Genomic DNA, 54,534 nt, shown 5'->3' on the forward strand with positions numbered 1-54,534 from the left:
CCTGCGTCATGTCGTTGTTCAGGCTGTTCTGATATTCGAGTTGGTAGTCCATCAACATCTTGAGCTGTTCTTCCGCCTGCTGGCATCCGCGCCGCATTTCACCCAAAACCAGGGCGGCGTTGTCCACGTCAGTTTCTGCCAGCTCTTTCAGCGTGGCTAATGCACCGTGCTGCGCCATATTTGTGATCCTCTTGCTTCACTATGACGATGGGAAAATCATTTCCAGGGCCTGGATGGATGATTCCCAGTCTGCTTTTTCAAGAATGCCTTGCTGTAAAAATGCTTCCAGATGCGGCCAAAGCGTAATGGCTTTATCCAGCATCGGATCGCTGCCCTTGGCGTAGGCGCCGACGCTAATCAGGTCGCGGTTACGCTGGAAGCTTGAGAGCAACTGCTTAAAGTTGCGTACCCGCGCGTAGTGCTCTTCGCTGATGAGCGCGGTCATCGCACGGCTGATCGAGGCTTCGATATCAATAGCCGGATAGTGCCCGGCTTCCGCCAGTCGACGCGATAGAACAATGTGGCCATCAAGGATGGCGCGTGCGGAATCGGCTATCGGGTCCTGCTGGTCATCACCTTCGGTCAAGACGGTATAAAACGCGGTGATCGAGCCGCCGCCGGTGATGCCGTTACCGGCACGTTCAACCAGCGCTGGCAGCTTGGCGAAGACCGAAGGCGGGTAGCCTTTGGTGGCCGGCGGTTCACCGATGGCTAGCGCGATTTCACGCTGCGCCATGGCGTAGCGGGTCAGGGAGTCCATGATCAGCAGTACGTGCTGACCGCGGTCGCGGAAATCTTCCGCCACGCGGGTCGCATAGGCGGCGCCCTGCATACGCAGCAGGGGAGAGACGTCGGCTGGCGCCGCAATCACCACCGAACGCGCGCGGCCTTCGGTGCCGAGAATGTTCTCGATAAAGTCTTTGACTTCGCGCCCACGTTCGCCGATAAGCCCGACGACAATGACATCGGCGCGGGTATAGCGCGCCATCATGCCGAGCAGTACGCTCTTACCGACGCCGGAACCGGCAAACAGCCCCATACGCTGGCCGCGCCCGACGGTGAGCAGGGCGTTGATAGGGCGTACGCCGGTATCCAGCACGTGCTCAATCGGCGTGCGCTGTAACGGGTTAAACGGCGCGGTAATCAGCGCACCGGTTTCGGTGGTATCGGGGGCGGGCAATCCATCGAGCGGCTTACCGCTACCGTCCAGCACGCGGCCCAGCAGCGCCGGGCCAAGCGGTAGCTGTTTGCCGCTTTGCAGGCCATCACCGGCGGTGTTACGCGCATAAACGCGCGCGCCAGGCAGAATGCCCTCGACTTCTTCGAGCGGCATCAAAAACAGGCGGTGACCGTTGAAGCCAACGACTTCGGCTTCCACTTCCTGCATCTCTGCGCCCTGTTGACGTTCGATAATGCAGGTCGCGCCGAGCGGAAGCTGTAGCCCGGTGGCTTCCAGCACCAGCCCCGTTGCGCGGGTGAGACGACCATAGCGACGTACGGCAGGAAGCTGCGCGATGCGCGCCTCTAAATTGTCGAGCGTGTTGAGCCAGCGGGTCAGGCGCACGGTCATCAGCAGGCTCCCGGTGCCGCCAAACGGCACAGTTCCTGCCAGCGCGTGGCGACGCTGGCATCCAAATCGCCTTCATCAGCGGAGACTTTGCAGCCGCCGGGATGCAGAGTAGGGTCGCCCCGCAGCCGCCAGCCGTGCAGGTTGAGCGTGGCGCCGAGCATCTCTTCGACGCGCGGTAAATCTTCCGGGCTAACGCGAAGCTGCGGCTTGCCGGTGAACAAGGGTTCTTGCTGAAGCAGGGTTTGAATCTGCTTTATCAGCGCGGTGTTATCCACCACCGGCACCTGCCCGACAATCTGCCGCGCCGCTTCCAGCGCCATCTGCATCAGGCGCGAAGCAATGACGCTGTCGAGGGTATCCAGCGTATGCTGAAATTCGCTCGCCAACTGCTGCATACGGGCGTGAATTGGCGCTTGTTCCTGTTTGGCCTGCGCCAGGCCCTGTTCGAGCCCTTGCGCCAGACCTTCCTGATAACCCTGCTGCTGACCGGCGGCGTGACCTTCACGCAGCCCGGCCTGGTAGCCCTGTTCATGAGCCTGAATCTGTAGCTGAGCCAGCTGCTGCTGTTGCAGCTGCTCGGCGGAAATCTCTTCTTGCTCTTCGTCCATTTCGTCAACGGAAAGCGGGGTAAACTCCATTTCCATCGGCGGAGAGAGATCGTCTGGCTGCCAGACTTTCCACGGCGTGGTATCAGACATAGGTGTCGTCTCCGCTGCCAATCACCATCTCCCCGGTTTCGGCCAGACGACGCACAATAAGCAGGATGGCTTTCTGTTCGTTCTCGACCTGAGACAGGCGTACCGGGCCGCGGTTGGCCAGGTCGTCGCGCAGAATGTCGGCCGCACGCTGGGACATATTGCGCAGGAACTTCTCGCGCAACGGTGGCTCGGAGCCTTTGAGGGCAATGAGCAGCGACTCGGAGTCCACTTCCTGCAGCAGGCGTTGGATGCTGCGGTCGTCCACGTCGACCAGGTTCTCGAACAGGAACATCTCGTCGATGATTTTCTGCGCCAGATCGCCGTCGAACTCGCGCACGGCGGTAATAACCGCTTCTTCCTGCTGCGTTTTCATCAGGTTGATAATCTCGGCTGCCGTTCTTACGCCGCCCATTTTGCTGCGCTTGAGGTTCTGGCCGTCGAGCAGGTTGTTCAGCACTTCGGTCAGTTCCGCCAGCGCCGCTGGCTGCACGCCGCCGAAGGTGGCAATACGCAGCATCACGTCGTGACGCAGACGTTCGTCGAACAGCGCCAGAATATCGGCCGCCTGACCGCGTTTGAGGTGCACCAGAATAGTCGCGATAATCTGCGGGTGCTCTTCGCGGATAATATCGGCGGCGCTCTGCGGCTCCATAAAGTTGAGCGTTTCGAGGCCGCTGGTGGTTTCGCGGGTTTCGAGAATATCTTCCAGCAGGCTGGCAGCACGCTCTTCGCCCAACGCTTTGACCAGCACCGTACGCAGGTAGTCGTTGGCATTGACGCTCAGTGCCGCAAACTGCTCGGCTTCTTGCTCGAACTCCGCCAGCACGTCGGTCAGCTGTTTATTAGAGATCTGCTTTACGCCCGCCATGGCGGTACTGAGCTGCTGTACTTCGCGGGTGCTGAGGTGCTTGAACACCTCGGCCGCGCGGTCTTCGCCAATCGTCATCAGCAAAATGACGCTTTTATCGATTCCAGTCAGGTTACTCATGGTCGTTATTCATCCATTGGCGAATGACCAGCGCTACCACGCGCGGATCGTTATCAGACATTTCACGAATACGCTGGCTCATGACTTCAGCGCTCAGGCGCTGGTTAGCACGGCGCTGCTGCGTTTGTTCATCTTTGCTGAGGCGAACCTCAACGGCGTCCTGCGCTTCCTGCTGAACTTTCACCTGTTCGGCGGTCGCCAGCGCGATGGCTTCACGGCGTTGGAGCTGCGGCTTAATCGCTTTACGCCACAGCAACCAGGCGACAATCAGCACCAGTAACCAACGACCGGCGGTCATCAGCTGATCGATAAATGACTGCTGCTTCCAGAATGGCAGTTCACCACCGCTTTCATCGGTATCGTTAAACGGTGAATTGACCACGTTCAGGGTATCGCCACGGGTGGTGGAGAAGCCCATCGCTTCGCGGGTCAAATCTTCAATCTGCTTCATCTGATCGTTCGTAAGCGGCAGCGGTTTGCCATCCGGCAGATTACGGTAGTTGACCACCACGGCCACCGACAGACGTTGAACATCGCCAACGTTTTTCTTGGTGTGCATGATGGTGCGGTCAAGCTCGTAGTTGCTGGTTTCATTACGCTGCGTATTGCGCGGACCGGTGGTGGTAGTGTTGCGGTTCGCGGCGGTCTGACCGTTGGCCTGGTTTGCCGGCGGCGTACTGATAGGTGCCGATGGCGCAGGGGCAGGGGTGTTTGACAGCGCGCCCGGAACGCCGCCCGGATAAGGGCTGCCGATCTGGTCGCTCTCGCTAACCTGACGTGAACGCACCGCCGCCTGGCTGGCATCGCCGTTTGGACGATACTGCTCGTCGGTTTGCTCTTTGTTATCAAAGTTGATTTGCGCGGTGACCTGCGCATGGACGTTGCCGTTGCCGACAATCGGCCCGAGTATTGCTTCGATGCGGCGCTGAACGCGGCCTTCAACGTCGGCGGCATATTTCAGCTGCGCGTCGTTCAGGTCGCGGGCGCTGGTATTTGACTGCGTCAGCAGGTGGCCGCCCTGGTCGACAAGCGTGACGTTGCCCGGCGGTAAACCGGCGACGGCGCTGGAGACCAGATGCACAACGGCAGAAATTTGCCCTTCATCGAGCGCGCGGCCGGGTTCCAGATTGACGGTTATCGAAGCGGAAGGGGATTTTTGTTCACGGACGAACAGCGACGGTTTCGGCATTGCTAAATGCACGCGCGCGCTTTTTACCGGGCCGAGGGTTTCAATAGTACGGGCCAGTTCGCCTTCCAGCGCACGCTGATAGTTGACCTGCTCGCTGAACTGGCTGATGCCAAATTTTTCCTGGTCGAGCAGCTCAAAACCGACCGAGCCACCTTTCGGCAGGCCAAGCTGAGCCAGACGCAGGCGCAGCTCGTGAACTTTATCCGCAGGAACTTCCAACGCGCCGCCGTTATCGGCAAAGCGGTAAGGGACGTTCATCTGGGTTAACTGCGTGACGATAGCACCGCCGTCCTGGTCAGACAGGTTGCTGAACAGCGTGCGGTAGTCCGGGGATTTTGCCCACAGCACCATCGCCACAAGAACGGCCACAGCGGCCGCACTGGCGACCATCAGTGGGATTTTAGGATTCGCGCGCAGGCGGTTGACCCACTCTAAGGTTTTATTTTGTGGTGTAGCCGTAGCACTCGCGCTCATTGCGCACCTCGTCGATCCTGATCAATGGCGTTAAACGTTAACGAAAACAAAGCAGACTCCCAGGTCAGAACTCATAAAGATAGCTATGCCATTATTTGTTTCTTTAGGATTTTTGATGGGCCAAATAACCCATTTTTATGGTGCTATTTAGCGCCTTTATCTTATTGACAAACTGGTAAGCTCGTTCCCAGGTTAAATACAATCCAGGAGTTCATATGGCGATTCAGGGTATTGAGGGTGTTCTGTCACAGCTGCAAGCCACGGCGGCAATGGCACGCAACCAGAGCGTGGATACGCAACCAAGCATCAGCTTTGCCGGGCAGCTTCACGCCGCGTTGGATCGCGTGAGCGAGACGCAAAACAGCGCGAAAGCTCAGGCGGAGAAGTTTTCGCTGGGTGAGCCAGGCATTGCGCTGAACGATGTTATGACCGATCTGCAAAAAGCGTCGGTGTCGCTGCAGATGGGGATTCAGGTGCGCAATAAGCTGGTGAGTGCGTATCAGGAAGTGATGGGCATGCAAGTCTAGTGTGTCTAACTATTTGATTGTGTTTGCCTAATTACATCCGATCCTATGGCGTGGGGCATGGACGGGGCAAACTCACTCAATTTCTGGTTCAGAATGAGTACCTGGTCCTGGTTGTTTTCGGCCATCCAGGATCCGTAAACTAAAAATAAAATGCGAAATTTAGCTATTGATTACCTTAAGGTGGGTCTGGCCTACTTAGTTCTTGTTCTGCATTCAGGAATATTTATGCATGATATCCCCGTATTGGGGTTTATGTTGATAAATGGCGTGTGCAGAATTGCTGTGCCGATATTTTTATTAATTAGTGGCTATTACTTTGTTCATATAGCAACCCCAGATAAGTTGCGGGGGTGGCTTGTTCGGTTGGTAGTGCTTTATCTGTTGTGGATGATTATTTATTCTCCATTCTGGTTCGATGAAAGGCACCTGAAGTCTCTCGTGAATCTCGCAATCGGATTCTATGCACTATGGTATTTTCCTGGTGTAATCATTGCTGGGGTGATGCTATACCTGATGCGAGGAGTAAGGGCATCAGTTCTTCTGGCGGTAGCCTCAGCGCTATACCTTACAGGCTTTGCAATACAGTTAGCTGGCAATACGCACGTAATGACTGGAAAACTTGATACGCTATTTAACTGGTATCCATTTTACAGAAATGCTGTTTTCTATTGCTTCCCCGTTCTTGCTCTTGGTTATGTTATGAAGCGAGATGGTTTGTGGTCAAAACTGCGAATCCGAAAATGGCATGCTGTTGCAGTTATTGCTCTTGTTGTTGCTGAGTCATTGGCGAATTATGCTATTGTTGGTAATGAACCATTAGATCTGATGCTGGTTCTCCCACTTGCTTCAGTAGTAATATTTCTCTATGTGAAAGATCAGAACCTGCATGGTGTAGGAAATAACGCTGCCATGTTCTCAGTTGCGGTCTTCCTAATCCATCCGATGTGGTATTTGTTATACAGCGAACTAAATGTCAACATGCCAAAGATCGTATTTACATTGGTCATGACAACTATATCAGCGATGCTTTTAGTTGCAGCCAATAAAAGATTGAAATATATCCTGTAGAAAATATTCACAGAATCCATATGAGCCCTGAAAAATAATCGGGGCTTTTTTGTATCTGCAATCCGGTCAGGGCTTTTGAGTGAATACGTGCTGCACGACACGTTGAAGCTCATACGCGAGAGCCCTGAGCCAGATTACAGAATCCCGCCAGCTAGGGAATCAAGGCCAATAGAGCCTAAATGCCTCACTCCCTCATTGCCCTACGCCCGGGCAATTTTTTAAAGCGCATTACCACCAAGAACCAGACCCAACCAACTCATTGCTGAATATCTGTGGCTACGGAGTTAGTGCGCTTCAAAAAAGAAAGCCCAGCGCAATGGCTGGGCTTCGTGAAGATGGGCGGCAAGAGACTGCGTCAACAGCCTCCTGCCTGATCTGCTCATGCTATTAGTCACGAACAAACCACGTTACCGAAAAATGTATCCTGGATTTGTTCACCCAGCAATTGCATCAAATCTTAAACAGAACAAATCCCCCATTATTTGGGGTCGCAAATTTGCGCCCTGGTAGTCTCATGCCAGATCGCTTCAACAGGCCACCGCATGGTGGAGACTACGCAATGGCAAATGGAACGGAATTAATTCCGGCCTTGCTACTCGCGCTCATCATGACGCTGGCGGGTTCGTTGGCGAAGTATTCGTTGACGAAGCATTCGAATAAAGCGCCGGAAGACCCGGTACCTTTTCTTAGTCATGTTGCCGTGTCGCTTTTCGCCGGAATGATGATGTGCCTTCTCGGGCTTACTAATGGCTGGTCACTCTATGTTGTAGGCATAGGCTGCGGCTGGGCTGGATGGCAAGGTGCATCGGTAATCAAACAAATCAGGCCGCCTGGATTTAGTTCCGGGAACGGTGACGACAATGAACGATAAACTTCTCATTAAGTTGGGGCGGTACGTAATAAATGCCGTCCCGGTTCTGTATATCTGCGCCATGGTAGGTTTCTGCTATAGCGTGCAAAGCATGATCAACACCACCATCCGAGAGAATGCATCGCTGACAAAGCGACTTGCTGCGTCAGACTTAAAGAAGTCTGAGCTACAAAGGCAGTTGGCTGTCAATCAGATTTCTCAGCAGCCTCCAGAGGTTGTCATTATTTCCCCAAACGGTTCGAAAGTTCAGCCAATGTAAAACTCACGCGACCTTTCAAGCTTCCAGAGAGAAGTCGCTTTTTGATAAGGAGAGGTGAGTGAGCCAGATCATCCCTTTACTGAATTATGAAGAAGGCTACAAAGAGAAGCCCTATATCGATACTGAGGGCTACCCGACTGTTGCCTGCGGCATCAAAATTGGACCCAAATCTGCGTCTATTAGCAACTACACATTTACAGTTCCTCGAGATGTTGGGGATGTCTGGCTTGAATCATTTGTGAAATCAACTATCGCAAAAATGAATGCCAATCCATCGATCACTGCGGCTATGAAAGCATGTAACGAAGCACGCAAAGACATTCTGGTTAGCATGGCTTATCAGATGGGCGTTAATGGCCTGGCTGGATTCAAAAATACTCTCGCCATGGTTTCTGCTGGGAACTTTGCCGGCGCAGCAAATGGGATGCTTTGCAGCCAGTGGGCCAAGCAAACTCCTAACCGAGCCAACCGGCATGCAGAAGTCATGAGAAGTGGTGAGATGACAGCATATTCAGGGCTACTCAAATGAAGCTAGTCGATGACTGGAAAAAATGCTGGAAGTGGTTCAGCGTCCATGCACTGGTTATTGCTGGGATTCTGCCTACTGTCTGGCTTGAATTGCCGCCGGATTTAAAAGCATCCATTCCCCCAGGCACAATGAGCACCATTACGGCCGTCATAGCTGCATGTGGTGTGATTGGCCGCCTGGTAAGCCAGGAGAAAAGAAAATGACATCATTTCTTGCAATGGCATGGGAATACATTTTCGGTGCGATTGGCATTGTCGCTACACTGTTCCTTACTTGGCAATCCGGGAAATCAAAAGGACAGACAGAGACGCAAGCAAAAGCTGATGTGAAAGAGGCTAAGGCTGCACAAGCTCAGGCCGCAGTTGATAAGCAAGTGGAAACCACAAAGGCGGTAAAAGATGTCGCACAAGCTATCTGCCAGTACTAAAACAACGATAACCATTAGCCACTTCGGAGATAACACTCCTGTAGTGGCTAACTGGCGCATTATCTGTAACTAGAAGAGAGGGAAAGCATGCGTTACTCACCATCTACCAACGGCTTTTATCCTGATAACTTTAAGTATCAGGAGATACCTGATGACATTATCCAAATTGATGATGATTTATACACTGAATTGATTGAGGATCAGTCTGAAGGGAAAATAATCACGCCGAACGGCTCTGATGAACCGTACCTGTCAGACCCACCAGTTCAGGAAGTTGTTATTGATGACGCGACGAATGTTTAGTGGCGGGGATAATCAGCAGGGTGATAGGGCAAAAAATTAGCGCAAAACAACTCAGCCCCGTGAAGGCGGTGATTCGTCTTGCGCTAATGCTCTGTGGGGCATGGGTGGGACACATTCTTGGTGATAATCTTGGGTGATTTTGGTAACTGCTCGTGATGTTCGACCACAACCATCTGTTTTGTGGTGCGCTCTTGGACGATCTTAGTCGATTATGGAAAATACATGCTCATATGATGGGCATGCAAGTGTAATATTTCGTCCGTAGGCCGGATAAGGCGTTTACGCCGCCATCCGGCAATTTTCTCGGGCTATGTCGGATGGCGCTTCGCTTATCCGGCCTACCGCTGATTTATGTTTTTCTTCACTTTTCTCTTCCTATCCCCAGCGTTCGCGCTTTTTATCGCAGCACGCCCACTGCAATGGTCAATTACCGTGAAACGGTCATCGGTTTAACGCTATAATGTTTCTGTTTTTTTCTCCCGGAACAGGACGAATAATGAAAAAATTAGCCATTGTGGCGGCGCTGTTAACGTTGGCGGGCTGTGCGCAAATCACCGATTACTCCGCCGTTGTAAAAGCACCGGCTCCGGCGGGGCTGGCTGGATACTGGCAGTCGGTTGGGCCGCAGCGTGCGCTGGTGAGCCCGGAGGCGATAGGCAGCCTGATTGTGACTCGTGATGGCGATACGATGGACTGCCGCCAGTGGCAGCGAGTGATTGCACTTCCGGGGAAACTGACGCTGAAAGATAACGACGTTTATAACGTGACGAATAAGCTGGACGTTTACGCGGTTGAGCGCGACGGTAACACGCTGAAATATGACGGCATGACGCTGCAACGCGTCGAACGCCCAACGGTGGAATGTGCGGCTGCGCTGGCGAAAACGCCGCTGCCGTCAGTACTGCCATAAAAAATATTCACTCCGGCACGCCGCGTGGCGGAGTGAATATCATCAATGGTTAAGGTCGGCATTATCCTGGGGAACCAGCACGTGGCCCCCCTGTTTACCGTAGGTCGACATCACCGACTTTTGTATCGACGATTGCCCCACCAGTTTTGCCAGCTCATCCATGCGCGCTTGTAGCAGACGTTTTACGGTGTTTTCATTATCCAGTACCTTGCGCAGCAGGGGACGAAGCTGCTCCTGAACCGGGTCGGACGGTTCACTTAGCTGGGTTAACTGAGCAATCTTTTGCACCGCATTAACGTATTCCATTTCACTGGCAATCAGTTCGTCCCACAATCCTTCCGTGGCAAGTCGCAGCATCCTGTTGCTTTTTTCAACCAGCTGTTGATACGAGAGATAAAGATGCGGTGCATGGCTCATTAGACGGCGTCCTGAATCAAATTAGGCGTAAGGAGAGATTCCTTCCAGGCATCGGCGATATTGCGCATGAGGTGTTCAACCTCTTCAACGGCGCCAGCGTCATTGCGCAGATTAGCCTGTAAAAGTCGTCTTACCATATAGGCGTAAAGCGCTAACAGGTTCTGCGTCAGTTCATCATTACTCTTTTCATCCAGCCCCATTTTCAGGCCGTTTTCGATGATATTAATTGCCTTCGACAGAGAAAGACCTTTTCCCTGCAGATTGCCGTCCTGCATAAACAGGCGGGCGCGGATAAGCGCGCTCAGCGCGCCGTCGAACAGCATGCTGACTAGCTGCTGCTGGCTGGCGCTCATCACTGCGCTTTCTACGTCAATCTGTGCGTAGGCTTTTGTTGCTTGGGCCCCGTACATGATGTTTCTCCCGATTAAGAATAATTACTTGGAACTGCTGGTGGATTCAAACTGCTGTGTTAAATAGCTGCTTGTGCTGTTTAACGACGTCATTAATACGTCCAGTTGGGTAAATTGTTCTTTATAACGCGCGACTTTCTGATCGATAAGGTCGCTGGCGTTGTTGTAGTCTTTGGTCAGTTTATTCAGCGTTTTACTGACGCCATCTTTAGCAGCCTGAATGATCCCGGTGCTGGAGAGCCAGCTGGTCATGTTGGTGCCAAGTGTGGTGGTGATACCGGTTTTTTTGCCGTCACCGACGATAAGGTCGCCAACAGCAGATGAATCTTTTTTCAGTGCGGCGCTGAGTTTGTCGTCATCGACGTCCAACTGACCGGTGCTTGGATCTGAGGTGATGCCAATCTGGGCCAGCGTTTTATAAGTTGAAGAACTCAGCGTGTTGCTCAACGCGCTTTTTAACTGGGTTTGAATGGTGCGCAGCGTGGTGTCGCCAATCAGTGCACCATTGCTGGTATCCTGGCTGTCGGCTCCTGGATCAACCGCGGTGTATTTGGTCAGGCTGCTGAAGGTATCCTGCAGGGCGTTATAGGCCGTCACCCAGTCTTTGATTGCACTCTGGGCTTTGGTTGTATCCTGAGTAATCGTCAGCGTCTGGTTACCGCTTGTTACATCGTTCAGGTTCAGCGTAATGTCTTCTAACGCATCACTGATGGTATTGCTGCTGTTCTCAATGGCAACGTTGTTTACGGTCAATTCGGCGTTTTGCGCCGTCACGCTCTCGGTCATGCCGTTGCTAGTATCACCACTGGTGCCGTTGTAGCCCATAAAGCTTTTCAGTGCGCTGTCGCCGCTGACGCTCAGCGTCATGCCGTTATCTTTACCGGTATCGTTAGAGGTAATTGATAGACGGTAGGCTCCTCCGACATTAATGATACTGGCGCTGACGCCTGCTTTGGCATTGTTAATAGCATCGCGGATCCCTGTTAAGGAGGAGTTCGCCGCGCTGATATCAATTGTCACTGGCTTTTTATCGCCGCCCTGCTGAATGGTCAGGACGCTGTCGCTGGTGGCAATGGCCGTTTTGTTGTCTGCCTGCGTTGCTTTAGTGGTCAGCGTTTGTGCTTGGGCCAACTGAGTCACGCTGATGGTGTATTTACCTGCAATGGCGCTACCGGTGGTGGTGGCGCTAAATGCGGTGGTAGAGCTGGCTGTTGTGGTAGCAGTAAACAGGTCCGCTTTTGACAACGCCTTATTGGCGGTCTGGAACGCTTCCAGTGAACTTTTCAGCGTGCCGTAGGCGCTAAGCTTGGCAGTGTAAGAGCTTTGTTGAGTGGTAATTGGCGTCAGCGTGGCTTTTTCCGCTGCCGTCAGGCTGTCCAGAATGTCGCTCAGCTTCAGGCCCGATCCGATTCCCAATGAAGAAATGCTTGCCATTTTTATTCCTTAATGTGTCGACACGTATAATGAATGTCTGGGTTATCGGCCTGAATGCGTCAAAGTTTACGCTTAATTGTTTTTTTTTAATGGCGAGAATAAGCGCAACAGAAAAGAGTATTTCGACGGCTAAAAAAATGCGGGATTGGTAAAAAAAATTCTAAAGGTTGTTTTACAGCAGACGATAACAAGTTTGACGGCGATTGAGCCGACGGGTGAAAACCCATTACGTAATCAACGACTTGAAATATAGGATAACGAATCATGGCACAAGTCATTAATACCAACAGCCTCTCGCTGATCACTCAGAACAACATCAACAAGAACCAGTCTGCTCTGTCCAGTTCTATCGAGCGTCTGTCTTCTGGCTTGCGTATCAACAGCGCGAAGGATGACGCAGCGGGTCAGGCGATTGCTAACCGTTTCACCTCCAACATTAAAGGCCTGACTCAGGCAGCACGTAACGCCAACGACGGTATCTCCGTTGCGCAGACCACTGAAGGTGCGCTGTCTGAAATCAACAACAACTTACAGCGTATCCGTGAACTGACCGTACAGGCTTCTACCGGTACTAACTCCGATTCTGACCTGTCTTCTATCCAGGACGAAATCAAATCCCGTCTGGACGAAATTGACCGTGTATCCGGCCAGACCCAGTTCAACGGCGTGAACGTGTTGGCTAAAGACGGCAAAATGAACATCCAGGTTGGTGCGAATGATGGGCAAACTATCACGATCGATCTTAAGAAAATTGATTCAAGTACTTTGAATCTGAGTTCATTCGATGCCACTAAACTTGGTAGCAGTGTTGCAAATGGCAGTACTATCAATGTAAAAATTGCCACTGCTGATGCCACCTTTACCGATGGTGGAACTGCATCCACGTCCACCACTTTATCGCTTACGACATTAAATGGTAAAGATTACGTATTCGATTCAGCTGCAAATTCAGGTGCAGGTGAATACTATGATGCGAAAGTTGACAGTACTAGTGGTACCATTAGTTTCGACTCAGCGGCAGCTACTACCGACGATGTAACCACTACAGCACCTACAACTGTAGCAACTGTAGGTAAAGACTTGAAGGTTGATACAAGTGCGCTGAATTCGAATCAGTCCTTAGTTCAGTATAAAGATGCTAGCGGCAACGCTGCATACATAGTAAAAACGACGGACACAACCACCAATACTTCTACCTACAATACTGCTGATATCGATGGTTCCACTGGTAAATTGTCTGTAGGTACTGATACAGCAGCACCGAGCAATCTCACCGCAGATCCGTTAAAAGCACTTGATGATGCAATTGCATCGGTTGACAAATTCCGTTCTTCTCTGGGTGCCGTGCAGAACCGTCTGGATTCCGCAGTAACCAACCTGAATAACACCACCACCAACCTGTCTGAAGCGCAGTCCCGTATTCAGGACGCCGACTATGCGACCGAAGTGTCCAACATGTCTAAAGCGCAGATCATTCAGCAGGCCGGTAACTCCGTGCTGGCAAAAGCGAACCAGGTTCCACAGCAGGTTCTGTCTCTGCTGCAGGGCTAATCGCTCTCAATCTGACAAACCCCGCCTCGGCGGGGTTTTTTTGTTGCTGAAATTTCACTTACTCCGCAAATAACCCCACATTTCTCCCACTGTTCCATCGATTAAAATGGCTATAGAAACGGATAATCGTGCCGATAACTCATATTAATGCAGGGCTGTTTATCGTGAATTCAATGTATACCGCTGAAGGTGTAATGGATAAACACTCGCTATGGCAACGCTATGTGCCGCTGGTGCGACACGAAGCGCTGCGCCTTCAGGTGCGTTTGCCGGCGAGCGTGGAACTGGACGATCTGCTCCAGGCGGGCGGTATCGGCTTATTGAACGCAGTTGAACGCTATGACGCTCTGCAAGGTACGGCATTTACGACTTACGCAGTGCAACGCATCCGTGGGGCGATGCTGGACGAATTACGCAGCCGAGATTGGGTACCGCGTAGCGTCCGGCGGAACGCGCGTGAAGTTGCACAGACGTTGGGACAGCTAGAGCAGGAACTGGGACGAAACGCGACCGAAACCGAAGTCGCGCAGCGACTGGGGATCGCGATTGAAGAATACCGTCAGGTGCTGTTGGATACCAATAACAGCCAGCTTTTCTCCTACGATGAGTGGCGAGAAGAGTATGGCGACAGCATCGAGTTGGTGACGGAAGAGAATCAACACGAAAACCCACTGCATCAACTACTGGAAGGCGATCTTCGCCATCGCGTGATGGAAGCTATTGAGGCTCTGCCAGAGCGCGAGAAGTTGGTGTTAACCCTCTATTACCAGGAAGAGCTGAACCTCAAAGAGATCGGCGCGGTACTGGAAGTCGGGGAGTCGCGCGTCAGCCAACTGCACAGCCAGGCCATTAAGCGTCTGCGCATAAAGCTGGGTAAGTCGTAGGTTGGAGTAACGTTAAGTTTCGCCAAAAATGCCGCATTATGTAATGAGAACCCGGAGTTATCATAATGATGCAGGTAAAAAGACGGCCATTAAGCCGCTATCTCAAAGACTTTAAACACAGCGAAACGCATTGCGCCCAGTGTCACAAACTGCTCGACCGTATCACCTTAGTGCGTCAGGGCGTGATCGTGAATAAAATCGCTATCTCCCGCCTGGATACGCTGATGGATGACAACGCGTGGCAGCAGGAACGTAGCGCCTGGTCAGCGCTATGCCGCTTCTGCGGCGATCTGCACTGTAAAGAGCAGAGTGCCTTCTTCAATATCATCGGCTTTAAACAATATCTCCTCGAACAAACGGACATGAGCGCGGGTACCGTCCGCGAATACGTCGTGCGCCTGCGTCGTCTTGGCAACCATTTCGTCGACCAACAGGTTCCGCAATCGATGCTGCTTGAGCGTCATGCGGATGAAAAACTGGAGGCCTGGCTGCCGGATACCAGCACCAACAATTATCGTATTGCCTTGCGTAAATACCTGCGTTTTCAGCGTCACCTACCGCTGAACAGCGAGCAAAATTTCGCAGACTGTGAAACCTCTGATATATATTAAATTGGAATAAGATGTATCTCATGGGTGTTTGTCATTGAGGACGAACAGTTTACACTACGAAAAAAGTGATGCTTTTCGGGGGTATAATGAAACTGAAGTTTCTGGGTCGTCAGGCGCTGATGGGCGTAATGGCCGTGGCGCTGGTTGCTGGCGCAAGCGTACAGGCGTTCGCTGCTGAGAATTTATTAAACCAGGTGAAAGAACGCGGCACGCTGCGCGTTGGCCTGGAAGGCACTTATCCTCCGTTCAGTTTCCAGGGCGATGACGGTAAGTTGACCGGCTTTGAAGTGGAGTTTGCCAATGAACTGGCAAAACACCTGGGCGTTAAGGCTGACCTCAAACCGACCAAGTGGGATGGGATGCTGGCGTCGCTCGATTCAAAACGTATCGACGTGGTGATTAACCAGGTGACGATTTCTCCTGAGCGTCAGAAGAAATATGACTTCTCCACTCCGTACACCATCTCCGGTATTCAGGCGCTGGTGAAAAAGGGCAGTGAAGATACCATCAAAACCACGGCTGACCTGAAAGGTAAAAAGGTCGGCGTGGGTCTGGGGACCAACTACGAAGAGTGGCTGCGTAAAAACGTCCAGGGCGTCGATATTCGTACCTATGATGATGACCCAACAAAATACCAGGACCTGCGCGTAGGCCGTATCAACGCGATTCTGGTTGACCGTCTGGCAGCGTTGGATTTGGTGAAGAAAACCAACAATACGCTGGCTGTTGCGGGTGATGCATTCTCCCGTCAGGAATCTGGTGTGGCGCTGCGTAAAGGCAACGAAGACCTGCTGAAAGCGATTGATGGTGCCATCGATGCCATGCATAAAGACGGTAGCCTGAAAGCACTGTCTGAAAAATGGTTCGGGGCAGACGTGACAGAATAATCGTCATGCTTTAAAAAAGGCGCTGATAGAGCGCCTTTTTTTATTTAGGGCGCATAATAAAAACAAGACTAAGGAGATGCTATGTCACTACAAAATTTAACCCGTTTTCCACGCTTGGAATTTATTGGTGCGCCGACGCCGCTGGAATATCTGCCGCGCTTCTCTGATTACATCGGGCGCGATATTTTTATCAAACGCGATGACGTCACGCCGATGGCGATGGGCGGGAACAAGCTGCGTAAGCTGGAATTTCTTGCCGCCGATGCGCTGCGCGAAGGCGCGGATACGCTGGTGACTGCCGGGGCGATTCAGTCTAACCATGTGCGTCAGACGGCGGCGGTCGCGGCGAAGCTTGGCCTGCACTGCGTGGCGCTGCTGGAAAATCCAATGGGCACAACGGCGGAAAACTACCTCAGCAACGGCAACCGCCTGTTGCTGGATCTGTTTAACACTCAGGTTGAAATGTGCGACGCGCTGACCGACCCCAATACCCAGCTCGCCGAGCTTGCTACGCGCCTTGAAGCGCAGGGTTTTCGTCCTTACGTCATCCCAGTGGGTGGGTCAAACGCACTGGGAGCGTTGGGCTACGTTGAAAGCGCGCTGGAGATTGCCCAGCAGTGCGAAGGGGCGGTTTCCATTTCATCCGTGGTGGTAGCCTCCGGCAGCGCGGGGACGCATGCGGGTCTGGCGGTAGGGCTGGAACAGCTAATGCCAGAAGCTGAGCTGATTGGCGTGACGGTCTCACGCAAAGTGGCGGATCAGCTGCCGAAAGTGGTAACGCTCCAGCAGGAAATTGCCCATAGCCTTGCGCTGACGGCCAAAGCGCCTATTACGCTGTGGGATGACTATTTCGCGCCAGGCTACGGCATTCCTAATGATGACGGCATGGAAGCGGTCAAGCTGTTGGCACGCCTGGAAGGCATTCTGCTGGACCCGGTTTATACCGGCAAAGCGATGGCCGGGCTGATTGACGGCATTAATCAGAAGCGCTTTAAAGACGAAGGGCCGATTCTGTTTATCCATACCGGCGGTGCGCCTGCACTCTTTGCCTATCATCCTCACATTTAAATAGAACGCGCTCATGCAAGAAAGTATTCAACTGGTTATCGATTCCGCGCCGTATCTGCTCAAAGGTGCGGTCTTCACGCTACAGCTTAGTATCGGCGGGATGTTTTTCGGCCTGATCCTGGGCTTCATTCTCGCGCTGATGCGCCTTTCATCCATCGCCCCCATCCGCTGGCTGGCGCGCTGCTATATCTCGATTTTTCGCGGTACACCGCTGATTGCGCAGCTGTTTATGATCTACTACGGCCTGCCGCAGTTTGGTATTGAGCTGGACCCTATTCCATCGGCGATGATTGGCCTGTCGCTCAACACGGCGGCCTATGCAGCAGAAACGCTGCGTGCGGCCATATCGTCGATTGATAAGGGACAATGGGAAGCTGCGGCCAGTATCGGGATGACGCCATGGCAGACCATGCGTCGTGCGATTTTGCCGCAGGCCGCGCGCGTGGCGCTGCCGCCGCTGTCGAACAGTTTTATCAGTCTGGTGAAGGATACGTCTCTGGCGGCCACCATTCAGGTGCCGGAACTGTTCCGTCAGGCGCAGCTGATTACCTCGCGTACGCTGGAAGTGTTCACCATGTATCTGGCCGCGTCGCTGATTTACTGGGTGATGGCGACGGTGCTGTCGGCGCTGCAGAACTATTTTGAAAACCAGCTTAACCGCCAGGAGCGAGATCCAAAATGAGTGCAATTGAAGTCAAAAACCTGGTGAAGAAATTCCACGGCCAGACGGTGCTGCACGGGATCGACCTGGAAGTGAAAGAGGGCGAAGTGGTGGCGATTATCGGGCCGAGCGGTTCGGGAAAAACCACGCTGCTGCGCAGTATCAACCTACTGGAAGTGCCGGAAAGCGGGACGATCCGGGTCGGTGACATGACCATTGATGCCGCACGACCGCTTAGCCAGCAAAAAGGGCTGATTCGTCGTCTGCGTCAGCACGTGGGGTTTGTGTTCCAGAACTTCAATTTGTTCCCGCATCGGACGGTGCTGGAGAACATTATTGAAGGACCGGTGATTGTGAAGGGCGAAGCGAAAGCGGAAGCCATTGCCAGAGCGCGCGAGCTGCTTGGCAAAGTGGGGCTCTCTGGTAAAGAAGAGAGCTACCCGCGTCGTCTTTCTGGCGGGCAGCAGCAGCGCGTTGCCATCGCGCGGGCGCTGGCGATGCGGCCTGATGTTATTCTGTTTGATGAGCCAACCTCCGCTCTAGACCCTGAACTGGTCGGCGAGGTGCTGAATACCATCCGTGCGCTGGCTGAAGAGAAGCGCACCATGGTTATCGTCACACACGAGATGAGCTTTGCCCGTGATGTGGCTGACCGCGCCATCTTTATGGATCAGGGCCGCGTGGTTGAGCAGGGGGAAGCGAAAGCCCTGTTTGCCAATCCGCAGCAGGCGCGTACGCGCCAGTTCCTGGAAAAATTCCTCATGCAGTAACGTTAACCGCACGTGTTCATCGAGAATGTGAACACGTGCGGAATGACTTTTTTTTCGTCGCAAATGATGAATGCGAACGATTAGCGCCGTTTTAATGAAAAATTTTACTTAAGTGTACTTAATCAATAGGTAGATTTTATGTCGCCTGTTGAACGTGAAAATAGCCTGGCAGCAGTAATTCTGCGCCATCCGTTGCAGAAATAGGGCAAATTAGGATTATTTTGCCGAAGCGTGATATTTTATACATATAAATAAGATTTATGTGTTAGGTTTCTGTATTCATAAAAATGATTATTGATCAGGGGGTTTCTCGTAGTTATGGGAGACGATGATTTTTTCAGCTGGCGGCGGGAAATGCTGCAACTTTTCCAGGCAGCCTCGGCAAGCGACCAGATATATGCGCTCTTACAGCAGCAAACTGAATATCTGGAATATGATTTCTTCGCCTTGTGCGTTCGCCATCCGGTACCTTTTACCCGGCCCAGAATATCGGTGTTCACCACCTATCCTGATGCCTGGATGTCGCATTATAAGTCGGCAAACTATATGGCTATCGATCCGGTACTGAAGCCGGATAACTTCTCACTGGGCCATCTGCGCTGGAATGACGAGCTGTTCAGCGATGCTCAGGAATTGTGGAATGCCGCGCGTAATCACGGCCTGCAAACCGGTGCGACACAGTGTCTGATGTTACCAAACCATGCGCATGGTTTCCTGTCGGTATCACGTACGCGCGTGGCGCGTCATCCTCGTGATGAAGATGAAATAGCGCTACGATTGCAAATATTGCTGGAAATGAGCCTGCTGGCATTATTACGCGTCGAAGACGAAATGGTCATGCCGCGGGAAATGAAATTCAGTAAACGGGAATTAGAAATTCTGAAATGGACGGCAGAAGGAAAAACGTCAGCGGAGATTTCGATTATTCTGGCGATATCGGAGAATACGGTAAATTTCCATCAGAAGAACATGCAGAAGAAATTTAATGCGCCTAATAAAACGCAGATTGCCTGCTATGCGGCGGCGATTGGATTGATCTGATTCGTTCCTGCGTTCTGCGTGCCAGACGGCAAACCGGCTGTAAGCAGTGATGCTACAGCCGGTTTTAGATTACTGGCGGTAAGCTTGTTTAATTTGCTTAACGGTGCTGGAAAATACGGCAGCCTGAGCTTCATCTTCTAACTGCGCAATTTGCTTTTCCATTTTAATAATCACGCGTCCCGCGTCCGCTTGACCCATCGCTTGCAGCATCAGCGTCAGCATTGCCTTCAGGCAGGACAGCTCCTGGGCCAGATTTTGATTATTTTCTGCAGTGGAAAAATCAGGTGTGCTCATTTATTGCCTCGTACAATTTCTGCGCATTATGCGCGATCCGGATGATGAAAGCGGCGCAGTATACCACAAGCGAAGAGAAAAAAAGGAGTGCCTGTTTTTTGCGCGCTGCTCAGAGCTGATATTAATTATTATTTAAAGTTTTGAAGACAGTCGGTTAGCGACGAATTGTTTAAATATGGTTCCTTCGTCGTTAATTGTTGTTACATATTATAGGGGCTATTTATCAAATATACGACAAAGCGCCTGTTTACTCCGTTTATTGTTACCGACATACTGATTTTGACGCAGGGCATCCTATTGTTTTTTAGGTCTTTCCAGTGTCTGTACACGAATATTTCCAAAAACGAGATCGAAATCCATGCTCTGGCATTTTTAGACTTTCACAGTTGATATAAAACCCGGTAGTATGGACAAATTAAGATGTAGTAGCGTTATCCCTATTCTGGAGATTATTCCTTTGATCAACGTCCTTCTTGTTGATGACCACGAACTGGTGCGCGCAGGGATACGACGCATTCTCGAAGATATAAAAGGCATTAGAGTGACCGGCGAAGCCAACTGTGGGGAAGATGCGGTGAAGTGGTGCCGTGCCAACCCGGTAGACGTTGTGCTGATGGATATGAATATGCCGGGCATCGGTGGCCTGGAAGCCACGCGCAAGATTGCGCGTTCCGCCGTCGACACCAAAGTCATCATGTTAACCGTACACACAGAAAACCCACTACCGGCAAAAGTCATGCAGGCGGGGGCCGCTGGCTACCTGAGCAAAGGTGCTGCACCGCAAGAGGTGGTCAACGCCATTCGTTCCGTGTTCTCCGGGCAGCGTTATATTGCTTCGGATATCGCCCAGCAGATGGCGCTGAGCCAGATTGAACCTGAAAAGACCGAATCGCCTTTCGCCAGTTTGTCTGAACGTGAATTGCAGATTATGCTGATGATCACTAAAGGCCAGAAGGTGAACGAGATTTCAGAACAGTTGAGTCTGAGTCCTAAAACGGTCAACAGCTATCGCTATCGTATGTTTAGCAAATTGAACATACACGGTGATGTTGAGCTGACGCACCTGGCAATTCGCCATGGCCTTTGCAATGCGGAGTCGTTAGCAAGTCAGTGAGTGATGTTTTTGATTCAAAAGCCTTTCTGAAAACTGTAACCAGCCAGCCCGGCGTTTATCGTATGTATGATGCCGGCGGCACGGTTATTTACGTTGGCAAAGCCAAAGACCTCAAAAAACGCCTTTCCAGCTATTTTCGTGCCCAGGTGGCCTCCCGTAAAACGGAAGCGCTGGTGGCACAGATTGCCCAGATTGATGTCACCGTTACCCATACCGAGACGGAAGCGCTGCTGCTTGAGCATAACTACATTAAGCTTTACCAGCCTCGCTACAACGTCCTGCTACGTGACGATAAATCGTATCCCTTTATTTTCCTGAGCGGTGACGCGCATCCGCGTCTGGCTACGCATCGCGGAGCAAAACATGCGAAAGGGGAATATTTCGGTCCTTTCCCGAACGGCTACGCCGTGCGAGAAACGCTGGCGCTGCTGCAAAAGATTTTCCCCATCCGCCAGTGCGAAAACAGCGTTTACCGCAACCGCTCGCGTCCCTGCTTGCAGTACCAGATTGGTCGCTGCCTGGGGCCATGCGTGAAAGGTCTGGTGAGCGAGGAAGAGTACGCGCAGCAGGTTGACTACGTGCGCTTGTTCCTCGCCGGGAAGGACGACCAGGTGCTGACGCAGCTGATTGCGCGTATGGAAAAAGCCAGCCAGGCCCTCGCGTTTGAAGAGGCCGCGCGCATTCGCGATCAGATTCAGGCCGTTCGTCGCGTGACGGAAAAACAGTTTGTCTCCAATAACGGCGATGACCTTGATGTCATTGGCGTCGCGTTTGAAGCGGGTATGGCCTGCGTCCACGTGTTGTTTATCCGCCAGGGCAAGGTGCTGGGGAGCCGCAGTTATTTCCCGAAAGTACCAAGCGACACTGAGCTGGGTGAAGTGGTGGAAACCTTCGTTGGCCAGTTCTATTTCCAGGGCAGCCAGATGCGCACGCTGCCGGGCGAGATCCTGCTCGACTTCACGCTCAAAGATAAAACCCTGCTGGCCGATTCGCTATCGGAGCTGGCCGGGCGACGGATTCAGGTGCAAACCAAACCGCGCGGCGATCGCGCTCGCTATCTGAAGCTGGCGCGAACCAACGCGGTGACGGCGCTGTCGACTAAGCTTTCTCAGCAGTCTACCGTTCATCAACGTCTGCAGGCGCTTTCCGCCGAGCTTAAGCTGCCTGCCATCAAACGTATGGAATGTTTTGACATCAGCCACACCATGGGGGAACAAACCGTTGCCTCCTGTGTGGTGTTTGATGCTAACGGTCCACTGCGTGCGGAATATCGCCGCTATAATATCACCGGGATCACCCCGGGCGATGACTATGCGGCGATGAACCAGGTGCTGCGCCGTCGTTACGGTAAAGCGATTGATGACAGCAAAATTCCTGACGTGATTTTGATAGACGGCGGGAAAGGGCAGTTGGGGCAGGCGAAAGCGGTATTCGCCGAGCTTAACGTGCCGTGGGATAAAAACCATCCTCTGCTGCTGGGCGTGGCAAAAGGGAGCGACCGTAAGGCCGGTCTTGAAACGCTGTTCTTTGAGCCGGAAGGCGAGGGCTTCAGCCTGCCGCCAGATTCACCGGCGCTGCACGTCATTCAGCATATTCGCGACGAATCACACGATCATGCGATTTCCGGGCACCGTAAGAAACGCGCTAAGGTTAAAAGCACCAGTTCGCTGGAGACCATCGAAGGCGTGGGGCCAAAACGCCGTCAGATGCTGCTGAAATACATGGGCGGACTACAAGGTTTGCAACAGGCAAGCATTGAAGATATTGCAAAAGTGCCGGGAATCTCGGTCGGGCTCGCAGAAAAGATCTTCTACTCGTTGAAACATTAGGGGCTCTGTAGCAACATAGGGCTAATATTTACTGACAACAGATAGTTACCTCGCCATGCAATATAATATTCCTACATTGCTTACGTTGTTCCGCGTCATCCTGATTCCATTTTTCGTGCTGGCGTTCTACCTTCCGTTCGTCTGGGCGCCATTTGTTTGTGCGCTGATCTTCTTCATTGCGGCGGTAACCGACTGGTTTGATGGCTATCTTGCGCGCCGCTGGAACCAAAGTACCCGTTTCGGCGCCTTCCTCGACCCTGTCGCCGATAAAGTGATGGTGGCGATTGCGATGGTGCTGGTGGCCGAGCACTACCACACCTGGTGGGTGACCTTACCGGCGGCGACCATGATTGCTCGTGAGATTATTATCTCTGCGCTGCGTGAGTGGATGGCAGAACTCGGTAAACGCAGCAGCGTGGCGGTCTCTTGGATTGGCAAGGTTAAAACCACCGCACAGATGGCAGCGCTGGTCTGGATGCTGTGGCGTCCAAATATCTGGGTTGAGTGGGCCGGTATCGCGTTATTCATGGTTGCGGCGGTGCTGACGCTGTGGTCAATGCTGCAATATTTGAACGCTGCACGCGGTGATTTGCTTCAAGAGTGATCGTTTCGGCGTAATTTTCAGCAAACGGCACAAAGTTGCGAAAAATACCGTTGACTCACCGCGTCAGATAAGTAGAATGCAACGCATCGAACGGCAGCACTGATTGCCAGACGATAGCAAAATCAAGTGGTTAGCAAATCAACTTGATAATGCGGGAATAGCTCAGTTGGTAGAGCACGACCTTGCCAAGGTCGGGGTCGCGAGTTCGAGTCTCGTTTCCCGCTCCAAATTAAAAGCATCGGCAATTGCGGGTGTTTAAGATTCAAAGGCGCGTTAGCAAAGCGGTTATGTAGCGGATTGCAAATCCGTCTAGTCCGGTTCGACTCCGGAACGCGCCTCCACTTTTTTCCCTGGCCGGATGGTGGAATCGGTAGACACAAGGGATTTAAAATCCCTCGGCGTTCGCGCTGTGTGGGTTCAAGTCCCACTCCGGCTACCATGGGAAACAAAAGAATAATCAAAGCAATAAGCAGTGTCGTGAAACCACCTACGGGTGGTTTTTTTGTTTTTGTCTCTGGCTTTCGCCATTGTTTCGCCATTCGACTTCGCCATAAAAAGAGGGCATTACTGCCCCCCGACTACCGGTACTACAGTTATCTTTCGATTATATCTGGCAGTCTGTGATGCATTTTTATGACCTGCTATTTCCTGCTTCTCATTCAATGACCCACTAAGATCAGAGATACCTTTTGCTTTAAGATCATGGAAGGTGAAGTTGAAATCCATCTCTGGAAATTTCTCACATGCTGCCTTCTTGGCTTTCATCCAATGAGCATTGAATGCATCTCTTGTGAACCGGGAACCTGACTGCTGGTGGAGGACGAAAATGCTACTAACACCAGGGTGAAGTGGGGTTGAGTCAGCTAGATTGATTGCTTCATGTAGTCGTTCTGTCCAGGCCTTAATTTGCGGTACGGACGTTTTACTCTGAACAATTAGGATCCCTTCGTCGAGTAACTGTGCTTTCTTCAAATCAAGCACATCACCCTGACGCGCGCAGCATAAGTATGCTAGTTCCATTCCAACCTTAACCACATCGTTCGCGACGGTAAGAAGTGCATTATATTCCACGTCTGTGACATATCTTGTGCGAGCTTTTTCCTTAAACTGCTTCACCCCTTGGCACGGATTCATTTTTACCTTCCCTCGCTCATAATGAAGTGGTTTACTGAATTTGGCCACCTGAACAGAGGTGATATGCTCACCTCAGAACATTACAGGTGCCTCAATGAAAAAAAGAAATTTCAGTGCAGAGTTTAAACGCGAATCCGCTCAACTGGTCCTTGATCAGAACTATACCGTTGCAGCTGCGGCCAGTGCTATGGATGTGGGTCTTTCTACCATGACGCGATGGGTAAAGCAGTTGCGGGATGAACGACAGGGCAAAATACCTAAAGCCTCCCCTATAACCCCGGAACAGATTGAAATACGCGAGCTGAAGAAAAAGCTACAACGCATTGAAATGGAAAACGACATATTAAAAAAGGCTACCGCGCTCTTGATGTCAGACTCCCTGAACAGTTCTCGTTAATCGGGAAACTCAGAGCGCAGTATCCTGTGGTCACACTCTGCCACGTGTTCGGGGTTCATCGAAGCAGCTACAAATACTGGGAAAAAAGCCCCGAAAAGCCAGATGGCAGGCGAGCTGTGTTACGTAGTCAAGTTCTGGAACTGCATAACATCAGCCATGGCTCTGCTGGCGCAAGAAGCATCGCGATTATGGCAACCATGAGAGGCTTCAGGATGGGACGCTGGCTTGCCGGCAGGCTCATGAAAGAACTGGGGCTGGTGAGTTGTCAGCAGCCTACCCACCGGTATAAACGTGGTGGTCATGAACACATCGTTATCCCGAATCGCCTTGAGCGACAGTTCGCAGTGACAAAGCCTAATCAGGTATGGTGCGGCGATGTGACGTATATCTGGACAGGCAAGCGTTGGGCTTACCTCGCTGTTGTTCTCGATCTGTTCGCAAGGAAACCGGTGGGCTGGGCAATGTCATTCTCGCCGGACAGCAGGCTGACCATCAAAGCGCTGGAAATGGCGTGGGGAGCTCGCGGTAAACCAGCCGAAGTGATGTTCCACAGTGACCAGGGTAGCCACTATACAAGCAGGCAGTTCCGGCAGTTACTGTGGCGTTGCCGGATCAGGCAGAGTATGAGCCGACGAGGAAACTGTTGGGACAACAGCCCGATGGAACGCTTCTTCAGAAGTCTGAAAAACGAGTGGGTGCCAGTGACTGGTTATACAAACTTTAGCGAAGCTGCTCATGCGATTACAGACTATATCGTCGGGTATTACAGCTCGTTAAGGCCGCATGACTATAACGGTGGATTACCACCAAACGAATCGGAAAACCGATACTGGAAAACCTCTAAAGCCGTGGCCAGTTTTAGTTGACCACTACAAAGCGAACGTTCCTGATACTGGGATGTGCGCTGTGGGGAACTCATCACCCTTAAAACCGCAACAGAACATTTATCGCTCAGGTATCCATGTGTCTGCTTCGCTGTCTTCAGGATAATAATAACCATTAGGTATTGATTGCAGTTCTATCAAGCTGCCCCATGGCGCCTTAAAGTATACGCTGGCATTACCATCGGTATCTTCATGACGCGAATTTCCATGAATTTCTGAAAGGAACTGGCCTCCCGCAGCCTTGACCCTTTCCACCGCGTAATGTATATCATCCACATAAAGTGAAATGTGGTTCCAGCCAAAGTCCTGTAGCCTTACCGGCTGCGCCTGTTCTCTGCTTACTATCTCAAAAAGTTCCAGATTTGGACCATTACCAATTCTTAGCAACCGTTGTTTGATAATCATTGAGCCTTCTGTCAGGCCCAACTGCCTTTCAGTATCAGCCCCTTCTCTTGGGGAATCGCTATCGGTCAGGCCGTCATAAACAAATCTGGCATCCAATGCCTTTTGCAAAAAATCGGTTGCCTGCTGCAGGTTTGGAACCGTGAGACCCACATGATTTATGCCCCTGCTAACGGTACGTTTTTCTTTATTTATCATATGCATTCTCTGGTGAAAAATTTGAATCAATCAAACAGAGTCTAGTACAATTTTCACTTAAGGAGCGCTATGTCTGATATTGTGTAAGTTTTCTGCCGCTATAAAAGAACGTGCATAGTTCGCTCATAGCTGCTGGTCAAATATCTCGTATTCAGCATGTGAGATGACAGTATCTGGCTGATCGGCCGCTTTACCGGGCAGCTCCGGGACGACATTTCCGGGAGATAATCAACAGAAAACATTTTAATGTGAGAGTTAGGCTGGTCACAGCGTATGTATTACCACATGCCATTAGAAGAATTATTCAAGCCACCTGCGAGTGTGGAATAACCAAAAGCCTACTACACCTGAGGATGTCTTGCCATGTTGACCGATCTCAGCAGAGATGAAAGTAAAAGACTTGCGGCAATCGACTTGTTGAAAAATCCTGACAAGGGTCGGGATGATGCGTTAGAAAAATATATTCATCTAATATGCCACTTGTTGAGCATGCCGATGGGCTTTGTTTCTATTCTCGATGAAGAAAAACAATACATCAAATCCGCCCAGAATTTTGCCGTCACGGAAACCAGCCTGAGCGAGGCATTTTGCGTACAGACTCTGAAACAGAGTAAGACATTCATTTGTCATGACACTCATCAGCACCCTATCTTTCGTGACTATCATGCGGTAAAAGAAGCTCCATTCATTCGCTTTTATGCAGGATGTCCACTTAAAACCCAGGATGGAGTACCCGTAGGTACCTTGTGTATTCTCGATACTCAACCAAGGGAACTTTCAGACGAGCAGCTCGATCTTTTTGAAAAGATGGCAGGGCTTATAGCGGATTTTTTGGCGTCCTGGCACTCCGTCGGTTACCTCGATATCGTCACGCTATTGCCAAACCGACAGCGACTGTTGAAAGATATCGAGGTTTCAGCTGAAGGCGCATTCAGGCTCGTCATTATTGATTGTATTGATATGCCATTAGCCTACGAAATGGCTCGCTCGCTCGGTATGACTGCCGTAGAAAATCTACTTTGTAGTATGGTCGCAGAGTTGCAGCTCCGCCTACCTTTAACAGGGCTACTCTACGCCGTGGCAGTCGGACGATTTGCCTTTTTTACCCATAAGCAAAAAGCCCTGGCACTAGAAAATATCTCTCAAAGCCTTCAAGGGATACAGGCCAGGATCACCCCGGAAGTTACTCTTGATCTGGATATTCACATGGGGGACTCCGGGCTTTGTGATAACTCTCTGACATCGAATGAAATTCTGCGCCGTGCTGTCAGCGCCTTGCACGAAGGGATAAGTCAGGGACGCCGGTTTACAGTCTATGATGATGCACTGGATACCCGTAAGAAGACGGATTTCAGTCTTCTTACTGAAGTGAGAAAAGCGCTACATGAAAATCAGGGCTTATACCTGGTTTATCAGCCAAAAATCTCACTGCTGACAGGACGTGTGATGGGGGCTGAAGCTTTGCTTAGATGGCAACACCCTAAAAACGGTGAAGTGTTGCCGAGTGCGTTTATTCCTCTGGTCGAAAAGACCAGCCTGATGCGTGAACTCACAACGTGGGTTATTGATCACACTATTGCGCAATTAAGTGACTGGCAAAGCCGCGGGCTTTCTTTGCCCGTGTCGATAAATCTGGCCGCCAGTGATTTTTCAAGACCAGGTTTTGCCGATGAGTTAGAAGAGAAAATTCTGGATGCGAATCTGGATCCCGCCCAGCTGGGGGTGGAGTGCCTGGAAACAGAGAAGATACTGGAAAGCCCCGCTGCACTTATCGGCCTGGCTATGCTCAAACTACGCGGATTTAAAATATCGCTGGATGATTTTGGTTCCGGATACAGCAACATTAACTACCTACGACAAATCCCGATGGACATCATCAAACTTGATCGCTCAATTGTAAGTAATGTTGGTCACGACAAGACCAGCCGCATCATTGTTCGCAACGTTATCACTCTCCTCAAGCAGCTCGACTATATCGTTCTGGCCGAAGGAGTCGAGGACGCCAGTACCGTTGATATTTTAAGAACTCTGGGTTGCGATGAAGTTCAGGGCTATTTTTTTGCCAAACCGATGACCGCAGATGTTTTTGAAACCTGGTATCATGGCAGAGACGGAGCCTTAAAGTGAGCGAGTATTAAATAAATACGTATGCTCGCCTGCCCGTAATAAATGAATAAGAAGGGAGCTATGCAACGGGGCAGTATGCCAGCACTTCTGCGGCTTGGCCGCTGCCTCGATGCCCGAATGTGCCAGCACATCTCAGCCTGGCGCAGATGCTGTTGACCGAATGCCAACAAAACACATGACATTTTGGCACATACAACATTATGCTTGTTATATGTGAAGGCTAAGTTTGCTACGAGATAATCGGACACAAGGTTTGAATAATAGGAAAAGTAGTTCATGCAATATCTTGATTGGTCTTATTGATTGCTGGAGTTATCTCTACTTTGCGGTTGGCTTTTTATGGTAAACATTAAAATTAATATAATGCGTGGATTGTTTTTTATATTTACATTGATTATATTAATGCAAATTATAAATTGTAATCCAATTCATTGAAAACAAGGGGGAATTTTGAAAAGAATAGTAACGGGGCTCATGTTGGTCGCTTTTTCGGGTGCGGCAATGGCATGGACTCATCACGAAAATAAAAATGGCCATTACTGGGACGTCGATGATGCTGTGAATTCTAAGAGTTTTTTGGCTCTTACATGTAACGATGATCAGTCGTCAAATGTTATTTTTTATGCTGATGGGACGTTATACCAGGTGCCTAAAATTAGTGCTTATAAGTCAATAAGATTATTGGTCGGGCATTCAACGAATAATGATTACACATTGATAGATGAAAAAAAAGACCCAGTGAAAGGAAACCCACATCGCTATACAGGTAAAGGTTTTGCCAAAATTTTTAACATGTCAGATTCATTCAAAATAATCACATCTGATGGTAAAGAATATAAATTTACCCCTAGTGATAAAAACGAAATAGATTTCAGTATTTGTTATTAAATATCTCACTGAACTGGTCATGATTCATTTATTTCTATCCATGTGAATAATAAATCAATACTCATCATGCTTGAACGTTCAAACTACGGTGAGTATTGCAATCTAAACCGTTGACTGATTCTTTTTTATTTTGTATCACAAAAGCTGATTTTATGTGAAGGGAATAAAATAGAGGTATCACTATGTCACTTTCTGAGACTATGACATGGCGATTATTGACTGCATCAGTATGTTTAAAATATTTTATTATGATATCTTTTGAACAGCAACATACTCATGATTTTAAAGGTTTTGTTAGAAAAATTTCATTATACAATTGGTATCAAGTTACTATTGTAGTTATAATTGGCGGTTGGGGTAAATTTTTATATGGATAAAAATATAATCACGATACTCAAGAGTACCGTGATATGATATTCTTATTCTAAGTTGGTAAAGGTATTAAACATTATATCAGTGGCGATCTGGTATTTTTGAATTATCTATACCACTGAACCTTTCCATTTCTACATACAACGGCTGTTCTTAATAATGCAGGGGCAAACATTACTAATAAAAAAACAATAACACCAGAAACCCAGCCTAAAAATGCCACAGTTTTCATTCCAATGGAAAATCCTATAAGAAGGCCTAATATAATACCTACCATACCAAACATGCCAAGAATTGGGCGCATTGCTTTAATAGAGTGATCAAAATTACCACGGAATGTGGTTACTTTTTCTGCGTTGCAAGAGCTACATATATCTGCTTGATCATGAACATGTGATCTACAGAAAGGACATACAGCCATAGTTTTTATCCCCATAAATATTTAATGTAAAATATGTTAAATCTTAAGGCAGTCCGCAATTCTACCTAAATAAAAATAACAAGAAAGGGAGAATTTTGTAGTGGCGCTGTTCGTGGAATTCTGATATTGAATTCAGGCTTGGAGAGGATTGTTTGGGATTTGTCCACGATCGTGGTATCCACGATAAGAAGTTATTTATCACAGGGAAAGCCGACTAATACCCGGTACTTCAGTCACTGATATCAACGACCACCCTGAATCTGAAAGAGAACGAAACTCACTGGCGTGAAGTGCTACGTCTGACAACCTAGATAAAGCAGGGAATGGTTACGGCATACTTGATGCTGAAAAAGCTTGTCAGAGACTTTAAACAAAACGGTCGTGCCAAAGCATTGAGGAAAATTGGTCGTATTGAACAAACGCTGTTTATGTTTGACTTGTTACGAAATCAGGCATTGCGTACGGGGATACAGGCGGATGGGGTTAGTTCAGACACGCACGCTCTCCGCTCATTGTGGACCTTAGAGGCTGTAAATCCTTCACCATTGGAGTGGTTGGTAATCGGTAACCCTCTGAATAGATTAAATAGTAATTTCAGAGTGAATGGCGAGAAATCAAAGTAACTTATTGATTAGTATAGATAACACGCATGATTTAAAATCCCTCGGCGTTCGCGCTGTGTGGGTTCAAGTCCCACTCCGGCTACCATGGGAAACAAAAGAATAATCAAAGCAATAAGCAGTGTCGTGAAACCACCTACGGGTGGTTTTTTTGTGCCTGCAATTCACGCCCTGTTCATATCCTGTGCTCACGTAGTGCATTAAGTTGCAATCTCCAGCCTGTCAACGTCGAATCGAACGTGCCGCTTCTGGCATAGAGAACCTGGCCGCTATGCCATATGCTGAGCAATGTCATTAAGAGTGGGTAGGGGATAATAAAAGGACCAGCCGCTGCTGGCCCTGACACCCTAAGGATGGCTGTTAAAGCGAGACAGCCGCTGGCGCAGCAGGCGGTTTTCCTGACGTAACTGCGCATTCTCCTCCAGCAACGTTAGCGCAACGGCAATTCCCGGCCAGTCAAGTTCCAGCTCCTGACGCAGGCGCACCGCGCGACGCATTACGGTCAGCGCATGGTCGTCAAACGTCTGGTTTTCATGAGGCTCAATCACCCCTAAGCCGATAATCTCATGGAGCTCCTCTTCTGATACACCGGTGTACAGACAAAATTCGGTAATGGTAAAGGTGACGGTGACGTTAGCCATTATGCTTTCCCCCACTCTTTGCGTGGATCAAAGGTCTTTTGTGCATCCGCCAGCTGTTGCCACAGGGCGGCGCTGGCATCGTCAGGTTTCGGCGGCATGACTATTTTGATCACCGCATACAAATCGCCGGTATGTTTTTTACTGACCAGACCCTTGCCCTTAATGCGTAGTCGCTGCCCGGCCTGGCTTCCCGCCGGAATGGTCAGCAGGATGCTCTCTTTTAGCGTCGGAACGGTAACTTTCGTGCCCAACGCGGCTTCCCATGGCGCGAGAGGAACGACCACTTCCAGATCCTGATTAACGATATCGAACAGCGGATGCGGCGCAATATGGATAACCAGCCACAAATCACCGTTTGGCCCACCGTTTTCGCCGGGGGTACCCTGGGCTTTCAGACGGATACGCTGACCGTTACCGACGCCAGCCGGAATTTTCACATTTAGCGTTTTGGGAATTTCACGTTCAACCATGCCGAATGCATTGTAGACCGGCAGGTTGTAACTGATAGTGCGGCTATGCTCAGCAAGCGTTTCTTCGAGGAATACGGCAACTTCAATTTCGATGTCGTGCCCGCGGCTGGCAGGGCGCTGGCGCGACTGGTGGGCATGCTGACCAAAAATGGAGGAGAAGATATCGTCGAACTCTTCGGCACTGTAGCTTTGATTCTCTCCTTGTTGGAATTGACGGCTGAACTGTGGATCGTTACGGTGCTGCCACAGCTGGTCGTACTCGGCGCGTCGCTGCTCATCACTCAGTATTTCCCAGGCTTCAGCAACCTCTTTAAACCGGGCCTCCGCGTCAGTCTCTTTACTGACATCAGGATGATATTTACGGGCAAGTCGACGATAGGCGGTCTTGATTGTCTTGAGATCGTCTGTCGGTTTCACGCCCATAATGGCGTAATAATCCTTTAATTCCATAGCGTTCTCTCGTGTAAATCAACACTTGCAGAAGGTGAACCGTGACAACAGGTATCACCGCTTAGTTTAGGGTAATCCTGATAATAGCGAATGCCAACCGGGAAGCAGGGATATTGCTATAAACGATGCGGTTGTGCACCACCAACAGCGCTTTTGACGTTATGTTGCGACCAGGACGGTAAACCTGAGCGGACTGACAACGGGGACGATGAACGTTTACGCTGGCGGGTTCGAATTGCGTTCCAGACATTGATTTTCATATTAAAATCGCACGGGTAAAATCCTGGAGCTGCGTTATGCTTATCAGGTTTTATTCCGTGGGACATCCCGCGGACTGATATCGTTCAGGAATAAATAATGGACTCCACACACATTGGCTTTCCAGCCGAAACAGTTCTGGTATTTGTCGCGTTATCGGTAGGGGCTATTGCTATCGATCTGTTTATGCATCGCCATGACAAACCGATATCGCTGAAGAGCGCCGCGCTTTGGTCCATTTTCTGGGTCATTGTAGCCATGGTCTTCGCCAGTTTCTTATATTTTCATCATGGTGCCGAAGTCGCGAGCCTGTTTATCACCGGATACGCGCTTGAGAAGGTGCTCTCGGTGGATAACCTGTTTGTCATGATGGCTATCTTCTCCTGGTTTGCCGTTCCGGACCGTTTCCGACACCGTGTGCTCTACTGGGGGATTGTTGGGGCGATTGTATTTCGCGGCATTTTTGTTGCTATTGGTACCGGCCTGCTTAGCCTCGGGCCGTACGTCGAGGTGGTGTTTGCGCTGATCGTGGCGTGGACGGCAGTAATGATGCTTAAAAGCAAAGATGAGAGTGATGAAATTCAGGACTACTCACAGCATCTGGCGTATCGCCTTGTGAAACGGTTTTTTCCTATCTGGCCGAAGCTGAAAGGGCATGCCTTCTTGCTGAATCAAAAAGAAGTGGATGAGGAACTGGCCAAGCCGGAAAACCGCGACGTGATGATGGGGCGCGGGATGAAAGCCGCGCGTTATGCCACGCCGCTGCTGCTGTGCGTCGCGGTTGTTGAGCTGTCTGATGTGATGTTCGCTTTTGACTCTGTGCCTGCGATCATTGCCGTCAGTCGCGAACCCTTGATTGTCTATAGCGCGATGATGTTCGCCATCCTCGGTCTGCGTACGCTCTACTTTGTTCTCGAGGCGCTGAAGCAGTATCTGGTGCATCTGGAGAAGGCGATAATCCTGCTGCTGTTCTTTATTGCGATTAAGCTGGGGCTGAACGCCACCGACCATATCTGGCACCACGGTTATAGCCTGAGCGCGACAACCAGCCTTTATGTAGTGCTGGGCGTATTGGCACTGGGTATCCTTGCCAGCGTGCTGTTCCCGGAGAAATCGGGCGAAGACGAAAAGAATGGATGAATGCGCCCCGGTGATTTCACCGGGGGGAAATCAGGTTAACTCTTTCATAAACTCGCTGCGAAACCGCGCAATTGGGTTTTTCTTACGCGACCAGCTTGATTGGAAATGCTGCCAGTGAGCATCGCTGGCCGTCGCCAATAGTTCATAGTCCCCGCGCGTATCGCCCCATGCGCGGATATGATACTGATTGAGCGGACCGTAAACCGCTTCAAGGCGGTTAATCTTATGAATACACCGGCAGTTATGCCCGACGATCCGCCCCGTCAATACACCGTCTTTGCTTTCCAGCTCGGTGCCAATCAGCTTAATGCCCAGCTTATCAGCGAAAGGTCGCAGGACAATCATCGGCGAAGCCGAGCACAGCGTCACCTCGGCACCGGTTGCGACCTCTGCGGCAACCGCCAGAAGCCCCGCTGGGCGCATCAGCTTTTTCCACGACTTCTGGCAGTAGGCTTCCGCTTTATCCTGCACCCATTTTTCATCGCGGCCAGCCAGGAAAGTGGTGATTAACACTTCCTTGAGCTCATCGCGGGTGAGGCGACGACGGAAACACTGCAATGAAGGGATCACGAGGCGCAGCATCTTGCGGGCAAACTGACGACGACCGAAGGCAAATTTTAAAAAAGGGATAAAGCTGTCGTGCCGGGTCAGCGTTCCGTCAAAGTCAAAAACGGAAAGGATCTGTTTATCGGCCTCGGTTATCATCATCATTTTTCACGCCATTATTGTGTAAAAACAAAATATTAAAACAAAAGATTGCGGATGCAAAATGTATCTGGAGTCATTCCTTCGTGTGCTTTCTATTAGCGTAGAACAAGAAAAGCGCCGATATCAATGAAGATACGCGCTAATACTGCAACGACAAGACAACGGGTTAGGCTGAATGCTTTTATTCCCGTTGCCCCATAAAAATCCCGCGTTGCACCATCAGCTAACATAACCCGCCCATTTTGCTACAAAAATGCACAAAGCGTGACTATTGCATTATTTATGTACTTTATTGTTAAGGAGATGTGATCCCCGCCGTAATTTCACCGCGCCGAGGCAGAGGCCTTATACGCGCACTCTATACTCAAAATTGTCTAAATCCGAGCAAGGGTGCGCAAAGTTGGCAACCATTTTGCTTAATGATTTGGCCTGAAAAGCGTAAGGAAACCTCGCCGTTATCAGCAGGATATTGTCAGGATGTCGTTGTTTGGTGCTCGCGCCAGCCGTTCGGCTTCACACCGCTATGCATAAACCTCTTTGCTAAGGTAGATAATAATGTCGCTGAAATTGATAAAAAGTCCGCTTTCTCTTGTGTTGGCAGGTTGTCTGGTGACGGCGTTTTCCGCCCAGGCCGATATCGTCATCGGTGTTGCGGGGCCATTCACGGGTCCTAACGCCACCTATGGCGATCAATACTGGCATGGTGCCACCCAGGCGGCAGCGGATATCAACGCTGCCGGTGGGATAAACGGCGAAAAAATTAAGCTGGTGCAGGGGGATGATGCCTGCGAACCCAAACAGGCCGTATCGGTTGCCAACCGGCTGGTCGATCAGGATAAAGTGCAGGCCGTCGTCGGTCATTTCTGCTCTTCTTCCACCATGCCCGCATCAGAGGTTTATAACGACGCAGGTATTCTTGCCATTACTCCAGGCTCAACCAATCCACTCATTACCGAACGCGGGATGAACGACATGTTCCGCATGTGCGGCCGCGATGACCAGCAGGGCGGCGTCGCCAGCGATTTCATTATTGATAAGCTGAAGGCCAAGCGCGTGGTGATCATCCACGATAAAGACACCTACGGTCAGGGGCTGGCCGATGCCACTCGTGCCGCGCTGGCAAAACGTGGCGTCAAGGATGTGATGTATGAAGGTCTGTCGCGTGGGGAAAAAGACTTTAACGCCCTCGTGACCAAAATTAGTGCGCAGAAGCCGGACGTAGTGTTCTTCGGTGGCTGTCACCCGGAAGCCGGCCCGCTGGTGCGTCAAATGCGTGAGCAGGGTGTGCAGGCGAAATTCTTCTCCGGTGACTGCATCGTCAACGAAGAGATGGTCACCGCCGCGGGCGGGCCGCAGTACACCAAGGGCATCTATATGACCTTCGGCAAAGATCCTCGTCTGATCCCGGACGGCAAAGCGGTTATCGAGAAATTCCGTGCCAATAAATTTGAGCCGGAAGGCTACACCCTCTACTCCTACGCCTCTATTCAGGCCATTGCCGCCGCGTTCAAAGCCACCGGTGGTGCTGATTCTGCAAAAGCCAGCGCCTGGCTGAAAGCCAACCCGGTTGAGACGGTGATGGGTAAAAAAGCCTGGGACAGCAAAGGGGACCTGAAGGTCTCGGATTACGTGGTCTACCAATGGGATGACCAGGGCAAGTACAAGGAAGTCGAGTAACGAGACGGAATCACGCTCAGCGCCGGGATGCTCCCATCCCGGCGCTCAATAATAGATGGCACAACATGAGTGAGCGATGATGGAGACATTCTTCCTGCAACAGTTAGTCAATGGATTGACGCTAGGTTCCGTCTACGGATTGATAGCCATTGGTTACACCATGGTTTACGGCATTATCGGCATGATTAACTTCGCGCACGGCGAAGTGTATATGATATCGGCCTATCTCTGCGCCATCGGTCTGGCGCTGCTCTCCTTTTTTGGTCTGCACTCTTTTCCATTGCTGATCCTGGGCACGCTGGTGTTTACCATCGTGGTGACGGGGGTTTACGGCTGGACGATTGAGCGCATCGCCTATAAACCGCTGCGCAACTCGACGCGCCTGGCACCGCTGATTTCCGCCATCGGGATGTCGCTCATCCTGCAAAACTATGCGCAAATCAGCCAGGGGCCGCGTCAACAGGGCGTGCCGACGATGCTCGACGGCGTGCTGCGTCTGCATATTGGCGAAGGCTTTGTGCAGATAACCTACACCAAAATCTTTATTCTGCTGGCCTCGTTTGCGGGCATGCTGCTGTTGACCTGGATAATCGGCCATACCCGCCTTGGGCGCATGTGCCGCGCGGTGCAGCAGGATCGCAAAATGGCGTCCATCCTCGGCATCAATACTGACCGGATTATCTCGCTGGTGTTCGTTATCGGCGCGGCAATGGCGGGGCTGGCGGGGGTGCTTATCACCATGAACTACGGCACCTTTGATTTCTATGCCGGGTTTATCATCGGTATTAAGGCCTTTACCGCCGCGGTGCTGGGCGGCATTGGTTCGCTGCCGGGAGCGATGCTCGGCGGGCTGCTGCTTGGCGTGGCCGAAGCGCAGTTTTCGGGGCTGGTGAACACCGACTACAAGGACGTCTTCTCCTTTGGTCTGCTGGTGGTGATTCTGATTTTCCGTCCGCAGGGGCTGCTTGGCCGCCCGATTGTCGCCAAAGTGTAGGAGCCGAAAATGACGCATTCAACGGCCGTACACGACGGTTTTTCTCTTAAGCGCTGCGTGCTGGATGCGATTTTCGCAGGCCTGGTGGCGCTGATTATCTTTGGCCCCATTGTGGGCGTGGTGCTGGACGGCTACAGCTTCAACTTTAACGGCCAGCGGCTGGTGTGGATTGTCGCGGCGGTGATGATCGGGCGCTTTGCCTTAAGCGCGCTGTTGATGACTGCGATAGGCAGGCGCTTTAGCGCCCGCTTTGAGGGGGATAGCGCCGGGGTGTACGTCCGCTCGCCGGACTATAAAAGCAGCCTGCGCTGGGTTATCCCGCTGATACTGGCGCTGGCGGTTTGCTTCCCGTTCGTGGCGACGAAATATGTGCTGACGGTGGCGATCCTCGGGCTTATTTACGTGCTACTTGGTCTGGGGCTGAACATCGTGGTTGGGCTGGCGGGGCTGCTCGATCTGGGCTACGTCGCCTTCTACGCCATTGGCGCTTACGGGCTGGCGCTGGGGTATCAGTATCTTGGGTTGGGCTTCTGGTCAATGCTGCCGATTGCGGCGCTGATGGCCGCCGCCGCCGGCGCGCTGCTTGGCTTCCCGGTGCTGCGAATGCACGGTGATTACCTGGCTATCGTGACGCTAGGCTTCGGGGAGATCATCCGTCTGGTGCTCAATAACTGGTTGAGCTTTACCGGTGGCCCGAACGGCGTATCGGCACCGCCGCCAACGTTCTTCGGCCTGGAGTTTGGCCGTCGGGCGAAAGAGGGCGGTGTGCCGTTCCACGAGTTTTTCCATCTCACCTATAACCCTAATCTCAAGTTTATCTTTATCTATGCGGTGCTGGTTCTGGTGGTGCTGCTGGTGCTGTACATCAAACATCGTCTGACGCGAATGCCGATTGGCCGCGCGTGGGAAGCGCTGCGTGAAGATGAAATTGCCTGCCGTTCAATGGGGCTTAACCACGTGCTGGTGAAGCTGTCGGCGTTTACGCTCGGCGCTTCCACGGCGGGTATTGCCGGGGTGTTCTTCGCGACCTATCAAGGGTTCGTCAATCCGACCTCGTTCACCTTTTTTGAGTCAGCGCTGATCCTCGCCATCGTGGTGCTGGGCGGTATGGGCTCGACCATCGGCGTGGTGCTGGCGGCATTTGTCTTAACCGTCACCCCGGAACTGCTGCGCAGCTTTGCCGAATATCGCGTGCTGCTGTTTGGCGTATTGATGGTGGTGATGATGATCTGGCGGCCGCGCGGCCTGATTCGTATTAACCGCAGCGGTTTTGCCGTGCGTAAAGGAGTCGCGCCATGAGCCAGGACGTGATTCTGAGCGTCGAGCACTTAATGATGCATTTTGGCGGCATTAAGGCGCTGAACGACGTTAACCTTGAGGTTAAGCGCGGGTCTATCACCGCGCTGATTGGTCCGAACGGCGCGGGGAAAACCACGGTATTTAACTGCCTGACCGGCTTTTATAAGGCCTCCGGCGGCAAGATTCTGTTCAATACCCGCAATAAAACCACCAACGTGATTCAGATCCTCGGGCAGAAGTTTCAGCCCGGTGACTGGATTAACCCGGCGCAGTTCGGCCAGCGGTTGTTCTACAAAATGTTTGGCGGCACCCATCTGGTTAACCGGGCGGGGCTGGCGCGAACGTTTCAGAATATCCGCCTGTTCCGCGAAATGTCGGTGATTGAAAACCTGCTGGTGGCACAGCATATGCAGGTCAACCGCAACCTGATTGCCGGGGTGCTCAATACGCCAGCCTATCGCCGAGCGGAAAGCGACGCGCTGGATCGCGCCTTTTACTGGCTAGAGGTTGTCGATCTGGTGGACTGCGCTAACCGGCTGGCGGGGGAGATGTCCTACGGCCAGCAGCGTCGTCTGGAGATTGCGCGCGCCATGTGCACCGGTCCGGAGATGATTTGCCTCGATGAACCGGCGGCGGGTCTGAACCCGGTTGAAACCCGGGCGCTGAGTAAGATTATCCGCTTCCTGCGCGAGCACCACGCGATAACGGTGCTGCTGATTGAACACGATATGGGGATGGTGATGGAAATATCGGACAACATTATCGTGCTCGACCACGGCGACGTGATTGCGCAGGGAAGGGCGGAGCAAATTCAGAACGATGAAAAGGTGATTGCCGCTTATCTGGGCACCAGCGAAGACGAGGTGAGCCTATGAGCGAGCCGATGCTGGAGTTTCGCGATGTCGACGTGTTTTATGGCGTGATTCAGGCGCTAAAACAGGTCTCTTTGCAGGTCAATAAAGGCGAAACGGTCTCACTGATTGGCGCCAACGGGGCGGGGAAATCCACCCTGTTAATGTCGATTTTTGGACAGCCGCGCATTCGCGGCGGGCAAATTCTTTTCTGTGGGGACGATATCAGCCATAAATCGACCCACTACGTGGCCTCGGGCGGTATTGCGCAGGCGCCGGAAGGACGACGCATTTTCCCTGATATGACCGTCGAAGAGAACCTGCTGATGGGCACCATCCCAGTAGGAACGCAGTATGCGGCGGAAGACCTGCAAACCATGTTCGACCTTTTTCCCCGCTTAAAGGAGCGGCGCAAGCAGCGGGCAATGACCATGTCCGGCGGCGAGCAGCAGATGCTGGCTATTGCCCGGGCGCTGATGAGCCGCCCGAAGCTGCTGTTGCTGGATGAACCGAGCCTTGGCCTCGCGCCGATTGTGGTGAAACAAATCTTCCAGACGCTGCGCGAGCTGGCGCGCAACGGCATGACGATTTTTCTTGTGGAGCAGAACGCGCACCATGCGCTGAAGCTCTCGGACCGCGGTTACGTGATGGTCAACGGCCAGATTCGCCTTAGCGGCAGTGGCGAAGAGCTGCTTGGCAATCAGGAGGTGCGCAAAGCGTATCTGGGCGGGGCGTAGCGTGCTATAACAGAGTATCTTTAACTGTGCTGCTTACAAAAATCATGCCTACGCTCGAAACCTTTTTAACCTTCCTTGCCGCGCTAGCGCTGCTCGAAATCTCACCCGGCCCGGACATGATGCTGACCATCGCGCGCGGTATCGGTCAGGGTCGGCGCATTGCGCTGCTCTGTGTACTGGGGAACGTCTTTATTGCCGGGTTTGTGCAAGTCTCGTTCCTGGTCTTAGGACTGGTGACGGTGGTCCACGCCTGGCCGATGGCGTTGGATATTCTACGTTGGGTCGGTGCCGCCTACCTTATCTGGCTCGGTATTAAGATGCTGGCGACCTCCGGCACGGATACCCGGCTGAAGCGCACCGTGCGCATCTCCGGCAAACAGGCGCTGAAAGAGGGGGCTATTAACAGTCTTACCAATCCAAAATCGGTGCTGTTTATGTTTGCCTTCTTGCCGCAGTTTGTCGACCCGGCGGTGGGGCCAATCTGGATACAGCTGCTTATCTTTGGTGTTATCCAGAAGCTTGCCGGTATCTTCTCACTGGGTAGCGTGGCGATGGCCTCCGGCAGCTTTGGGGAATGGCTCGGTAAGCATCCGGGTTTTCTGAAGTGGCAGGAACGTTTTACCGGCGTGGTGATGATTGGTCTTGGCCTGCGCATGCTGCTTGGCGGTAGCGCAATGTCGTCGGGGAAAGGGCAATGACGCTGGAGTTCAACGCCAAACTCCTGCATCATTGCGCCTTAAATGATATGCCTCATCAACAACGATAGAGAAAGAGTATGAAAACGGGACCGTTAACCGAAAGCGAACTGGAATGGCTGGACGAGACAATTGCAAAGCATGCTACCGATGCGTCAATTATTGATGTGTCTGAACTGGACGGCATGCTGACGGCGATTCTGTCGTCTCCACTGGAGATTGAACCCGCCGAGTGGATGTTCGCCGTATGGGGTGGGGCTGACCACGTGCCGAACTGGGCAACCGACCGCGAGCGCGATCGTTTTGTTAACCTGACGCTGCAGCATATGAGCGACATCGCTGATCGCCTGAACGACTACCCGGATCAGTTTGAACCGCTGTTTGGTACCCGTGAAGAAGAGGGCCAGGAGCTGACCATCGCTGAAGAGTGGTGCTATGGCTACCTGCGCGGTGCGGCGCTGACCGATTGGTCCGGCCTGCCAGAAGAACAGCAGGCGGCGTTTGACGCTATCGCTCTGCACGGTGACGAAGAGAAAACGACAGCGCTGGGTGCCTTTACCGCCGACCAGTATCTCGACAGCATCGATAACATCAGCCCGGCGGCGCTGGCGCTGTTCGACTACTGGATGGATAACCCAAAAGAAGCGCCGGTCAAACAACCGATTAAAAACGAGCAGAAAGTGGGACGTAACGATCCATGTCCCTGCGGCAGCGGCAAAAAATATAAGCAGTGCTGCGCAAAATAATGTTGTAGCCCGGACGAGGCGTTTACGCCGACTCCGGGTCATTCCCGGCGTCGCTTTGCTCGGCCGGGCTACGCATCATTACCCCACCGACGGTAACAGCCCCATCGCAATTCCCGCCTGAATCAAAATCACCGCAATCCCGCAGGCAAAAACCAACCACAGCACCGGCTTGCCGCCGGCAACACGGTATCCACCTTCCGGGTGATGCTTACGACTTTGCATTGTCAGCAGTGACGGAATAATCAACGCCAGTACCGCCAGCGCGACGCCCGCATAGCCGAGCGCCATCACGAAGCCGCGCGGGTAAAACAGCGCAAAGGCCAGCGGCGGCAGGAAGGTGATAGCCCCGGTTTGCAGTCGCCCGCGCACGCTGTTTTTGCGCTGGAACAGGTCGGCCAGATAGTCAAACAGCCCTAAGGCGACGCCGAGGAATGAGGTTGCCAGCGCCAGGTCGGCGAACAGATGCACCGCGAGTTCAACGTGCGGTGAGGCCACCACTTCACGAATGGCCAGCAGCAGACCGTTCAAGCCGGTGTGTTGCTCCATCAGCGCGCTAAACACCGGTGAGTCAATGCTGCCGAGCGTGGCAAGCTGCCAGAACAGATAGGCGACCAGCGGGATGGCGCTGCCGATAACAAACACGCCGCGCAGTTTACGAATATCGCCGTTCATGTAGCTGACAATACTCGGCACGCTGCCGTGGAAACCGAACGAGGTGAAGATCACCGGGATGGCGGAGAGCGCCAGCCCTTGCTCCAGCGGCAGCGTCATCAGATTGATTTTATGGATGTGCGGCAGCAGCAGTATCAGCATGACGACCAAAAAGATGATTTTGGCGCTGAATAGGAAGCGGTTAAACAGATCGACCAGCGAGGTGCCGATACAAATCACCAGACCGCCGACGGCGGTAAACAGCAGTACGCCGAGCGATGGCGGCATATCCATACTGAACCACTGGCTCAGGCTGGAGGCCAGCAGTTCGCCCGCGCCGCTGATGTAGGCTGCGGTCAGCGCATACATCAGGAACATCATGCTAAAACCGGTCGCCCATTGGCCATAGCGACCGAGGTAGCGTAATGCCAGCGTTCCGAGGCCCGTGTCGGCAGGTACGTGCTGGTAAACTTCCAGCAACAGCAGGGCGGTGTAGCACATCAGCGCCCACAGGCCAGCCAGCAGCAGCACGGTAACGCCAAAACCGACGCCTGCGGATGCCAGCGGCATCGCCAACATTCCTGCGCCAATCGTGGTGCCGGCTACGATTAAAATACTCCCCAGGGTACGGTTTTTCACGCTTTCCTCTACTTCAGAACAGATTAACGACTAAAGATGCCGCGCAGAGTATGTGAAACCTCTCGTTTCGTCAAATCTGAATTACAGTGGGTGTACAAAATTATTTACGTATTCATTCAGCGCGGGAAAAGCTGCGCTAGCGCAAAACATGCAAAGTAAATGCAGTTTATGGTGACGTTTTTACAGGAGGAATAATGGAATCTATTCACGGTCATGAAGTGCTGAATATGATGATTGATTCAGATGAACAGTACAGTATTGAAAGTCTGGAAGCGGCCATCCATGCCCGCTTTGGCGAGCAGGCGCGTTTTCATACCTGTTCAGCAGAAAATATGAGTGCTGCCGAGCTGGTCGCATTTCTGCATAAGAAAGGAAAATTTATTCCGCGGGAATCGGGCTTTACGACGGCCGAAAGTAAAATTTGCCGTCATTAATCGGCAGCGGCGTGTAATACGCCGCTGCACGAGTATTAATTTTGTGTATCGAGCGTGGCCAGCTCTTTATCAATAAAGTACAGGCCTTCACCGCTTTTACCCGCCAGCGTCAGCTTATCGATAACGGATTTAAACAGTTTCTCTTCTTCGTGCTGCTCAGCCACATACCATTGCAGGAAATTAAAGGTCGGGTAATCCTGATTGGTCATCGCCGCATGCGCCAGCTCGTTGATTTGAGCGGTGATCAGCTGTTCATGTTCGTAGGTGACGCGGAACAGTTCGTCCAGTGAGGCGTACTCGGCAAACGGTGACTGAATGCTATTAATGCGTGGCAGGCTACCGGTATCGGTCAGGTAGTCAAACAGACGCTGCATATGCGTCATCTCTTCCTGCGCGTGGCGGCGTAAAAAGGCAGCTGCGCCTTCAAAACTGTTGAAGCTACACCAGGCACTCATCTGCTGATACAACAGAGAAGAATAGAGTTCGAGATTCATCTGCTCATTTAATTTCTCGATCATTGCCGCTTTAAGCATGTTTTCGCTCCAGGAATAATACGTTACGAGTTAATTACAGCGGCACTATAAATTGTTATTAATTTATTTGCAAAAGGTAAATATAAAAACATTTATATAATAATGCGAATGGGAATAACACGCATTGGCATAAATATAACGATTAAATTATTGGTAATAATAACGCCGGAATAAACCGGCGTGAAATTAATAATAGGCGGCTGAAGTCGGTACGTTGGCGATGCCACGACACTGGTATTGCAAGGTGACATGCTCGTTCAGGCACAGTGAGCCGCTGGTGGTGGTACAGGTGGTGATGGGCTGGCCGTAGGAGAAGGCGGTGGCGTATCCTATCTGCTGGCAGGCTTTATTGGCTTCAGATTGAGCCAGATAGTTATCGGTTTTTGCATTTTGCAAAATGGCCTGCCCGTAGGTCAGGCGCACGATGCCGCTGTTGGCATCCACTTCGCTTACGCTCGCCGCACGGGGAATGGTACAAGCCGTCAGGGCCAGGAGGGCGGGAATAAGAAGGAGGCTTTTCATTAATTCGCTCTGCGCAATCAGTCGTGACCTCATTGTAGCCATCGTCTCGGCAAGCAATCCTTTGAATAGTCGCTATAACCTGGGGTTAATCCTTCTGTGACTCATAAATTTCCTTAAACTGCAGGTGTAGCGCGCAAAAATGTTTCACCAGCGTCGGGTCAAAGTGCGTTCCGGCGCTGTTAACAATAATTTCATAGGCGCTTTCATGGGAAAAACCTGGCTTATAAAAGCGCTTTTGCCGCAGGGCGTCGTAGACATCGGCCAACGCCAGAATACGCGCCTCCAGCGGGATCTCTTCACCGGCGAGCCCTTCTGGATACCCGGTGCCATCCCATTTCTCATGATGATAGTGAATCAAATTTTCGGCCACTGAACCGAGCACCAGCCCCTGGACAATGCGCCATCCTTTAGTGGCATGTTGTTGAATCTGCTTGAATTCGTCGTCCGTAAGTTTTCCCTTTTTACGCAGGATATGCTCGGGTACGGCAATTTTTCCGATGTCGTGTAGGGAGGCAAACGTCTCAATATCACGGGTTTGCTTCGGCGGCAGCTTGAGCGCGCCGGCAAGCAGGCTGCAGTAGGCGGCCACGCGACGAATATGGCAGCCGGTTTCATCATCGTGAACGTGATTAATCTTCTCCATCGCTTCAACAATGCTGCGGTTAATGGCCCGGTTTTTATTCATATGTCGCCACATCATCAGCATCAGGCTGAGAATAAAGAACAACAGGGCCAGAAGCCCGGCGCTGATAATTTGCAGCGCGTTTTTGCTTAATGACGCGGGCTGCACCACGCTGGCTGGCGGAACCTGTTGATAGCGGTAGCTGGAGATAAGATGTACCTGAGAGAGCAGGGCGTACAGCGGATGGGCAATGTTCACCCAGGTGCCAATCTGGTAGCTGGAGTGGGTCATCCCAGCGACTTTTAACGCGCCGCGGAAAAGATCGCTGCCGCGCAGCGCCTGTTCCAGCGAGCTTAAATCGCCAAGGATGTAGTCGATATGGTTGCTGTCGATGGCATCAAGCAGTTCGTCGATTGAGGGGCGGGCGATAAGCGTGACGTCGGTACCGAAGCGCTGGCGCAAATAGTAGGCGGCAAACGAGCCGCGAATAACGCCGACCCGCTGATGGCGAACCTGCTCTTCGTCGAGAATAAAGGGAGCGCTTGCTTTGTTGTAATAGGCGTTGTACCAGTTGACCAACGGGCCAATTTGCCCCTCCATCTGCGCGCCGTTGCGAACGTCAAAAATATCCGCGAGGCGGATGGGCCAATCTTCATTCTGCATTTTTGCCATATAGTTATCGACGAACTGTACGTCGACATGAATATTCAGCAGCTCGCGAAGATCGTTCACCAGACTGATCGCGCTGCCGTGATAACCCTGACTATCCCGCCAGATAATCGGCGCGAAGTTTTCGTTTTTCGGCAACCACAGGGTGAGTCGGTTTTCGGCCATCCAGGCGCGCTCGTCGGGGGTGATGGTCAAGCGCTGACGGAAATAGGCAATTCGGCTTTGCTCCTCCAGCGCCTGAAGCTTGCCGTTCTGCTGCCATTCGTTAATCAGTTGGTTGATATTGTCACGTAGCGAAATCAGCTCGGGGCTAATGCCGAAAGAGGCGGTGATACGCAGCGAGTCAAACGGTCGGGAAATCGTGAAATAGTACTGAGGCCCGCCAATTTCACGGTTCTCATTGATGTAGAAATCCGCGCCGCCGCTGCGAAGTATCTGCAACGCCTCTTTACTGCTATCGACTTCAATGATCTGTTGGAACGTTAACGCCGGATACGCCTGCTTCACCAGTCCCTGAGTCGGGTCGCTACGCCGGAAAATGACCCGCGTGTTATTGATATCACTAATGGATTTTGCCTGGCGGGTGATACTGGCGGTAACGATGGGATTCTCAAGCAACCGCGACGATAAGATGGTGTTCTTGAGGTGCTCTCGCGTTTGCAGCACGCTGGCGTAGAGCCCAAAGTCATGATGGGTGAAGCGCTGCTCAAAGGTGGTGCCGTCGATGGGGCGCAGCGTAAGGTTGTAACCGTAACGCGCGTTGATGGCGTGCAGCAACTCGGGGTAGAAACCCTGAAATTGGCCGTGATTATCGCGCCAGAACTCAAAACTATCCGCATCGAGGATCCATACGGGGATAGGTGCCGCCGCGCGAATTTTTTGCGGTGGCACGGCATGAGCGCGGGGCGCACAAAATAGCATAAGGGTCAGTAGAACAAGGAGACCCAGCGCGTAGCGAAGTCCTCGGTAGTCCTGTGTCACAAATCAGTTCCTTTGTAGTGACGCTTTCATCCATTGAAACGCTGACAAACAGCAGGGGCTTTCTGCCCACTCACCCAGTCTAGTCGACCATTCACCCGGGTGATAGTAAATAATTAATGGTTTATGTAAGGTTTTATCTACACGGCAAAGGCAAAAATGTGACCCCATCAGTAAAAATTAAAACTACTTTTCATAAAATTTGAAAGTATGTTTGCCTGGTAGTAAGGTGAGGATACTAATCGAACGACTGCGGATAACCCCGCTTAGCTTTCAGGAGAGGAAAGAATGAAAATTGCACTGATGATGGAAAATAGCCAGGCCAGCAAAAACGCGACTATTCATCATGAGTTAAAAGCCGTTGCCGATGAAAAAGGCTTCCCGGTCTATAACGTGGGCATGAGCGATGAGAACGATCATCATCTGACCTACATCCATCTGGGTATCATGGCCAGCATCCTGCTGAACTCCAAAGCGGTCGATTTCGTCGTGACCGGTTGCGGTACCGGTCAGGGCGCGATGATGTCTCTGAACATTCACCCGGGCGTGGTGTGCGGTTACTGCCTGGATCCAGCAGACGCCTTCCTGTTTGCTCAGATCAACAACGGTAACGCACTGTCTCTGGCCTTTGCGAAAGGCTATGGCTGGGGCGCTGAGCTGAACGTTCGCTATATGTTTGAAAAAGCGTTCACCGGTCGTAACGGCGAAGGCTATCCACCAGAGCGTAAAGAGCCACAGGTTCGCAACGCCGGCATTCTGAACCAGGTGAAAGCGGCCGTGGTGAAAGAAAACTATCTGGATACTCTGCGTGCTATCGACCCGGCGCTGGTGAAAACCGCCGTTTCCGGTCAGCGTTTCCAGGAATGTTTCTTCGAAAACTGCCAGAACAAAGAGATCGAAGCCTTTGTTCGTGAGGTCCTGGCGTAAGCCTGACGCTCAACGGATAAATAAAAACCCACGCTCAGGCGTGGGTTTTTTGTTGGTGCGGCCAATGGTTTCACTTTCATCGATACCGCGCCATCCGGCAGAACCCGAGAACATTGCCGGATGGCGGCGTAAACACCTTATCCGGCCTACCGTTCCTTGCGCGGGTGGTTTACTGCTTCACTTTCTTCGACACCGAACTGCCTGCGTCCCTCGTTAAGTGCAGCGTATCAATCATCCCCACCAGACAAATCAGCGCGATAAAGATGAACGCCAGACGGAAGCTGATGCCTGGCACATCGCTGAGGCTCAGTACGGCGCTGACTTTCTCACCCAAACGAATACCGATAGCGCCAAGCGTAATGCCAAGGCCGATAGCCAGCTGGCTGGCGGTGCTGAATAACGTGTTGGCATAACTCATCTGTGTGGACGGTACGTCGGCAAAGGCCAGCGTACTGACCCCGGTGAACTGAATGGAACGGAATACGCCGCCAAGGTAGAGCACCAGCATGATCACCCACACCGGTGTGTGCGGCGTTAAGAAGGCGCAGGCAACCAGCGCTATGACGTTTAACGCGCCATTAATCAACAGCAGGCGGCGGAACCCTAGCTTGCGAATGAGTGGCGTGGTGGCCGGTTTAATCGTCAGGTTACCCACGAATACCGCCAACACCAGCAGGCCGGAATGGAACGGGTCCATCCCGAAGCCCACCTGAAACAGCAGCGGTAGCAGGAACGGCACGGCGCTGATGGAGGCGCGAAATAGCGATCCCCCGTACATGGTGACTTTAAACGTCGGGACCTGTAGGGCGTCCATACGAATCATTGGCCATGGGCTGTTGCGGAAGTGGCGCAGCGCGTAATAGAAGGTGACACCACCAAGTACCAGCAGGCCAACGATTAACCCACCTTGTAATTTTTCAGCCCCCAGCAGTTCCATGGCATAGACCAGGCTCACCATTGAGACCGAGGTTGCCACAAATCCTGGCAGGTCAAAGGGTCTTCGTTCATCGTCACGGATATTGGGGATTATCTTCAACGCCAGAAGAATGGCGATGATGCCAAGTGGGACGTTAATAAAGAAAATCCAGCGCCAGTCGGCAACTTTGGTGATGAATCCGCCGAGCGGTGGCCCAATGATGGGGGCGATTAACGCGGGCCAGGTGAGCGTGGCGATGGCGGTAATCAATAGGTGCTTGGGCGTGGTGCGTAGCACAGCGAGTCGCCCGACCGGCACCATCAGCGCACCGCCGACGCCTTGCAAAATACGCATGGCCACAAAACTGTGCGCGCTGGTGGCCAGGCCACAAAAGACGGAAGAGACGGTGAAGATTGCCAGCGCAAGGCTGAAGATGGTTCTGGCGCCGAAGCGATCCGCAATCCAGCCGCTGGCGGGGATGAGTACGGCGAGGGTGATCAGATAGGCGCTGATGCCGATATTCAGGTCGACGGCTTCAACGCCAAATGTTTTCGCCATATCAGGAAGGGCGGTGGCAATCACCGTACCATCCAGGAACTCCATAAAGAATGCACCGGCCACAAGCAGCGCAGCAGGGGATACCCCGCGACTCGCCTGGGCCTGGAGAGGCTCACTCATGGTTGTTTTACCCTATCAAAATAATTTTTAAAATTTATAGCTTTTGTAGTTTTGGTAAGTGGTCGATTTCTATAACAAATTTTTTATAAATTTAACGCAATCGATAAAAATAATGTGATTTTTGTCGCAAAACGGTTGATTTTTGTGATGGTGGTCATATTATGTGCGTAAAGACAATAACACCTGCATAACAAAACCGGAGCATCAACATGAAACAGCGCATGCGTAAAATCCTCAAAAGCATGTTTGAGAACTACTGCAAAACTTTCAAAGACGTACCGCCAGGCGCTATGTTCTGATAAAAAAACCTGCCACGGCAGGTTTTTTTATCTTCTGCGAAAGTAGGGTACTATTACGCTCCGCAAAATAGGAGCAAAAAATGTCTCAGAACCTGACCCCGAACGATGAACTGGTTTCCGATGTGGTAGCCTGCCAGCTCGTTATCAAACAGATCCTCGACGTTATCGACGTTATCGCCCCGGTTGAAGTCCGTGAAAAAATGGCGAGCCAACTGAAATCCATCGATTTTACCACCCACCCAGCAGGGGCTGACCCGGTGACGCTGCGCGCGATTCAGAAAGCGATTGCACTGATTGAGCTGAAGTTTGCGCCACAGGATGCAACGCACTAATACGCGGTGAGGTTTCAGGGCAAGCGGCCCAGAATACCCATAAAAGAAGGGCGGAGATGCCGCCCTTCTGAAATCAATTAATGATGCTGTTGAGTCACGATATTCAGCAGATGCTGGTCGGTTTGTTGAATGCAAAGACCCGCTTTTCGTGCGCTGCGAACTTCATCCAGAATTGTCTTCAGCAAGATACCATCCTGTTCCTGCTCTTCTTCCAGGGCGCTCAGGAACGTCAGGGTGCTATCGTCATGAAGCACTTTGGCTTGTTCAGTTAATTCTGACAGTGTAGAAGCTCGTTGGTCGTGGTCTTCAAGGGTTTTCAGGAAAAGATCTTCAAGGGTTGCGCATTTATCTTCGTTAGTTTCAAAAGCTTTAACCACCGGATAAGCGCCAGATTTCTTCATATAGTCGAACACGCGCATCATCTGCGTGACGCTGGACTGAGCTCGTGAACGTAGAAACGTCGCGGTCCCATTCAGCCGATGTTCTGAGCACCACTCGCTCAAACGCAAATAATGATTAGATGCAGAAAACTCAAGATTCATCTGTGCATTAAGCTTTTGAACCATTCCTGGAACTGCCATACAAATATCCTTATTACTGGTAGGAACGATACGCGTTAAATCGCATAGTTCGTAATAGCCGCTAACCATGCGCTATTTCCGCGTTAGAGTGTGACTACATATTACCTGTAGTCCTTGCGTCTGACTTTGGGATATTAATTCCCCTCGTCAGATAAAAGAATACTCTTAGTATGGATATAAGAAAAGTCTCACGGGTTCCTTTTTACGTTTCGTTACAACCTATATTAGAATTAACGCTTTAGGCAGAGATATATGTTCTTAACGCGATGATTAGTAGTGAATATAACGAGTTTGTATAGTCTCCGTAAGGCTTTGTTAACATGGGCTTTGCTAGAGTGTCGTTTGCATTTAAAAATGTGATCGCGATCTTGTTTTCCAAGGAATAGTAAAGTTATCGCGAAATTAATACGTATTATTTACGATGAATGGCATTTTACGAATAATGTCTGCCAGACAAAGTATGTATTTTTAAGTGGCTGTCTTGAATATTAAAACAAGGTTGAGTTTGTTTTAGAACATTTTTTCTATTAGACAGTCTGTAGATGCTTTTCGCCGTAATTAAGGGTACGCAAGTTCTTCCCGTTTGCGCCTCAGGGAAGTTGCGTTGATTAAAATGACAGGAGTTAAAATGAAACAGGTTGCTGTACTGCTGGCCCCAGGCTTTGAAGAAGGGGAAGCGATTGTCACGATTGATATCCTACGTCGTCTGCACATTGGCGTTGAACTGGTGTCCTGCGCTGAGTCCCGTGCGGTTGTCAGCTACCACGATATTCCGATGGTTGCAGACGCGACGCTGGCAGAACGCCTTGATACGCTGTACGACGCAGTTGTCCTACCAGGCGGCCCTCAGGGAAGCGTGAATCTAGCGGCGAATGCCGATGTCATTAAGTTCGTTGAAGCCCACGATGCAGCGGGTAAGTTTATCTGCCCAATCTGCTCTGCGGCGGCACGCGTATTAGCAGGTAATGACTTGCTGAAAGGACGCCGTTACGTTTGCTCTGGGGATTTATGGCAGGATGTAAAAAATGGCGAATATGTTGATGCGCCGGTTGTCGAAGATGGCAATCTGATTAGCGGCAAAGGCTTTGGTCATGTCTTTGATTTCGCCTTCACCGTTGCCGCTCGCCTGTTGGGTGATGAAGCACCGGTACGCGACCATGCCGATCACATCTATTACCGCTGGTAATTGTTAACAAATTCCGGCTAAAGGGATTTTCCCACTCGTTATATAGATAAATCTGCTACCCCCTGGCGTGAATTGTCAGACAATTCACGCTTTCTATATGTACTTATTTGCTGAATATATGCATCACCCTACTGTAATTCAGCGGTGTGATGCCGCTCTCTTCTGGAAAACGCATTCCGGGCTATTAATGTTTCAACAACGTTAACGCTGTTAATAATACGGCTAATACTTTGTTTTATGTCTAATTTAAATCACCTATTTGATTTTTCCCTACATAAAAGAACATTAAGGCTGGAGTTAACCATGCACAAATTTACCAAAGCGCTGGCGGCCATTGGTCTGGCAGCGGTTATGTCACAATCAGCTATGGCTGAAAACCTCAAGCTCGGTTTTTTAGTTAAACAACCCGAGGAACCCTGGTTCCAGACGGAATGGAAATTTGCCGATAAAGCCGGTAAAGACCTCGGCTTTGACGTAATTAAAATTGCCGTGCCCGACGGAGAGAAAACGCTGAATGCGATCGATAGCCTGGCGGCTAGCGGCGCGAAAGGGTTTGTTATCTGTACCCCCGACCCAAAACTGGGGCCAGCCATTGTGGCGAAAGCGCGCGGCTATGACATGAAAGTGATAACCGTCGACGATCAGTTCGTGAACGCCAAAGGTAAACCGATGGAAGATGTGCCGCTGGTGATGATGGCGGCGAGCGAAATTGGCGCGCGTCAGGGCCAGGAGCTCTACAAAGAGATGCAAAAGCGCGGTTGGGATGTGAAAACCACTGGCGTGATGGCCATTACCGCGAACGAACTGGATACGGCGCGTCGTCGTACTACCGGTTCAATGGACGCATTGAAAGCGGCGGGCTTCCCGGAAAAACAGATCTATCAGGTTCCGACCAAATCTAACGATATCCCCGGTGCATTCGATGCCGGTAACTCCCTGCTGGTACAGCATCCGGAAGTGAAGCAATGGCTGATTATCGGCATGAACGACAACACCGTGCTGGGTGGCGTGCGTGCGACGGAAGGCCAGGGCTTTAAAGCGGCCAACGTCATCGGTATCGGCATTAACGGCGTTGATGCGGTCAACGAGCTTTCTAAAGCACAGGCCACCGGCTTCTTCGGCTCTTTACTGCCAAGCCCGGATATTCACGGCTATAAAACCAGCGAACTGCTCTACAACTGGGTACAGAAAGGCGCTGAGCCACCGAAATTTACTGCGGTGACTGACGTAGTGCTGATTACCCGCGATAACTTCAAAGAAGAACTGGCGAAAAAAGGCCTCTGAGTCCTGATAATTCTCCCTTCGCGACAGCGGAGGGAGACGGGTCGTGTCATTGTGGAGGTTGTGATGCAACAGTCTACCCCTTATCTCTCTTTCCGCGGTATTAGCAAAACCTTCCCCGGCGTAAAAGCGCTGTCCGATATTAGCTTTGATTGCTATAGCGGACAGGTGCATGCGCTGATGGGGGAGAACGGCGCGGGCAAATCCACGCTGCTGAAAATTCTCAGCGGCAACTATGCGCCAACCTCCGGGTCATTGGTGCTGCGGGGAGAAGAGATTTCTTTTGCCGATACCACGGCGGCGCTGAACGCCGGTATCGCGATTATTTACCAGGAACTGCATCTCGTCCCGGAAATGACCGTGGCGGAAAATATCTATCTTGGGCAATTACCGAGCCGCGGCGGCTTCGTAAACCGTTCGCTGCTGAACTATGAAGCCCGGCTGCAGCTGGAGCATCTGGGTCTGGATATCGACCCCGACACGCCGCTGAAGTATCTCTCCATCGGCCAGTGGCAGATGGTGGAAATTGCTAAGGCTCTGGCGCGCAACGCCAAGGTCATCGCCTTTGACGAACCGACCAGCTCGCTCTCCGCCCGCGAAATCGACAATCTGTTCAGGGTCATCCGTGAACTGCGTAAAGAAGGCCGGGTGATCATCTATGTTTCACACCGCATGGAGGAGATCTTTGCCCTCAGCGATGCCATTACCGTGTTCAAAGATGGTCGCTATGTTTGCACGTTTGACGACATCAAAGCGGTCAGCCATGACCGTCTGGTGCAGGCCATGGTCGGGCGTGAAATCGGTGATATCTATGGCTGGAAGTCACGTGAGTATGGCGATGAGCGTTTACGCCTGGAGAACGTGAAGGCACCAGGCGTACGCACGCCGATATCGCTTGCGGTGCGCAGCGGCGAAATCGTCGGGCTGTTTGGTTTAGTTGGGGCCGGGCGAAGTGAATTGATGAAGGGGATCTTCGGCGGCACGAAGCTCAGCGGCGGGCAGATATTTATCGACGGCCAGCCGGTGACTATCGATAAACCCGCTCAGGCCATTCGCGCCGGGATGATGCTGTGCCCGGAAGACCGTAAAGCCGAGGGGATTATTCCGGTCCATTCGGTACGCGACAATATCAATATTAGCGCCCGGCGTAAGCATATCCACGCCGGCTGTCTTATCAATAATGCGTGGGAGTCCACCAACGCCGAACATCATATTAAATCTCTGAATATCAAAACGCCGGGGGCGCAGCAGCTGATTATGAACCTCTCCGGGGGAAATCAGCAGAAAGCGATTCTTGGGCGTTGGCTCTCTGAGGACATGAAAGTCATCCTGCTGGATGAACCCACGCGCGGGATTGACGTTGGGGCCAAACATGAAATCTACAACGTGATATACGCGCTCGCGGCCTCGGGCGTAGCAGTGCTTTTTGCCTCCAGCGACCTGCCGGAAGTATTAGGCGTTGCTGACCGCATCCTGGTGATGCGGGAAGGGGAGATTTCCGGGGAGCTGCTGCACGACAGCGCCAATGAACAACAGGCGTTAAGCCTGGCTATGCCTAAAGTTAGTCAGGCTGTGGCCTGAGGAAGGAGGTTACGATGTCATCTGTTACTACACCAGGCGCACGCCGCACGTCGCTGAGTTTTGGCCGTATCTGGGATCAGTACGGCATGCTGGTGGTCTTTGCCGTGCTGTTTATCTGCTGCGCCATTTTTGTGCCAAATTTTGCCTCATTCATCAATATGAAAGGGCTGGGGTTGGCGATTTCTATGTCGGGAATGGTAGCCTGCGG

At 51.6% G+C, this 54,534-nt stretch carries 60 protein-coding genes, 3 tRNA genes and 3 pseudogenes (2 of these 66 only partly in view); 43 read left to right on the forward strand and 23 right to left on the reverse strand.

The features are described 5' to 3' along the window. The 5 genes in view from fliJ to fliF are tightly spaced (at most 21 nt apart) and all read right to left on the reverse strand, a layout consistent with a single transcriptional unit that may run on beyond the window. Window positions 1–178, reverse strand: the start of a protein-coding gene (gene fliJ, locus ACH1XZ_RS02870) for a flagellar export protein FliJ (RefSeq protein WP_035894139.1). Its footprint begins 266 nt before the window's first position; only the first 178 of its 444 coding nucleotides appear in the window; it begins with the start codon at window positions 176–178; its stop codon lies beyond the left edge, outside the window. Between the two features lie 21 nt (window positions 179–199). Further along, window positions 200–1,570, reverse strand: a complete 1,371-nt coding sequence (fliI, locus tag ACH1XZ_RS02875) for a flagellar protein export ATPase FliI (RefSeq protein WP_395594688.1) — start codon at window positions 1,568–1,570, stop codon at window positions 200–202. Further along, window positions 1,570–2,268: a flagellar assembly protein FliH gene (gene fliH / locus ACH1XZ_RS02880; protein ID WP_395594262.1), complete on the reverse strand. Its 699-nt coding sequence runs from the start codon at window positions 2,266–2,268 to the stop codon at window positions 1,570–1,572. Before fliH ends, fliI begins: the two co-directional genes overlap by 1 nt. After that, the gene (gene fliG, locus ACH1XZ_RS02885) at window positions 2,261–3,256 is read right to left on the reverse strand and encodes a flagellar motor switch protein FliG (RefSeq protein WP_035894135.1); all 996 of its coding nucleotides are present in this window, start codon (window positions 3,254–3,256) and stop codon (window positions 2,261–2,263) included. Before fliG ends, fliH begins: the two co-directional genes overlap by 8 nt. Further along, window positions 3,249–4,919 (reverse strand): flagellar basal-body MS-ring/collar protein FliF, encoded by a 1,671-nt coding sequence (fliF, locus tag ACH1XZ_RS02890; RefSeq protein WP_395594263.1) that lies wholly within the window; start codon window positions 4,917–4,919, stop codon window positions 3,249–3,251. Before fliF ends, fliG begins: the two co-directional genes overlap by 8 nt. A 215-nt stretch (window positions 4,920–5,134) precedes the next feature. On the opposite strand from fliF, the gene fliE reads away from it, so the two are divergent. Then, a complete protein-coding gene (gene fliE / locus ACH1XZ_RS02895) occupies window positions 5,135–5,446 on the forward strand; it encodes a flagellar hook-basal body complex protein FliE (RefSeq protein WP_270501824.1) in 312 nt (103 codons plus the stop codon). A gap of 5 nt (window positions 5,447–5,451) precedes the next feature. Here the strand turns inward: fliE and ACH1XZ_RS02900 are convergent. Beyond that, window positions 5,452–5,589 (reverse strand): annotated as a pseudogene (locus tag ACH1XZ_RS02900) (integrase); the annotation flags it as partial. Window positions 5,590–5,596: 7 nt separating this feature from the next. Between ACH1XZ_RS02900 and ACH1XZ_RS02905 the strand changes: the two are divergent. From ACH1XZ_RS02905 to yedD, 8 genes are all read left to right on the forward strand, one after another. Beyond that, window positions 5,597–6,514 (forward strand): acyltransferase family protein, encoded by a 918-nt coding sequence (locus ACH1XZ_RS02905; RefSeq protein WP_395594264.1) that lies wholly within the window; start codon window positions 5,597–5,599, stop codon window positions 6,512–6,514. Between the two features lie 559 nt (window positions 6,515–7,073). Then, window positions 7,074–7,385, forward strand: a complete 312-nt coding sequence (locus ACH1XZ_RS02910; RefSeq protein ID WP_395594265.1) for a hypothetical protein — start codon at window positions 7,074–7,076, stop codon at window positions 7,383–7,385. Beyond that, entirely contained in the window at window positions 7,375–7,644 is a 270-nt protein-coding gene (locus tag ACH1XZ_RS02915) for a hypothetical protein (RefSeq protein WP_395594266.1), read from the forward strand. Before ACH1XZ_RS02910 ends, ACH1XZ_RS02915 begins: the two co-directional genes overlap by 11 nt. A 58-nt stretch (window positions 7,645–7,702) precedes the next feature. Then, the gene (locus ACH1XZ_RS02920) at window positions 7,703–8,173 is read left to right on the forward strand and encodes a glycoside hydrolase family protein (RefSeq protein WP_395594267.1); all 471 of its coding nucleotides are present in this window, start codon (window positions 7,703–7,705) and stop codon (window positions 8,171–8,173) included. After that, window positions 8,170–8,376, forward strand: coding sequence for a DUF7940 domain-containing protein (locus ACH1XZ_RS02925; protein ID WP_395594268.1), 207 nt, complete (start codon window positions 8,170–8,172; stop codon window positions 8,374–8,376). The genes ACH1XZ_RS02920 and ACH1XZ_RS02925 overlap by 4 nt, the downstream gene beginning before the upstream one ends. Then, window positions 8,373–8,600 carry a hypothetical protein gene (locus ACH1XZ_RS02930; protein ID WP_395594269.1) on the forward strand — a complete coding sequence of 76 codons (228 nt, stop codon included), beginning with the start codon at window positions 8,373–8,375 and terminating at the stop codon, window positions 8,598–8,600. Before ACH1XZ_RS02925 ends, ACH1XZ_RS02930 begins: the two co-directional genes overlap by 4 nt. A gap of 87 nt (window positions 8,601–8,687) precedes the next feature. Further along, window positions 8,688–8,903 (forward strand): hypothetical protein, encoded by a 216-nt coding sequence (locus ACH1XZ_RS02935; RefSeq protein ID WP_395594270.1) that lies wholly within the window; start codon window positions 8,688–8,690, stop codon window positions 8,901–8,903. A gap of 496 nt (window positions 8,904–9,399) precedes the next feature. Next, window positions 9,400–9,813 carry a lipoprotein YedD gene (gene yedD, locus ACH1XZ_RS02940; RefSeq protein WP_395594271.1) on the forward strand — a complete coding sequence of 138 codons (414 nt, stop codon included), beginning with the start codon at window positions 9,400–9,402 and terminating at the stop codon, window positions 9,811–9,813. A 42-nt stretch (window positions 9,814–9,855) separates the two neighbouring features. Here the strand turns inward: yedD and fliT are convergent, their stop codons facing one another. From fliT to fliD, 3 genes are read right to left on the reverse strand one after another with little or no spacing between them, the layout of a single operon-like run. Next, entirely contained in the window at window positions 9,856–10,230 is a 375-nt protein-coding gene (gene fliT, locus ACH1XZ_RS02945; RefSeq protein ID WP_035894127.1) for a flagella biosynthesis regulatory protein FliT, read from the reverse strand. Further along, window positions 10,230–10,640, reverse strand: coding sequence for a flagellar export chaperone FliS (fliS, locus tag ACH1XZ_RS02950; RefSeq protein ID WP_395594272.1), 411 nt, complete (start codon window positions 10,638–10,640; stop codon window positions 10,230–10,232). The genes fliT and fliS overlap by 1 nt, the downstream gene beginning before the upstream one ends. Window positions 10,641–10,664: 24 nt before the next feature. Further along, window positions 10,665–12,074: a flagellar filament capping protein FliD gene (fliD, locus tag ACH1XZ_RS02955; RefSeq protein ID WP_395594273.1), complete on the reverse strand. Its 1,410-nt coding sequence runs from the start codon at window positions 12,072–12,074 to the stop codon at window positions 10,665–10,667. A 264-nt stretch (window positions 12,075–12,338) separates the two neighbouring features. On the opposite strand from fliD, the gene ACH1XZ_RS02960 reads away from it, so the two are divergent. The 8 genes from ACH1XZ_RS02960 (at window position 12,339) to sdiA (ending at window position 19,547) form a co-directional block, all read left to right on the forward strand. Further along, entirely contained in the window at window positions 12,339–13,625 is a 1,287-nt protein-coding gene (locus ACH1XZ_RS02960; RefSeq protein WP_395594274.1) for a FliC/FljB family flagellin, read from the forward strand. 164 nt (window positions 13,626–13,789) lie between these two features. Then, the gene (locus tag ACH1XZ_RS02965; protein ID WP_185669448.1) at window positions 13,790–14,509 is read left to right on the forward strand and encodes an RNA polymerase sigma factor FliA; all 720 of its coding nucleotides are present in this window, start codon (window positions 13,790–13,792) and stop codon (window positions 14,507–14,509) included. Window positions 14,510–14,568: 59 nt separating this feature from the next. Continuing rightward, window positions 14,569–15,120 (forward strand): flagella biosynthesis regulatory protein FliZ, encoded by a 552-nt coding sequence (gene fliZ, locus ACH1XZ_RS02970; protein ID WP_395594689.1) that lies wholly within the window; start codon window positions 14,569–14,571, stop codon window positions 15,118–15,120. Window positions 15,121–15,206: 86 nt separating this feature from the next. After that, window positions 15,207–16,007, forward strand: a complete 801-nt coding sequence (gene tcyJ, locus ACH1XZ_RS02975) for a cystine ABC transporter substrate-binding protein (protein WP_395594275.1) — start codon at window positions 15,207–15,209, stop codon at window positions 16,005–16,007. An 81-nt stretch (window positions 16,008–16,088) separates the two neighbouring features. Next, on the forward strand, window positions 16,089–17,075 hold the full coding sequence (gene dcyD / locus ACH1XZ_RS02980; RefSeq protein WP_395594276.1) for a D-cysteine desulfhydrase: 987 nt from the start codon (window positions 16,089–16,091) through the stop codon (window positions 17,073–17,075). Window positions 17,076–17,088: 13 nt separating this feature from the next. Further along, the gene (gene tcyL, locus ACH1XZ_RS02985; protein ID WP_395594277.1) at window positions 17,089–17,757 is read left to right on the forward strand and encodes a cystine ABC transporter permease; all 669 of its coding nucleotides are present in this window, start codon (window positions 17,089–17,091) and stop codon (window positions 17,755–17,757) included. Then, entirely contained in the window at window positions 17,754–18,506 is a 753-nt protein-coding gene (gene tcyN, locus ACH1XZ_RS02990) for an L-cystine ABC transporter ATP-binding protein TcyN (protein ID WP_395594278.1), read from the forward strand. The genes tcyL and tcyN overlap by 4 nt, the downstream gene beginning before the upstream one ends. Window positions 18,507–18,824: 318 nt before the next feature. Next, window positions 18,825–19,547 (forward strand): transcriptional regulator SdiA, encoded by a 723-nt coding sequence (gene sdiA, locus ACH1XZ_RS02995; protein WP_395594279.1) that lies wholly within the window; start codon window positions 18,825–18,827, stop codon window positions 19,545–19,547. A gap of 69 nt (window positions 19,548–19,616) precedes the next feature. Here the strand turns inward: sdiA and ACH1XZ_RS03000 are convergent, their stop codons facing one another. Further along, entirely contained in the window at window positions 19,617–19,841 is a 225-nt protein-coding gene (locus tag ACH1XZ_RS03000; protein ID WP_035894108.1) for a DUF2594 family protein, read from the reverse strand. A gap of 457 nt (window positions 19,842–20,298) precedes the next feature. On the opposite strand from ACH1XZ_RS03000, the gene uvrY reads away from it, so the two are divergent. The 6 genes from uvrY (at window position 20,299) to ACH1XZ_RS03030 (ending at window position 23,827) form a co-directional block, all read left to right on the forward strand. Beyond that, window positions 20,299–20,955: a UvrY/SirA/GacA family response regulator transcription factor gene (gene uvrY, locus ACH1XZ_RS03005; protein ID WP_035894107.1), complete on the forward strand. Its 657-nt coding sequence runs from the start codon at window positions 20,299–20,301 to the stop codon at window positions 20,953–20,955. Beyond that, window positions 20,952–22,784 (forward strand): excinuclease ABC subunit UvrC, encoded by a 1,833-nt coding sequence (gene uvrC, locus ACH1XZ_RS03010; RefSeq protein WP_333494671.1) that lies wholly within the window; start codon window positions 20,952–20,954, stop codon window positions 22,782–22,784. The genes uvrY and uvrC overlap by 4 nt, the downstream gene beginning before the upstream one ends. A 55-nt stretch (window positions 22,785–22,839) precedes the next feature. Next, a complete protein-coding gene (gene pgsA, locus ACH1XZ_RS03015) occupies window positions 22,840–23,388 on the forward strand; it encodes a CDP-diacylglycerol--glycerol-3-phosphate 3-phosphatidyltransferase (RefSeq protein WP_035894103.1) in 549 nt (182 codons plus the stop codon). Window positions 23,389–23,539: 151 nt separating this feature from the next. Continuing rightward, a tRNA-Gly gene (locus ACH1XZ_RS03020) sits at window positions 23,540–23,615 on the forward strand. A gap of 40 nt (window positions 23,616–23,655) precedes the next feature. Then, window positions 23,656–23,729, forward strand: a tRNA-Cys gene (locus ACH1XZ_RS03025). Between the two features lie 11 nt (window positions 23,730–23,740). Then, a tRNA-Leu gene (locus ACH1XZ_RS03030) sits at window positions 23,741–23,827 on the forward strand. 125 nt (window positions 23,828–23,952) lie between these two features. Here ACH1XZ_RS03030 and ACH1XZ_RS03035 read toward each other — a convergent pair. Beyond that, window positions 23,953–24,543: pseudogene (locus ACH1XZ_RS03035) on the reverse strand (tyrosine-type recombinase/integrase); the annotation flags it as partial. 73 nt (window positions 24,544–24,616) lie between these two features. Here ACH1XZ_RS03035 and ACH1XZ_RS03040 point away from each other — a divergent pair. Next, a protein-coding gene (locus ACH1XZ_RS03040; protein ID WP_395594280.1) for an IS3 family transposase occupies window positions 24,617–25,785 on the forward strand; the annotation gives its coding sequence in 2 pieces (ribosomal slippage) (window positions 24,617–24,866 and window positions 24,866–25,785; 1,170 coding nt in all). A 78-nt stretch (window positions 25,786–25,863) separates the two neighbouring features. Here ACH1XZ_RS03040 and ACH1XZ_RS03045 read toward each other — a convergent pair. Next, on the reverse strand, window positions 25,864–26,403 hold the full coding sequence (locus tag ACH1XZ_RS03045; protein WP_248537269.1) for a VOC family protein: 540 nt from the start codon (window positions 26,401–26,403) through the stop codon (window positions 25,864–25,866). Window positions 26,404–26,766: 363 nt separating this feature from the next. Here ACH1XZ_RS03045 and ACH1XZ_RS03050 point away from each other — a divergent pair, with 363 nt between their 5' ends. Beyond that, a complete protein-coding gene (locus ACH1XZ_RS03050; RefSeq protein ID WP_395594281.1) occupies window positions 26,767–28,530 on the forward strand; it encodes a sensor domain-containing phosphodiesterase in 1,764 nt (587 codons plus the stop codon). Between the two features lie 450 nt (window positions 28,531–28,980). Beyond that, the gene (locus ACH1XZ_RS03055; protein WP_395594282.1) at window positions 28,981–29,418 is read left to right on the forward strand and encodes a hypothetical protein; all 438 of its coding nucleotides are present in this window, start codon (window positions 28,981–28,983) and stop codon (window positions 29,416–29,418) included. 478 nt (window positions 29,419–29,896) lie between these two features. Here ACH1XZ_RS03055 and ACH1XZ_RS03060 read toward each other — a convergent pair whose 3' ends face one another. Next, window positions 29,897–30,211: a hypothetical protein gene (locus ACH1XZ_RS03060; protein WP_270503901.1), complete on the reverse strand. Its 315-nt coding sequence runs from the start codon at window positions 30,209–30,211 to the stop codon at window positions 29,897–29,899. Between the two features lie 151 nt (window positions 30,212–30,362). On the opposite strand from ACH1XZ_RS03060, the pseudogene ACH1XZ_RS03065 reads away from it, so the two are divergent. After that, a pseudogene (locus ACH1XZ_RS03065) lies at window positions 30,363–30,687 on the forward strand (Tn3 family transposase); the annotation flags it as partial. A 491-nt stretch (window positions 30,688–31,178) separates the two neighbouring features. On the opposite strand, the gene cbpM reads toward ACH1XZ_RS03065, so the two are convergent. The 3 genes from cbpM to ACH1XZ_RS03080 form a co-directional block, all read right to left on the reverse strand. Continuing rightward, a complete protein-coding gene (gene cbpM, locus ACH1XZ_RS03070) occupies window positions 31,179–31,472 on the reverse strand; it encodes a chaperone modulator CbpM (protein ID WP_395594283.1) in 294 nt (97 codons plus the stop codon). Continuing rightward, the gene (gene cbpA / locus ACH1XZ_RS03075; RefSeq protein ID WP_395594284.1) at window positions 31,472–32,392 is read right to left on the reverse strand and encodes a curved DNA-binding protein; all 921 of its coding nucleotides are present in this window, start codon (window positions 32,390–32,392) and stop codon (window positions 31,472–31,474) included. Before cbpA ends, cbpM begins: the two co-directional genes overlap by 1 nt. Window positions 32,393–32,453: 61 nt before the next feature. Continuing rightward, entirely contained in the window at window positions 32,454–32,642 is a 189-nt protein-coding gene (locus ACH1XZ_RS03080) for an IS1 family transposase (RefSeq protein WP_395594285.1), read from the reverse strand. 107 nt (window positions 32,643–32,749) lie between these two features. Here ACH1XZ_RS03080 and ACH1XZ_RS03085 point away from each other — a divergent pair, with 107 nt between their 5' ends. Next, window positions 32,750–33,790 carry a TerC/Alx family metal homeostasis membrane protein gene (locus ACH1XZ_RS03085; RefSeq protein WP_395594286.1) on the forward strand — a complete coding sequence of 347 codons (1,041 nt, stop codon included), beginning with the start codon at window positions 32,750–32,752 and terminating at the stop codon, window positions 33,788–33,790. A gap of 30 nt (window positions 33,791–33,820) precedes the next feature. On the opposite strand, the gene ACH1XZ_RS03090 is transcribed toward ACH1XZ_RS03085, so the two are convergent. Further along, window positions 33,821–34,498, reverse strand: coding sequence for an HAD family hydrolase (locus ACH1XZ_RS03090; protein WP_395594690.1), 678 nt, complete (start codon window positions 34,496–34,498; stop codon window positions 33,821–33,823). Between the two features lie 555 nt (window positions 34,499–35,053). Between ACH1XZ_RS03090 and ACH1XZ_RS03095 the strand changes: the two genes are divergently transcribed. From ACH1XZ_RS03095 to ACH1XZ_RS03125, 7 genes are all read left to right on the forward strand, one after another. Then, on the forward strand, window positions 35,054–36,175 hold the full coding sequence (locus ACH1XZ_RS03095; protein ID WP_395594287.1) for a branched-chain amino acid ABC transporter substrate-binding protein: 1,122 nt from the start codon (window positions 35,054–35,056) through the stop codon (window positions 36,173–36,175). A gap of 79 nt (window positions 36,176–36,254) precedes the next feature. Next, window positions 36,255–37,169 carry an ABC transporter permease subunit gene (locus tag ACH1XZ_RS03100; protein ID WP_035894152.1) on the forward strand — a complete coding sequence of 305 codons (915 nt, stop codon included), beginning with the start codon at window positions 36,255–36,257 and terminating at the stop codon, window positions 37,167–37,169. 9 nt (window positions 37,170–37,178) lie between these two features. Further along, window positions 37,179–38,468, forward strand: a complete 1,290-nt coding sequence (gene livM, locus ACH1XZ_RS03105; RefSeq protein WP_395594288.1) for a high-affinity branched-chain amino acid ABC transporter permease LivM — start codon at window positions 37,179–37,181, stop codon at window positions 38,466–38,468. Next, window positions 38,465–39,343 carry an ABC transporter ATP-binding protein gene (locus ACH1XZ_RS03110; RefSeq protein WP_395594289.1) on the forward strand — a complete coding sequence of 293 codons (879 nt, stop codon included), beginning with the start codon at window positions 38,465–38,467 and terminating at the stop codon, window positions 39,341–39,343. Before livM ends, ACH1XZ_RS03110 begins: the two co-directional genes overlap by 4 nt. Beyond that, window positions 39,340–40,056, forward strand: a complete 717-nt coding sequence (locus tag ACH1XZ_RS03115) for an ABC transporter ATP-binding protein (protein WP_395594290.1) — start codon at window positions 39,340–39,342, stop codon at window positions 40,054–40,056. Before ACH1XZ_RS03110 ends, ACH1XZ_RS03115 begins: the two co-directional genes overlap by 4 nt. Window positions 40,057–40,100: 44 nt before the next feature. Further along, a complete protein-coding gene (locus tag ACH1XZ_RS03120) occupies window positions 40,101–40,754 on the forward strand; it encodes a LysE family translocator (RefSeq protein WP_395594691.1) in 654 nt (217 codons plus the stop codon). Between the two features lie 77 nt (window positions 40,755–40,831). After that, window positions 40,832–41,497, forward strand: coding sequence for a YecA/YgfB family protein (locus ACH1XZ_RS03125; RefSeq protein ID WP_395594291.1), 666 nt, complete (start codon window positions 40,832–40,834; stop codon window positions 41,495–41,497). A 78-nt stretch (window positions 41,498–41,575) separates the two neighbouring features. Here ACH1XZ_RS03125 and tyrP read toward each other — a convergent pair whose 3' ends face one another. Further along, a complete protein-coding gene (gene tyrP / locus ACH1XZ_RS03130; protein WP_395594692.1) occupies window positions 41,576–42,727 on the reverse strand; it encodes a tyrosine transporter TyrP in 1,152 nt (383 codons plus the stop codon). 254 nt (window positions 42,728–42,981) lie between these two features. Between tyrP and ACH1XZ_RS03135 the strand changes: the two genes are divergently transcribed. Further along, window positions 42,982–43,221, forward strand: coding sequence for a YecH family metal-binding protein (locus ACH1XZ_RS03135; protein ID WP_322263104.1), 240 nt, complete (start codon window positions 42,982–42,984; stop codon window positions 43,219–43,221). 35 nt (window positions 43,222–43,256) lie between these two features. Here the strand turns inward: ACH1XZ_RS03135 and ftnA are convergent, their stop codons facing one another. The 3 genes from ftnA to ACH1XZ_RS03150 form a co-directional block, all read right to left on the reverse strand. Further along, window positions 43,257–43,754, reverse strand: a complete 498-nt coding sequence (gene ftnA, locus ACH1XZ_RS03140) for a non-heme ferritin (protein ID WP_123652219.1) — start codon at window positions 43,752–43,754, stop codon at window positions 43,257–43,259. A gap of 186 nt (window positions 43,755–43,940) precedes the next feature. Then, on the reverse strand, window positions 43,941–44,276 hold the full coding sequence (yecR, locus tag ACH1XZ_RS03145; protein WP_395594292.1) for a YecR family lipoprotein: 336 nt from the start codon (window positions 44,274–44,276) through the stop codon (window positions 43,941–43,943). Window positions 44,277–44,361: 85 nt separating this feature from the next. After that, window positions 44,362–46,548: an HD domain-containing phosphohydrolase gene (locus ACH1XZ_RS03150; RefSeq protein WP_395594293.1), complete on the reverse strand. Its 2,187-nt coding sequence runs from the start codon at window positions 46,546–46,548 to the stop codon at window positions 44,362–44,364. 285 nt (window positions 46,549–46,833) lie between these two features. On the opposite strand from ACH1XZ_RS03150, the gene ACH1XZ_RS03155 reads away from it, so the two are divergent. Continuing rightward, window positions 46,834–47,472: an RpiB/LacA/LacB family sugar-phosphate isomerase gene (locus ACH1XZ_RS03155; protein WP_035897825.1), complete on the forward strand. Its 639-nt coding sequence runs from the start codon at window positions 46,834–46,836 to the stop codon at window positions 47,470–47,472. 169 nt (window positions 47,473–47,641) lie between these two features. Here the strand turns inward: ACH1XZ_RS03155 and ACH1XZ_RS03160 are convergent, their stop codons facing one another. Further along, complete coding sequence (locus tag ACH1XZ_RS03160) at window positions 47,642–49,066, reverse strand: MFS transporter (RefSeq protein ID WP_395594294.1); 1,425 nt, start codon at window positions 49,064–49,066, stop codon at window positions 47,642–47,644. A gap of 209 nt (window positions 49,067–49,275) precedes the next feature. Here ACH1XZ_RS03160 and azuC point away from each other — a divergent pair, with 209 nt between their 5' ends. After that, entirely contained in the window at window positions 49,276–49,365 is a 90-nt protein-coding gene (gene azuC, locus ACH1XZ_RS03165) for a stress response protein AzuC (RefSeq protein ID WP_015963980.1), read from the forward strand. 80 nt (window positions 49,366–49,445) lie between these two features. Next, window positions 49,446–49,697 carry a DUF2766 family protein gene (locus tag ACH1XZ_RS03170; RefSeq protein WP_035897221.1) on the forward strand — a complete coding sequence of 84 codons (252 nt, stop codon included), beginning with the start codon at window positions 49,446–49,448 and terminating at the stop codon, window positions 49,695–49,697. A 77-nt stretch (window positions 49,698–49,774) separates the two neighbouring features. On the opposite strand, the gene ACH1XZ_RS03175 is transcribed toward ACH1XZ_RS03170, so the two are convergent. Beyond that, window positions 49,775–50,278, reverse strand: coding sequence for a non-heme ferritin-like protein (locus ACH1XZ_RS03175; RefSeq protein WP_395594295.1), 504 nt, complete (start codon window positions 50,276–50,278; stop codon window positions 49,775–49,777). A gap of 628 nt (window positions 50,279–50,906) precedes the next feature. Here ACH1XZ_RS03175 and ACH1XZ_RS03180 point away from each other — a divergent pair. From ACH1XZ_RS03180 to araH, 4 genes are all read left to right on the forward strand, one after another. Beyond that, window positions 50,907–51,464, forward strand: a complete 558-nt coding sequence (locus ACH1XZ_RS03180) for a DJ-1/PfpI family protein (protein ID WP_395594296.1) — start codon at window positions 50,907–50,909, stop codon at window positions 51,462–51,464. A 303-nt stretch (window positions 51,465–51,767) separates the two neighbouring features. Continuing rightward, entirely contained in the window at window positions 51,768–52,748 is a 981-nt protein-coding gene (locus ACH1XZ_RS03185) for an arabinose ABC transporter substrate-binding protein (RefSeq protein ID WP_185669426.1), read from the forward strand. Window positions 52,749–52,811: 63 nt separating this feature from the next. Then, window positions 52,812–54,326 (forward strand): L-arabinose ABC transporter ATP-binding protein AraG, encoded by a 1,515-nt coding sequence (gene araG, locus ACH1XZ_RS03190; protein WP_395594297.1) that lies wholly within the window; start codon window positions 52,812–52,814, stop codon window positions 54,324–54,326. Window positions 54,327–54,340: 14 nt separating this feature from the next. Next, a protein-coding gene (araH, locus tag ACH1XZ_RS03195) for an arabinose ABC transporter permease AraH (RefSeq protein WP_035897211.1) crosses the window boundary here: on the forward strand, window positions 54,341–54,534 show its beginning. Its footprint extends 787 nt past the window's final position; only the first 194 of its 981 coding nucleotides appear in the window; it begins with the start codon at window positions 54,341–54,343; its stop codon lies beyond the right edge, outside the window.

Origin of the sequence: Kluyvera chengduensis, assembly GCF_044197065.1 — a bacterium.
Classification (GTDB): domain Bacteria; phylum Pseudomonadota; class Gammaproteobacteria; order Enterobacterales; family Enterobacteriaceae; genus Kluyvera; species Kluyvera ascorbata_C.

What these genes read in the sequence shown, in the direction of transcription:
- fliI (WP_395594688.1), bottom strand. Translation starts at nt 1,570, where the DNA reads ATGACCGTGCGCCTGACCCGCTGGCTCAACACGCTCGACAATTTAGAG.
- fliH (WP_395594262.1), bottom strand. Translation starts at nt 2,268, where the DNA reads ATGTCTGATACCACGCCGTGGAAAGTCTGGCAGCCAGACGATCTCTCT.
- fliG (WP_035894135.1), bottom strand. Translation starts at nt 3,256, where the DNA reads ATGAGTAACCTGACTGGAATCGATAAAAGCGTCATTTTGCTGATGACG.
- fliF (WP_395594263.1), bottom strand. Translation starts at nt 4,919, where the DNA reads ATGAGCGCGAGTGCTACGGCTACACCACAAAATAAAACCTTAGAGTGG.
- fliE (WP_270501824.1), top strand. Translation starts at nt 5,135, where the DNA reads ATGGCGATTCAGGGTATTGAGGGTGTTCTGTCACAGCTGCAAGCCACG.
- ACH1XZ_RS02905 (WP_395594264.1), top strand. Translation starts at nt 5,597, where the DNA reads ATGCGAAATTTAGCTATTGATTACCTTAAGGTGGGTCTGGCCTACTTA.
- ACH1XZ_RS02910 (WP_395594265.1), top strand. Translation starts at nt 7,074, where the DNA reads ATGGCAAATGGAACGGAATTAATTCCGGCCTTGCTACTCGCGCTCATC.
- ACH1XZ_RS02915 (WP_395594266.1), top strand. Translation starts at nt 7,375, where the DNA reads ATGAACGATAAACTTCTCATTAAGTTGGGGCGGTACGTAATAAATGCC.
- ACH1XZ_RS02925 (WP_395594268.1), top strand. Translation starts at nt 8,170, where the DNA reads ATGAAGCTAGTCGATGACTGGAAAAAATGCTGGAAGTGGTTCAGCGTC.
- ACH1XZ_RS02930 (WP_395594269.1), top strand. Translation starts at nt 8,373, where the DNA reads ATGACATCATTTCTTGCAATGGCATGGGAATACATTTTCGGTGCGATT.
- ACH1XZ_RS02935 (WP_395594270.1), top strand. Translation starts at nt 8,688, where the DNA reads ATGCGTTACTCACCATCTACCAACGGCTTTTATCCTGATAACTTTAAG.
- yedD (WP_395594271.1), top strand. Translation starts at nt 9,400, where the DNA reads ATGAAAAAATTAGCCATTGTGGCGGCGCTGTTAACGTTGGCGGGCTGT.
- fliT (WP_035894127.1), bottom strand. Translation starts at nt 10,230, where the DNA reads ATGAGCCATGCACCGCATCTTTATCTCTCGTATCAACAGCTGGTTGAA.
- fliS (WP_395594272.1), bottom strand. Translation starts at nt 10,640, where the DNA reads ATGTACGGGGCCCAAGCAACAAAAGCCTACGCACAGATTGACGTAGAA.
- fliD (WP_395594273.1), bottom strand. Translation starts at nt 12,074, where the DNA reads ATGGCAAGCATTTCTTCATTGGGAATCGGATCGGGCCTGAAGCTGAGC.
- ACH1XZ_RS02960 (WP_395594274.1), top strand. Translation starts at nt 12,339, where the DNA reads ATGGCACAAGTCATTAATACCAACAGCCTCTCGCTGATCACTCAGAAC.
- tcyJ (WP_395594275.1), top strand. Translation starts at nt 15,207, where the DNA reads ATGAAACTGAAGTTTCTGGGTCGTCAGGCGCTGATGGGCGTAATGGCC.
- dcyD (WP_395594276.1), top strand. Translation starts at nt 16,089, where the DNA reads ATGTCACTACAAAATTTAACCCGTTTTCCACGCTTGGAATTTATTGGT.
- tcyL (WP_395594277.1), top strand. Translation starts at nt 17,089, where the DNA reads ATGCAAGAAAGTATTCAACTGGTTATCGATTCCGCGCCGTATCTGCTC.
- tcyN (WP_395594278.1), top strand. Translation starts at nt 17,754, where the DNA reads ATGAGTGCAATTGAAGTCAAAAACCTGGTGAAGAAATTCCACGGCCAG.
- sdiA (WP_395594279.1), top strand. Translation starts at nt 18,825, where the DNA reads ATGGGAGACGATGATTTTTTCAGCTGGCGGCGGGAAATGCTGCAACTT.
- ACH1XZ_RS03000 (WP_035894108.1), bottom strand. Translation starts at nt 19,841, where the DNA reads ATGAGCACACCTGATTTTTCCACTGCAGAAAATAATCAAAATCTGGCC.
- pgsA (WP_035894103.1), top strand. Translation starts at nt 22,840, where the DNA reads ATGCAATATAATATTCCTACATTGCTTACGTTGTTCCGCGTCATCCTG.
- ACH1XZ_RS03045 (WP_248537269.1), bottom strand. Translation starts at nt 26,403, where the DNA reads ATGATAAATAAAGAAAAACGTACCGTTAGCAGGGGCATAAATCATGTG.
- ACH1XZ_RS03050 (WP_395594281.1), top strand. Translation starts at nt 26,767, where the DNA reads ATGTTGACCGATCTCAGCAGAGATGAAAGTAAAAGACTTGCGGCAATC.
- ACH1XZ_RS03060 (WP_270503901.1), bottom strand. Translation starts at nt 30,211, where the DNA reads ATGGCTGTATGTCCTTTCTGTAGATCACATGTTCATGATCAAGCAGAT.
- cbpM (WP_395594283.1), bottom strand. Translation starts at nt 31,472, where the DNA reads ATGGCTAACGTCACCGTCACCTTTACCATTACCGAATTTTGTCTGTAC.
- cbpA (WP_395594284.1), bottom strand. Translation starts at nt 32,392, where the DNA reads ATGGAATTAAAGGATTATTACGCCATTATGGGCGTGAAACCGACAGAC.
- ACH1XZ_RS03080 (WP_395594285.1), bottom strand. Translation starts at nt 32,642, where the DNA reads ATGTCTGGAACGCAATTCGAACCCGCCAGCGTAAACGTTCATCGTCCC.
- ACH1XZ_RS03085 (WP_395594286.1), top strand. Translation starts at nt 32,750, where the DNA reads ATGGACTCCACACACATTGGCTTTCCAGCCGAAACAGTTCTGGTATTT.
- ACH1XZ_RS03090 (WP_395594690.1), bottom strand. Translation starts at nt 34,498, where the DNA reads ATGATGATAACCGAGGCCGATAAACAGATCCTTTCCGTTTTTGACTTT.
- ACH1XZ_RS03095 (WP_395594287.1), top strand. Translation starts at nt 35,054, where the DNA reads ATGTCGCTGAAATTGATAAAAAGTCCGCTTTCTCTTGTGTTGGCAGGT.
- ACH1XZ_RS03100 (WP_035894152.1), top strand. Translation starts at nt 36,255, where the DNA reads ATGGAGACATTCTTCCTGCAACAGTTAGTCAATGGATTGACGCTAGGT.
- livM (WP_395594288.1), top strand. Translation starts at nt 37,179, where the DNA reads ATGACGCATTCAACGGCCGTACACGACGGTTTTTCTCTTAAGCGCTGC.
- ACH1XZ_RS03110 (WP_395594289.1), top strand. Translation starts at nt 38,465, where the DNA reads ATGAGCCAGGACGTGATTCTGAGCGTCGAGCACTTAATGATGCATTTT.
- ACH1XZ_RS03115 (WP_395594290.1), top strand. Translation starts at nt 39,340, where the DNA reads ATGAGCGAGCCGATGCTGGAGTTTCGCGATGTCGACGTGTTTTATGGC.
- ACH1XZ_RS03120 (WP_395594691.1), top strand. Translation starts at nt 40,101, where the DNA reads ATGCCTACGCTCGAAACCTTTTTAACCTTCCTTGCCGCGCTAGCGCTG.
- ACH1XZ_RS03125 (WP_395594291.1), top strand. Translation starts at nt 40,832, where the DNA reads ATGAAAACGGGACCGTTAACCGAAAGCGAACTGGAATGGCTGGACGAG.
- tyrP (WP_395594692.1), bottom strand. Translation starts at nt 42,727, where the DNA reads ATGTTGGCGATGCCGCTGGCATCCGCAGGCGTCGGTTTTGGCGTTACC.
- ACH1XZ_RS03135 (WP_322263104.1), top strand. Translation starts at nt 42,982, where the DNA reads ATGGAATCTATTCACGGTCATGAAGTGCTGAATATGATGATTGATTCA.
- ftnA (WP_123652219.1), bottom strand. Translation starts at nt 43,754, where the DNA reads ATGCTTAAAGCGGCAATGATCGAGAAATTAAATGAGCAGATGAATCTC.
- yecR (WP_395594292.1), bottom strand. Translation starts at nt 44,276, where the DNA reads ATGAAAAGCCTCCTTCTTATTCCCGCCCTCCTGGCCCTGACGGCTTGT.
- ACH1XZ_RS03155 (WP_035897825.1), top strand. Translation starts at nt 46,834, where the DNA reads ATGAAAATTGCACTGATGATGGAAAATAGCCAGGCCAGCAAAAACGCG.
- ACH1XZ_RS03160 (WP_395594294.1), bottom strand. Translation starts at nt 49,066, where the DNA reads ATGAGTGAGCCTCTCCAGGCCCAGGCGAGTCGCGGGGTATCCCCTGCT.
- azuC (WP_015963980.1), top strand. Translation starts at nt 49,276, where the DNA reads ATGAAACAGCGCATGCGTAAAATCCTCAAAAGCATGTTTGAGAACTAC.
- ACH1XZ_RS03170 (WP_035897221.1), top strand. Translation starts at nt 49,446, where the DNA reads ATGTCTCAGAACCTGACCCCGAACGATGAACTGGTTTCCGATGTGGTA.
- ACH1XZ_RS03175 (WP_395594295.1), bottom strand. Translation starts at nt 50,278, where the DNA reads ATGGCAGTTCCAGGAATGGTTCAAAAGCTTAATGCACAGATGAATCTT.
- ACH1XZ_RS03180 (WP_395594296.1), top strand. Translation starts at nt 50,907, where the DNA reads ATGAAACAGGTTGCTGTACTGCTGGCCCCAGGCTTTGAAGAAGGGGAA.
- ACH1XZ_RS03185 (WP_185669426.1), top strand. Translation starts at nt 51,768, where the DNA reads ATGCACAAATTTACCAAAGCGCTGGCGGCCATTGGTCTGGCAGCGGTT.
- araG (WP_395594297.1), top strand. Translation starts at nt 52,812, where the DNA reads ATGCAACAGTCTACCCCTTATCTCTCTTTCCGCGGTATTAGCAAAACC.